Origin of the sequence: uncultured Endozoicomonas sp., from assembly GCF_947495845.1 — a bacterium.
Lineage (GTDB): Bacteria > Pseudomonadota > Gammaproteobacteria > Pseudomonadales > Endozoicomonadaceae > Endozoicomonas.
In genome coordinates, this window is record NZ_CANMAO010000013.1 from 1 (window position 1) to 57,671 (window position 57,671).

At 47.9% G+C, this 57,671-nt stretch carries 49 protein-coding genes (1 of these 49 running past the window's edge); 36 read left to right on the forward strand and 13 right to left on the reverse strand.

Going from position 1 to position 57,671, the window contains the following annotated elements; translation table 11 throughout:
• The first annotated feature begins 204 nt into the window (after positions 1 to 204).
• Positions 205 to 2,043, forward strand: coding sequence for a TonB-dependent receptor (locus tag Q1B11_RS10285; RefSeq protein ID WP_299731736.1), 1,839 nt, complete (start codon positions 205 to 207; stop codon positions 2,041 to 2,043).
• Between the two features lie 64 nt (positions 2,044 to 2,107).
• Here Q1B11_RS10285 and Q1B11_RS10290 read toward each other — a convergent pair whose 3' ends face one another.
• The gene (locus Q1B11_RS10290) at positions 2,108 to 2,482 is read right to left on the reverse strand and encodes a hypothetical protein (protein WP_299731739.1); all 375 of its coding nucleotides are present in this window, start codon (positions 2,480 to 2,482) and stop codon (positions 2,108 to 2,110) included.
• 84 nt (positions 2,483 to 2,566) lie between these two features.
• Between Q1B11_RS10290 and Q1B11_RS10295 the strand changes: the two genes are divergently transcribed.
• Entirely contained in the window at positions 2,567 to 3,130 is a 564-nt protein-coding gene (locus tag Q1B11_RS10295) for a cobalamin adenosyltransferase (protein ID WP_299731742.1), read from the forward strand.
• 77 nt (positions 3,131 to 3,207) lie between these two features.
• Here the strand turns inward: Q1B11_RS10295 and Q1B11_RS10300 are convergent, their stop codons facing one another.
• The 3 genes from Q1B11_RS10300 to Q1B11_RS10310 are packed head-to-tail and all read right to left on the reverse strand — an operon-like array spanning position 3,208 to position 8,176.
• The gene (locus tag Q1B11_RS10300) at positions 3,208 to 6,300 is read right to left on the reverse strand and encodes an efflux RND transporter permease subunit (RefSeq protein WP_299731745.1); all 3,093 of its coding nucleotides are present in this window, start codon (positions 6,298 to 6,300) and stop codon (positions 3,208 to 3,210) included.
• A gap of 3 nt (positions 6,301 to 6,303) precedes the next feature.
• Positions 6,304 to 7,413 (reverse strand): efflux RND transporter periplasmic adaptor subunit, encoded by a 1,110-nt coding sequence (locus Q1B11_RS10305; RefSeq protein WP_299731748.1) that lies wholly within the window; start codon positions 7,411 to 7,413, stop codon positions 6,304 to 6,306.
• A 49-nt stretch (positions 7,414 to 7,462) separates the two neighbouring features.
• Entirely contained in the window at positions 7,463 to 8,176 is a 714-nt protein-coding gene (locus tag Q1B11_RS10310; protein WP_299731751.1) for a TetR/AcrR family transcriptional regulator, read from the reverse strand.
• A 207-nt stretch (positions 8,177 to 8,383) separates the two neighbouring features.
• Here Q1B11_RS10310 and Q1B11_RS10315 point away from each other — a divergent pair, with 207 nt between their 5' ends.
• The 4 genes from Q1B11_RS10315 (at position 8,384) to Q1B11_RS10330 (ending at position 12,228) form a co-directional block, all read left to right on the forward strand.
• The gene (locus Q1B11_RS10315; protein ID WP_299731754.1) at positions 8,384 to 9,331 is read left to right on the forward strand and encodes a CNNM domain-containing protein; all 948 of its coding nucleotides are present in this window, start codon (positions 8,384 to 8,386) and stop codon (positions 9,329 to 9,331) included.
• Between the two features lie 148 nt (positions 9,332 to 9,479).
• Complete coding sequence (locus Q1B11_RS10320) at positions 9,480 to 10,706, forward strand: FAD-dependent oxidoreductase (RefSeq protein ID WP_299731757.1); 1,227 nt, start codon at positions 9,480 to 9,482, stop codon at positions 10,704 to 10,706.
• Positions 10,707 to 10,708: 2 nt separating this feature from the next.
• The gene (locus tag Q1B11_RS10325) at positions 10,709 to 11,509 is read left to right on the forward strand and encodes an aldo/keto reductase (protein ID WP_299731760.1); all 801 of its coding nucleotides are present in this window, start codon (positions 10,709 to 10,711) and stop codon (positions 11,507 to 11,509) included.
• 143 nt (positions 11,510 to 11,652) lie between these two features.
• Entirely contained in the window at positions 11,653 to 12,228 is a 576-nt protein-coding gene (locus tag Q1B11_RS10330) for an isochorismatase family cysteine hydrolase (protein ID WP_299731763.1), read from the forward strand.
• A 52-nt stretch (positions 12,229 to 12,280) separates the two neighbouring features.
• Here Q1B11_RS10330 and hldE read toward each other — a convergent pair whose 3' ends face one another.
• The 4 genes from hldE to Q1B11_RS10350 form a co-directional block, all read right to left on the reverse strand.
• Complete coding sequence (gene hldE / locus Q1B11_RS10335) at positions 12,281 to 13,723, reverse strand: bifunctional D-glycero-beta-D-manno-heptose-7-phosphate kinase/D-glycero-beta-D-manno-heptose 1-phosphate adenylyltransferase HldE (RefSeq protein ID WP_299731766.1); 1,443 nt, start codon at positions 13,721 to 13,723, stop codon at positions 12,281 to 12,283.
• Positions 13,724 to 13,911: 188 nt separating this feature from the next.
• On the reverse strand, positions 13,912 to 15,717 hold the full coding sequence (gene msbA / locus Q1B11_RS10340) for a lipid A export permease/ATP-binding protein MsbA (protein WP_299731769.1): 1,806 nt from the start codon (positions 15,715 to 15,717) through the stop codon (positions 13,912 to 13,914).
• A gap of 1,008 nt (positions 15,718 to 16,725) precedes the next feature.
• Positions 16,726 to 17,667 carry an aminoimidazole riboside kinase gene (locus Q1B11_RS10345; protein ID WP_299731772.1) on the reverse strand — a complete coding sequence of 314 codons (942 nt, stop codon included), beginning with the start codon at positions 17,665 to 17,667 and terminating at the stop codon, positions 16,726 to 16,728.
• Positions 17,668 to 17,728: 61 nt separating this feature from the next.
• Positions 17,729 to 18,724 (reverse strand): LacI family DNA-binding transcriptional regulator, encoded by a 996-nt coding sequence (locus Q1B11_RS10350; protein WP_299731775.1) that lies wholly within the window; start codon positions 18,722 to 18,724, stop codon positions 17,729 to 17,731.
• A 308-nt stretch (positions 18,725 to 19,032) separates the two neighbouring features.
• On the opposite strand from Q1B11_RS10350, the gene Q1B11_RS10355 reads away from it, so the two are divergent.
• The 4 genes from Q1B11_RS10355 (at position 19,033) to typA (ending at position 26,061) form a co-directional block, all read left to right on the forward strand.
• The gene (locus tag Q1B11_RS10355; RefSeq protein WP_299731778.1) at positions 19,033 to 20,478 is read left to right on the forward strand and encodes a sucrose-specific PTS transporter subunit IIBC; all 1,446 of its coding nucleotides are present in this window, start codon (positions 19,033 to 19,035) and stop codon (positions 20,476 to 20,478) included.
• An 89-nt stretch (positions 20,479 to 20,567) separates the two neighbouring features.
• Positions 20,568 to 22,025, forward strand: a complete 1,458-nt coding sequence (locus Q1B11_RS10360) for a sucrose-6-phosphate hydrolase (RefSeq protein ID WP_299731781.1) — start codon at positions 20,568 to 20,570, stop codon at positions 22,023 to 22,025.
• Positions 22,026 to 22,245: 220 nt separating this feature from the next.
• Entirely contained in the window at positions 22,246 to 23,352 is a 1,107-nt protein-coding gene (locus Q1B11_RS10365) for a carbohydrate porin (protein ID WP_299731784.1), read from the forward strand.
• Positions 23,353 to 24,246: 894 nt separating this feature from the next.
• Positions 24,247 to 26,061, forward strand: coding sequence for a translational GTPase TypA (typA, locus tag Q1B11_RS10370; protein WP_299731787.1), 1,815 nt, complete (start codon positions 24,247 to 24,249; stop codon positions 26,059 to 26,061).
• A 47-nt stretch (positions 26,062 to 26,108) separates the two neighbouring features.
• Here the strand turns inward: typA and Q1B11_RS10375 are convergent, their stop codons facing one another.
• Positions 26,109 to 26,849, reverse strand: a complete 741-nt coding sequence (locus Q1B11_RS10375) for a hypothetical protein (protein WP_299731790.1) — start codon at positions 26,847 to 26,849, stop codon at positions 26,109 to 26,111.
• 499 nt (positions 26,850 to 27,348) lie between these two features.
• Here Q1B11_RS10375 and pip point away from each other — a divergent pair, with 499 nt between their 5' ends.
• Together pip and dtd are read left to right on the forward strand one after the other, a co-directional pair.
• A complete protein-coding gene (gene pip, locus Q1B11_RS10380) occupies positions 27,349 to 28,302 on the forward strand; it encodes a prolyl aminopeptidase (RefSeq protein ID WP_299731793.1) in 954 nt (317 codons plus the stop codon).
• A gap of 34 nt (positions 28,303 to 28,336) precedes the next feature.
• Complete coding sequence (gene dtd, locus Q1B11_RS10385) at positions 28,337 to 28,777, forward strand: D-aminoacyl-tRNA deacylase (RefSeq protein ID WP_299731796.1); 441 nt, start codon at positions 28,337 to 28,339, stop codon at positions 28,775 to 28,777.
• 207 nt (positions 28,778 to 28,984) lie between these two features.
• On the opposite strand, the gene argS is transcribed toward dtd, so the two are convergent.
• Positions 28,985 to 30,727: an arginine--tRNA ligase gene (gene argS / locus Q1B11_RS10390; protein ID WP_299731799.1), complete on the reverse strand. Its 1,743-nt coding sequence runs from the start codon at positions 30,725 to 30,727 to the stop codon at positions 28,985 to 28,987.
• 297 nt (positions 30,728 to 31,024) lie between these two features.
• Between argS and Q1B11_RS10395 the strand changes: the two genes are divergently transcribed.
• From Q1B11_RS10395 to tatC, 12 genes are all read left to right on the forward strand, one after another.
• Positions 31,025 to 31,624, forward strand: coding sequence for an SPOR domain-containing protein (locus Q1B11_RS10395; protein ID WP_299731802.1), 600 nt, complete (start codon positions 31,025 to 31,027; stop codon positions 31,622 to 31,624).
• A gap of 129 nt (positions 31,625 to 31,753) precedes the next feature.
• Entirely contained in the window at positions 31,754 to 32,296 is a 543-nt protein-coding gene (hslV, locus tag Q1B11_RS10400) for an ATP-dependent protease subunit HslV (RefSeq protein ID WP_067518849.1), read from the forward strand.
• Positions 32,297 to 32,338: 42 nt separating this feature from the next.
• Positions 32,339 to 33,685, forward strand: a complete 1,347-nt coding sequence (hslU, locus tag Q1B11_RS10405; protein WP_299731811.1) for an HslU--HslV peptidase ATPase subunit — start codon at positions 32,339 to 32,341, stop codon at positions 33,683 to 33,685.
• Between the two features lie 92 nt (positions 33,686 to 33,777).
• A complete protein-coding gene (locus Q1B11_RS10410) occupies positions 33,778 to 34,155 on the forward strand; it encodes a DUF971 domain-containing protein (RefSeq protein ID WP_299731814.1) in 378 nt (125 codons plus the stop codon).
• A gap of 328 nt (positions 34,156 to 34,483) precedes the next feature.
• Positions 34,484 to 35,299, forward strand: a complete 816-nt coding sequence (gene ubiE / locus Q1B11_RS10415; protein WP_299731817.1) for a bifunctional demethylmenaquinone methyltransferase/2-methoxy-6-polyprenyl-1,4-benzoquinol methylase UbiE — start codon at positions 34,484 to 34,486, stop codon at positions 35,297 to 35,299.
• On the forward strand, positions 35,299 to 35,940 hold the full coding sequence (locus Q1B11_RS10420; RefSeq protein ID WP_299731819.1) for a hypothetical protein: 642 nt from the start codon (positions 35,299 to 35,301) through the stop codon (positions 35,938 to 35,940). Before ubiE ends, Q1B11_RS10420 begins: the two co-directional genes overlap by 1 nt.
• A gap of 9 nt (positions 35,941 to 35,949) precedes the next feature.
• Positions 35,950 to 37,551 (forward strand): ubiquinone biosynthesis regulatory protein kinase UbiB, encoded by a 1,602-nt coding sequence (gene ubiB / locus Q1B11_RS10425; RefSeq protein ID WP_299732022.1) that lies wholly within the window; start codon positions 35,950 to 35,952, stop codon positions 37,549 to 37,551.
• A 187-nt stretch (positions 37,552 to 37,738) separates the two neighbouring features.
• Complete coding sequence (gene hisI, locus Q1B11_RS10430; protein ID WP_299731822.1) at positions 37,739 to 38,149, forward strand: phosphoribosyl-AMP cyclohydrolase; 411 nt, start codon at positions 37,739 to 37,741, stop codon at positions 38,147 to 38,149.
• A 42-nt stretch (positions 38,150 to 38,191) separates the two neighbouring features.
• Complete coding sequence (locus Q1B11_RS10435; RefSeq protein ID WP_299731825.1) at positions 38,192 to 38,542, forward strand: phosphoribosyl-ATP diphosphatase; 351 nt, start codon at positions 38,192 to 38,194, stop codon at positions 38,540 to 38,542.
• 110 nt (positions 38,543 to 38,652) lie between these two features.
• Positions 38,653 to 38,907, forward strand: a complete 255-nt coding sequence (gene tatA, locus Q1B11_RS10440; RefSeq protein WP_299732025.1) for a Sec-independent protein translocase subunit TatA — start codon at positions 38,653 to 38,655, stop codon at positions 38,905 to 38,907.
• Between the two features lie 15 nt (positions 38,908 to 38,922).
• A complete protein-coding gene (gene tatB, locus Q1B11_RS10445) occupies positions 38,923 to 39,291 on the forward strand; it encodes a Sec-independent protein translocase protein TatB (protein ID WP_067518835.1) in 369 nt (122 codons plus the stop codon).
• Positions 39,292 to 39,294: 3 nt separating this feature from the next.
• Positions 39,295 to 40,113: a twin-arginine translocase subunit TatC gene (tatC, locus tag Q1B11_RS10450; RefSeq protein ID WP_299731830.1), complete on the forward strand. Its 819-nt coding sequence runs from the start codon at positions 39,295 to 39,297 to the stop codon at positions 40,111 to 40,113.
• A 146-nt stretch (positions 40,114 to 40,259) separates the two neighbouring features.
• Here the strand turns inward: tatC and Q1B11_RS10455 are convergent, their stop codons facing one another.
• Positions 40,260 to 41,354, reverse strand: a complete 1,095-nt coding sequence (locus Q1B11_RS10455; protein ID WP_299731833.1) for a hypothetical protein — start codon at positions 41,352 to 41,354, stop codon at positions 40,260 to 40,262.
• Positions 41,355 to 41,493: 139 nt separating this feature from the next.
• Between Q1B11_RS10455 and Q1B11_RS10460 the strand changes: the two genes are divergently transcribed.
• From Q1B11_RS10460 to Q1B11_RS10470, 3 genes are all read left to right on the forward strand, one after another.
• Positions 41,494 to 42,204: a 16S rRNA (uracil(1498)-N(3))-methyltransferase gene (locus Q1B11_RS10460; RefSeq protein WP_299731836.1), complete on the forward strand. Its 711-nt coding sequence runs from the start codon at positions 41,494 to 41,496 to the stop codon at positions 42,202 to 42,204.
• Between the two features lie 115 nt (positions 42,205 to 42,319).
• A complete protein-coding gene (locus Q1B11_RS10465) occupies positions 42,320 to 43,102 on the forward strand; it encodes a DUF2059 domain-containing protein (RefSeq protein ID WP_299731839.1) in 783 nt (260 codons plus the stop codon).
• Between the two features lie 30 nt (positions 43,103 to 43,132).
• Entirely contained in the window at positions 43,133 to 44,020 is an 888-nt protein-coding gene (locus tag Q1B11_RS10470) for a hypothetical protein (protein WP_299731843.1), read from the forward strand.
• 230 nt (positions 44,021 to 44,250) lie between these two features.
• On the opposite strand, the gene Q1B11_RS10475 is transcribed toward Q1B11_RS10470, so the two are convergent.
• Positions 44,251 to 46,512, reverse strand: coding sequence for a primosomal protein N' (locus Q1B11_RS10475; RefSeq protein WP_299731846.1), 2,262 nt, complete (start codon positions 46,510 to 46,512; stop codon positions 44,251 to 44,253).
• A 255-nt stretch (positions 46,513 to 46,767) separates the two neighbouring features.
• On the opposite strand from Q1B11_RS10475, the gene rpmE reads away from it, so the two are divergent.
• Positions 46,768 to 46,983, forward strand: a complete 216-nt coding sequence (gene rpmE, locus Q1B11_RS10480; RefSeq protein ID WP_067519701.1) for a 50S ribosomal protein L31 — start codon at positions 46,768 to 46,770, stop codon at positions 46,981 to 46,983.
• Positions 46,984 to 47,338: 355 nt separating this feature from the next.
• Positions 47,339 to 48,595 (forward strand): malic enzyme-like NAD(P)-binding protein, encoded by a 1,257-nt coding sequence (locus Q1B11_RS10485; RefSeq protein ID WP_299731850.1) that lies wholly within the window; start codon positions 47,339 to 47,341, stop codon positions 48,593 to 48,595.
• An 83-nt stretch (positions 48,596 to 48,678) separates the two neighbouring features.
• Here the strand turns inward: Q1B11_RS10485 and Q1B11_RS10490 are convergent, their stop codons facing one another.
• Positions 48,679 to 51,171: a penicillin-binding protein 1A gene (locus Q1B11_RS10490; protein ID WP_299731853.1), complete on the reverse strand. Its 2,493-nt coding sequence runs from the start codon at positions 51,169 to 51,171 to the stop codon at positions 48,679 to 48,681.
• Between the two features lie 320 nt (positions 51,172 to 51,491).
• Here Q1B11_RS10490 and Q1B11_RS10495 point away from each other — a divergent pair, with 320 nt between their 5' ends.
• The 7 genes from Q1B11_RS10495 to aroB all read left to right on the forward strand — a co-directional run.
• Entirely contained in the window at positions 51,492 to 52,556 is a 1,065-nt protein-coding gene (locus Q1B11_RS10495; protein ID WP_299731856.1) for a pilus assembly protein PilM, read from the forward strand.
• Positions 52,556 to 53,119 (forward strand): PilN domain-containing protein, encoded by a 564-nt coding sequence (locus Q1B11_RS10500; RefSeq protein WP_299731859.1) that lies wholly within the window; start codon positions 52,556 to 52,558, stop codon positions 53,117 to 53,119. Before Q1B11_RS10495 ends, Q1B11_RS10500 begins: the two co-directional genes overlap by 1 nt.
• Positions 53,116 to 53,727 (forward strand): type 4a pilus biogenesis protein PilO, encoded by a 612-nt coding sequence (gene pilO / locus Q1B11_RS10505; RefSeq protein WP_299731862.1) that lies wholly within the window; start codon positions 53,116 to 53,118, stop codon positions 53,725 to 53,727. Before Q1B11_RS10500 ends, pilO begins: the two co-directional genes overlap by 4 nt.
• Complete coding sequence (locus Q1B11_RS10510; RefSeq protein ID WP_299731865.1) at positions 53,727 to 54,257, forward strand: pilus assembly protein PilP; 531 nt, start codon at positions 53,727 to 53,729, stop codon at positions 54,255 to 54,257. The genes pilO and Q1B11_RS10510 overlap by 1 nt, the downstream gene beginning before the upstream one ends.
• Before the next feature lie 77 nt (positions 54,258 to 54,334).
• Positions 54,335 to 56,392 (forward strand): type IV pilus secretin PilQ family protein, encoded by a 2,058-nt coding sequence (locus Q1B11_RS10515; RefSeq protein WP_299731868.1) that lies wholly within the window; start codon positions 54,335 to 54,337, stop codon positions 56,390 to 56,392.
• A 116-nt stretch (positions 56,393 to 56,508) separates the two neighbouring features.
• A complete protein-coding gene (aroK, locus tag Q1B11_RS10520) occupies positions 56,509 to 57,030 on the forward strand; it encodes a shikimate kinase AroK (protein WP_299731871.1) in 522 nt (173 codons plus the stop codon).
• A 26-nt stretch (positions 57,031 to 57,056) separates the two neighbouring features.
• Positions 57,057 to 57,671: the 5' portion of a 3-dehydroquinate synthase gene (aroB, locus tag Q1B11_RS10525; protein ID WP_299731874.1), read on the forward strand. The gene runs 465 nt beyond the window's last position; the window shows 615 of its 1,080 coding nt (coding positions 1-615); it begins with the start codon at positions 57,057 to 57,059; the stop codon falls past the right edge of the window.

Genomic DNA, 57,671 nt, shown 5'->3' on the forward strand with positions numbered 1-57,671 from the left:
CTGAGTCTTGATTCAATTCAAAGGTGTGTAGCGATCAGTTGATTACAGAGGTTATGCACTTATGATACGAATTCAGGCAATAACAAAACGAACTAGCCTCTATTCAGATAGGCCAGTTTTCATGATCTCAACAACACGTTAACAACGGATAAACAAATAATGTCTTCTAATCAATCCTCCAACTTTATTCGCACAGGACTGTCTGTGGCGGTTGCTGTGGCTGTGGCTGTAATGTCTTCTTCTGTCACGGCGCAGGAAGTACACAAACTGGAAAAGGTGATTGTGACTGCCACCAGAACAGCGCAGACCGTTGATGAAACTTTGGCTCCGGTGACGGTGATTGATCGGGAAGAGATTGAGCGGATGCAAGCGGTAACTGTTGTCGAGTTATTGAATCAAGCTGCTCCGGGAGTACAAGTTACATCTAATGGTGGGCCCGGGAGTAACTCGGGAGTTTACATTCGGGGTACAAAAACGGCTCAGACCCTCGTTCTTTTAAATGGTCAGAAAATTAATACCGCCAGTTCAGGCTCTGCTCCATTGGAGTTTATTGATCCGGGTCAGGTAGAGCGTATTGAGATAGTTCGAGGACCCAGGTCATCGCTTTATGGCGCTGATGCTGTTGGCGGTGTTATCAATATCATTACAAGAAAAGGAAGTGGAGCTCCCAAAGTGTCAGTCAAGGCAGGTGGTGGTAGTCGAAAAACGGGTGAGTATGCCATTAATATTGGTGGTGAACGTAATGACGTTAGATTTAATCTTGGCGGACGTTTGCTTGAAACTCAGGGCTATGACCGTACCACAGAGGGCCAGGGAACTAATCAGGATGATGATGCCTACCGGAACAAGTCTCTCTCTGGAACTCTGTCAAAAGACTTTGATAACGGTATAGAAGGTGGAGTGAACTTTACTTATTTTACAGGTAAGTCCGAATATGATGGATATGGTTCTTCAGACTACTTGGAGTCGCAGTTCTCTGAGAGAATGGTCAGTACTTACCTTTCAAAAAACATGACTGATGTATGGAGCGCCCGTATACAGGGAGGGTTTGTTAAAGATGAGCGTAAAGAGCTTGATCACGGTGCGAAAAAGAATTTTGCTGAAAATAAAAACTATTCCCTAAGTTGGTTGAATGATGTGGCTTGGGCAGATAATCAGTTGTTAACCGCTGGTATTGATTACAGTAAAGACAGGGTTGCGAGTGATGCTACCTATGTGGTTGATGATCGTGATAACAAGGCTGTATTCGCACAAAATCAAACATTTTTTGCTGGTAGTGATCTACAGTTGAGTGGTCGCTACGATGACAATGAAGCTTTTGGTGGGCAATGGACTGGCGGCGCTGCCTGGGGAGTCGATCTGCCAGAGCAAATGAGGCTTATTGCGTCTTATGCTACAGCTTTTCGTGCACCAACCTTTGGAGACATGTACAGAGAGTCACTTGATTATTACTCAAGTATTCCAAACTTAAATCTTAAGGCAGAACACTCAAAAAATGCAGAGCTCGCATTAACTGGCCAAGTTGGCAATGCTGGTACTTGGTCGTTTAATGTTTACCAGAATAGTATGGACGATATGCTCTCTTCTGTAGAAGTTCGCCCCCGTACTTATCAGACGATTAATATCGATAAAGCTCGAATTCGTGGTGTCGAATTTGAATTTAGTACTCAAATAAAAAATATAAACGTTAGTGCAAACTTTACCTATCTGGATCCTGAAAATCGCTCCGGTAAGAATAAGGGTAAAAAGCTCCACTATAGAGCTCAAAAACTCGCTGCGCTTAATTTGGATAGAGACTTTGGGCGCTGGGTGATTGGTGGTACGTTAAAAGCTCAGGGTAAAATTTGGACTAACCCTGAAAATACCAAACAAATTCCTGGATACGGGACGTTTGACCTTAGGGCAATGGTGAAACTGTCAACCGACACCAAGATGCAATTCAAAGTTAATAATCTGTTTGATAAGAAGTATGAGCCTGTTACAGGTTATCAAGGAGAACCCCGCGGCGTATTCGCAACCATAATCTGGTCCCCAGAAATATAATTCATCTGTACCAGCTAACTCGCCTCAGTCTCCTTCATAGGTTTGAGTGCAGTTAGCTTGTCTATTAATTATATTCCTTAGCGTCGGCTATAAACATTTCCGCTAATGGGGTGATCAGCGAAGTCTTTATTGTCGGAGCTTTAATACACGTAATATCAGCATATTCTTCAGTATCTTCTGACTCTTCAGAAATGGTATCCAGAGAGCGGCTAACCTGCGCTTTAACGTTTTCTGCTACGGTGATTTTTTTCTCGGTCAGGCTTATATGGTGCAGGCGATCTTTAATAGGAAAACCGCCAAGTGTAAGGATTTTCATCTTTTGGCACTGTTCCAATGTGTTAAAGCGTTGTGACGGCTGATCACGACCTCCCTTCGTTTCAAGTGATTGAGGGTGGTTCTGAGCCCTTGTAGGGCAGTGTTGAAGCGTTGCTCTATCCATTCAACTCAAACGTATATTTTTATCGGGAAAAGAAAACTAGACAGGCCGATAGAGAAAAAGTTTCTGGAAAAGAGGTTTTAATGTATGGCATTGAAATATTCCGGCGATATTAGGGAGCTTTGCTACCCCTTTATCTACGAAGAATCTCCCCTGTGCGACTACGAAATCATCACCGATGAGCTCTGTGCCACGCTAGGTGGTGTGATTTCTGAGCTGGAGAATGATGAGCGTTTTGCAGATATTTACGATTTTCTGGATAAACTGCAACCCAGAATCTTCCATATGAACGGCTCCATCCGGGGTAAACAGGCCATTTTTGAAGAGCAAATACAATGGTTAGCGGAGCATTTTGATCATTATCAGAAAGAGATTGCCGGTCAGTTAAATGGCTTTGTTCTGCCTAGAGGTGGGCGCCCTGTGCAGCTATTGCACAGCTGTCGTTCATTATCCAAAAAGGCGGTACGTGCGTTGGTCAATGTCGACAAACACGGTATTAAAGTTCCTGATGAGCTTCATCGGTTTGGCAACATGCTGTGCAATTTGTTCTTCCGCTTGACCGTGGTGATCAATCGGCGACTGGGTGTTGTTGAGCCTGAATATGAGAGCCTAAGCTATATTCTCAAGCCACCTTCGAAGAAAACGACGTAGGTCGGTAACCCGAAAGGGTTGCCGACATTGGTATGGGGAAGTCGGTAAGTCTTTTAGGATTACCGACCTTCGAAATATCAGTGATTACCAATCTTCCGGTAGTTAAAGCCTTTGAAACTGATTTTGTAGAGTAGTGAATAAATCACAGGCAAGACAATCAGCGTCAGTACGGTAGCAAAACCAAGACCAAAGATAATGGTCACCGCCATAGACTTGAAGAACGCATCAAACAACAGTGGAATCATACCCAGCATTGTTGTCAACGCAGCCATGCATACCGGACGTAAACGACTGACAGACGCATGAAAAATCGCTTCGTGCTCTTCCCAGCCTTCTTCCAGCTCCAGTTTGATCTGTTCTACCAAAACAATGCCGTTTTTAATCAACATTCCGGATAGGCTAAGAAGCCCCAGTAATCCCATAAAGCTGAACGGTGTGTTCAACACCAGTAAGCCGGCAACGACACCAATGAGCGCAAGAGGTACCGTGCACCAGATAGCCAACGGCTGTCGTACGGTGTTGAACAGGAATATAGTGATCAGGAACATCGCCAGATAACCCATGGGTATGGATTTGAACACCGCACTCTGGGCATCGCTGGACAGTTCGTAAGCACCACCCCATTCAAGGGTGTAACCTTCTGGTAATGGAATTGCTTCGATTTTTGAGCGTACCTTCTTAAACACACTGTCGGTGGTTTCATCGCTCAGCATGATCGGGTCCGCCATCACAGATAGCATACGTTTACGATCACGACGGATAATCAGCGGGTTTTCCCACTCGGTATCAAAGCTGGAAATGGCTTGAGTGATTGGCACAAAGCTTTGATGATCCGCACTCCAGACTTGCAAGTCAGTAATACTGTCGGCATTCAGTCGTTCAGTTTCCGGAGCCTGAACCACTAGTGGCATCAGCTGACTGCCCTCCCGATAAACGCCGACCTGACGACCACTGAAATTGACCAACAGCGCATCATCAAGCGCCTGTTTGGAAATACCACTGCGACGTGCACTGGCTTCATCAATATGTGGACGAACAAGGCTCACCTGATTACGCCACCCATGTCGTACATGTACGGCGGTGGGTTCATTGTTCAGTATTGTTGCCGCCTGCATAGCCAGAGATCTTAGTACTTTAGGATCTTCACCATAAAAGCGTGCTTCAATTTCTGCGGGCGCCGCCGGGCCGTTTTGCATCAGCTTAATGCGGTATTCCACATCGCCGTACTGTTCTTTGAGAATGCTTTCCATGGGAGGGATCAGTGCATCAATCGTCTCCAAATCTTTCGCTTCGATGATCAGCTGACCATAACTGGTGTATTGCTTTTCTGGCTGATAAGGAAGAATAAAGCGTTGAGCGCCCATGCCCATGACGGACGTGACATTTTTCACTCCGGGCATGGTGAGTACTTGTTTCTCAAAGGTTGCCAACTCCGCTGCAGTTGCCCGGATATCACTGCCTTCCGGCATCCAGAAATCCACAAAGAAGATCGGCGTGTTGGATGGCGGGAAAAACACGTTTTTCACAGAACCAAAACCGACAATCGCAATCACCAGCGCCAGCAACGTCAGGCCGATGGTGGCTGGGCGATGTTTCAAAGCAAAGTTCAGCAGCTGTTTGTACAGGGTAAACAAGGCGCCTTGATAAGGATCAACAACCGGTGCATGTTCGTCCTCTGTCGCATTTTCATAACCCTTAAATAAAATGTTACAGAAGAAAGGTGTCAGGGTAATGGCCGTAACCCAGCTCAGCATCAGAGAAATTAAGAGCACCTGAAACAGAGAGAGACAGAACTCACCGGTGGAGTCATCAGACAACCCGATGGGAGCAAAGGCCATAATGGCAATGACGGTGGCGCCCAACAGCGGCCACTGGTTCAGTTGCACTACGCGCTTGGCCGCTTGCATCCGGGTCATACCCCGTTGCAGGCCAACCTGAATGCCCTCGGTAATCACAATGGCGTTATCAACCAGCATACCAAGAGCGATAATCAGTGCGCCCAGCGAGATTAACTGTAAATCAATACCCAGTGCCTTCATCACAATAAAGGTGCCGGAGATGGTCAGTAGCAACACGGCGCCCATCAATAGACCAGCGCGAACACCCATGGCCAGTAGCAGCACCACGATGACAATGACGATGGCTTCTACCAGGTTGATCAGAAACCCGTTAACGGATTCGGATACGGTAGCCGGTTGGTCGTACACTGTCGTTAGTTCAATGCCCAGAGGTTGTTCAGAGGTCAGTTCGTTGAGGCGTTGTCTAACGCTTTCACCAACATCCACAACATTGACCCCGGAGCCAAAGGAAATCCCCAGAGACAGCGCTGGTTTGCCGTTGGAGGTGTACATGCTGTCCGGCGTGTCGTCATAGTCACGGCGTACAGTGGAAATATCACCCAGACGAACCAATTGCGAGCTGCCGGGCGGACTAATAATCAGCTGTTCAAGCTCTTTTACATGGTTAAATTCACCGGTAGGGTGAATGCGAATAGAGCGACCTTCAACCAGCATATTGCCGGCATTAGACACCACATTCTGATTTTGAATCAGGGAGAAAATCCAGGCAGGGTCGATGCCCAGGCTGGCCAGTTTCGCCTGAGACATTTCAACGACAACTTCTTCTTGTCGTATACCTGCGATGGTGACTTTTTTAACACCGTCTATCAGCACCAGTTCACGCCTGAGATAGTCAGCGTAGTTTTCCAGGTCTCTCGGGGTATAGCCATCACCGGTAATGTTGAACAGCATGCCGTAAACATCGCTGAAATCATCAACGACAACGGACGGATAAACACCCGGTGGCATACCGCCCTGGGCATCATTGATTTTTCGACGTACTTCGTCCCAGATCTGAGGTAGTTCATCAGAAGGGTACTGTTCTTTCATTTCCACCATGATCTGGGAGCGACCATTGCTGCTGATGGAGTCAATGTTTTTCACATACTCCAACTGTTGAATGGCTTCTTCCAGTGGCAGAGTGACTTCTTCTTCTACCTGTTCCGGTGATGCGCCCGGATAGTGAGTGATAACCATCGCCTGTTTGATGGTGAACTCAGGAAATTCCAGCTGACCAAGCCCAAAAAAGGAGATACCGCCTCCGACCAGTAGGATGGCTACAAACATCCAGCTGATCACACGATGGGATATGGAATACTCAGCAATATTCATGGATTACAGTCCCCGCTCTTTTTTCAGGGGCTTAACTTTCATACCACTGTGCAGCTGGCTGAGCCCGGCAGTGACAATAAGGTCTTCTGGGCTGAGGCCTGCGGTGATTTGTACACCGGCCTGAGTGATGCGGCCAACAGTGACATCAACCGGTGTGATGGTTTGTGTTGACGGATCAAACTTCCAGACCACGGTCTTATTGTCGGCGTCGTTTTTACCCACCGCGGAAACGGGGACAACCACATAACCTGGTGCGCTGTCTGTGTCCATGATTTGAGCAAGATCAATGATGATCGTGGCGGTCATGCCGGGCAGGATGTTCAGGTTAGCCGGGGCTGCACGGGTGAAGATGACTTCGTAACTCTGGGAGCCAGGAGAAACCCGCGTCGCATATTCTTTATAACTGACTGGAAACTCCTGCCCGGGAGCGCCAGGGAATGTGGCTACCGGCTGGTAGTTTGAATCGACGGAATCTTTATTAACATGGGAAACAATGCTTTCCGGGATTTGAATGCTGATGTCGAGACTGTCGTTGCTTTGCATAACCAATACCGGTTGCTGAGCCTGCACTTGCTGGTGAGCTTCAGCTACGGTTTGTGCCACACGACCACTGAATGGCGCACGCAGTGTCGTATAATCCAGTTTGTCACGGCTTAGCTTGAGAGCCGCTTCGGCGGATTTCAGTTTGGCGCTGGCGGTATCGTAACTGGACTGGGATATGACTTTTTTCGTCAGCAGTGATTTTGCGCGATCAAACTCCGCTTTCGCCAGCTCAAAGTTGGCCTGACGATCCTGAAGTTCATTGCGAATGTCGCGATCATCCAGATAAGCAAGTATCTGACCTTTAGACACGTCGTCACCTTGCTTGACCACCATTTTGGAAATTTGGCCTGGAATTCGGAAGGAGATTTCGGCTTCTTCCGTCGCCGTCACTTTGCCGGGGAAATATCGAAGCTGTTGCTGGATCGGATCGGTGACTTCAAACAGTTTAACCGGGCGTACGACGGCTTCTTGTGCAACGAGTTCATCGTCATTGCAGCCCTGGAGTAGCGCAGTGGCCAATACCAGAAAAAGCGTAATGGATGCTTTACCAGCAGATGAGGGGAGGTTCATCTAATGTCAATTCCTTAAGTATCTATTAATAAGTGTCTATTAATCATTGCTAATGAATAAGTTCGGAAATCATCGTTTCCGCCTGAGCTTTACAGCTGGCGACTAACGCGGGGGAGAATTCCAGGGTCCAGCCCCAGCCTCGAAGGTACTTTTCAAGATTGATGGCGAGCAGATTCAAGCCACGATCCTTGTGAAAAGAAGGCTGTTTCAGGCCAAAGCCTGAAAGACTGATTCGGTACAATCCTTCACTCATGCTCCAGAGACCCATGAGGATGTCTGTAATCGTGCCATCGTGCTTTGATGTCATCAGACTTGGATTGTCGGGTAATAGTTCCACAATGAGTGCTTCTACTTTTTGGGCCACGCAATGGCAGATGTCGTTTAATACCTGGGCTCGTTTCTCTGAAGCTCTTGTCCAGATATCCGGGTTCATGGCTAATTGGCGAAGGAAGAAGTAGTGAGGGTCTCTGGCATCACTGAGCCAATTGGCAATAATCACCGTTAACAAGCGCTCTGTCGGTGCCATGGTGGACGTCAGTATTTTCTGAAACGTGGCCTCTACTTGCCCAGCCACCGAGGTGGCGCAGCCCAGTAGCAAATCTTCCTTGCTGGAAAAGTGAGAGTACACCGTGCCCATGGAATACTGTGCATGTTTTGCTACTTCCGACATTTTCAGCTCCATAAACCCTTTTTGCTTCAGCAGCTCGAGAGTGGATTGAATGATGTCGGATTCACGCTGAGCCCGTTTGTCGGATGCAGCCATGATGAGGTACCGGTAATTGTCAGTGGGCAAGAATAAAACGTTTTCGAACGATAGTCGAACAGTAGTCGAATAATATTCGAATTTAGTTTTCCATTCTGGATTGGAGTATGGGATTTCGTATAAATAAAGCAGAAAAACAGCCGAAAACAATAACTTGCCCCTTTTTTCTGGTCAGCCTGGTTGATTGTTGTTTTTCTGGAGGAATAGATGTTGCTTGTCGTGGTTTATGCCTGCTGTATCGTTTTGATTACCTCTTTTTTATCCTTGTTGGAATCTTCAATTGTCGCGATCAATGAGCTTAGATTGGTCACCATCCTGCATCGGCGGCCAGAACGAAAAGAGACGCTTCAGAAAGTCTTCCGGAAGAAGCGGGAGCACTTATCGTCCATTGTTTTGTTAAGTACCATGGTTAGCATTTCTGGCAGTACCTTTCTTGGGGCGCTGGCAGCAAAGGAGTTTGACGATTTATGGCTGGCTGCGTTCACGGCGATTCTGGCTTATGTGATGATGGTGTTTGCCAAGGTGCTGCCCAAACTGATTGCTGTGCAGGTGGCTGACCGGGTGCTTGTGCGGTGGTGTGGGCTGATTCACTGGATTTATCTTCTGACGAGGCCTGTTCTACAGCTGGCGCTGGTTTGGTTGCATGTGTTGCCAACACCCACCGCTGTGGTTCGAAGTGGCGATGAGTTGCAGAGTATCATCCGTCATTACAACAAAAAGGGGTTGATTGGTAAGCGGCAGCGAAAGCTGGCGGAGGCGGTATTGTCTTCCCATCAACGAAAGTTGGAAGAGCTGATAGAAAAGCCCTTTACTCCGAATGTGTGTTTACCATTTGATGCCTCGGTGGCGGCCATTCGAGAGGTGTTACAATCTTCACCCTGTAAGCGTTATATCGTGCTTAAAGAAGATCAGCCGGCGGGTATTGTTCTGTACCGTCATCTGGCTCGATGTCTGGTGAATAATGAGGGGGAGGTAGTCGTTGGCTCTCTGGTGAGAGATGCTATCAGCTTAAGCCCGGAAACCTCGCTCCATGAGGCTATGAAGGTTTTGCAAAAAAGCCGTGTCTCCATGATCTTACTCTCCGGGGACTCGGTGGAAAAAACACGCATTATTACGGCCAAGATGCTGTATCAGGCTTTATTGCGTTACGGTTAAAGGAGCTTGCTGATTTTCGTGCTGCCATTTGCAGGAGCAATAGACCTTTCATAAACCATTTTCTCTGCTCTCCACATTCAACGGGACACCGTGCCCCTTCCTGCGTATACTTTCGTGCGTTTAGTATTTCACGTATCGAACCCTTCCTATGACAAAGATCCTCGAAACTGATGTAGTGGTGATTGGCGGCGGTATTGCTGGCCTTTGGTTATTTCGTACCCTTAATACTCTTGGCTACAAAGCGATATTGCTGGAGCAGGGTTCTCTGGGAGGCGGACAGACGATCAAGTCCCAGGGCATTGTTCACGGTGGCACCAAATACACATTAACGGGCCAGTTGACCAATGCTTCTCAGGCCATTGCCAGTATGCCTGATCGTTGGCGCAATGCGTTGGCTGGTCATGGTGAAGGTGCGGATCCAGATTTAAGTTCCGCCAGTATTTTATCGAACTTCCACTACCTGTGGTCTCCCGGTGACTTGGGTTCCAGAATGACCTCCTTCTTTGCCAGCAAGGCATTAAGAGGGCGTGTGGATGTGCTGAAAAAAGATCAGTTTCCCGATATTTTTAAACACGACGGCTTTCGTGGAAAAGTGTATCAGCTCAATGAGATCGTTCTTGATATTGCCACAGTGACCAACGCTCTGATCAATGGTCTTGAAGATCGTGTCATTAAGGTGGATTGGAGTGAGCAGGGAAATGCTGTGCTGAAAACCAATGGTTCTGGTGATATTGAGTCCGTGGAACTCATTGATAACGACAATGAAAACGTATCTCTGAAAGCGAAGCGATTTGTTCTCTCTGCAGGTGAAGGTACCCAGTCACTACTGAATACCTGGGGAGTTAATGACCCTAAAATGCAGGTGCGCCCACTGCATATGGTGATGGTGCGACTTGATCATCCAGAACCTATTTATGCCCACTGCCTGGGTACGACACCGCTGCCAAGGATTACCATTACCAGTCATCCCGATAAAGATGGCAAATGGGTTTGGTATCTGGGTGGCGGCATTGCCGAAGACGGTGTTAAGCAATCTGAAGAAGAATTGATTGCGACTGCCAGAAAAGAGCTGAAAGCGCTACTGCCATGGGTGAATCTTGATCAGGCAGAGTGGGCGACACTCCGCGTAAATCGTGCGGAGCCTAAACAGAATCGTATGCTACGCCCTGATGCAGCGTTCTGCCAGCCGGTTAGTAACGGTATTGTGACCTGGCCGACCAAATTGGCTTTAGCGCCGAACCTGTCTGATGAAGTGATCAAAATGTTAGAAACTGCCGGAGTCCGTCCTTCGACCAATGAAGGTTTTGAGGTAGTCGGGAATTTCTCTCGCCCTGAGATCTGCCCAAATTTCTGGCAGGGAAGTTTTAAGGAATAACCATGATGCAAAGACTGTCCAGACATAAAATTGCCGGTACAGATATTGAAGTGTCGCCTTTAGGATTTGGCACGGTGAAGTTTGGTCGTGATCAGGGGGTTAAATACCCAGAGCATTTTACTATTCCAGATGACCGGGAAGTGCTTGAGTTATTGAGCCTTGCCCATGATCTCGGTCTGAATTTACTGGACACCGCACCGGCATACGGCACCAGCGAAGAAAGGCTTGGTCAGTTGTTTGCCAAAGATAAAACACTGCGAAAAAACTGGGTGATCTGTAGTAAGGTCGGTGAAGAGTTTGACAATGGTGAGTCCCGTTTTGACTTTTCTGAACAACATATTCGTTACAGTGTTGAGCGAAGTTTGAAACGCTTGAATACGGATGTCATTGAGTTGATGCTGGTTCACTCCAATGGTGAGGATGTTAATATCATTGAGCAAACCGGTTGTCTGGAAGTGCTGTCTGACCTGAAAAAAGAAGGGAAAATTCGGGCAACCGGAATGTCCACGAAAACGGTCGAAGGCGGTGTTCTTGCGTTGAAGTATTCTGATATTGCCATGGTGACCTACAACCTGAATGAGCAGGGCGAAAAGCCAGTGCTCGATTACGCCCTTGAAAACGACAAAGGTATCTTGGTTAAAAAAGCGTTTGCCAGTGGCCACGTTTGCCTTTCCGGACAGGATCCTGTGCTTGAAAGTTTGAAGCTGGTTTTTTCACATAAGGCGGTATCTTCAGCTATTGTTGGAACCATTAACCCTGCTCATCTACGACAAAATGTGGAGGCTTGTTTAGCTGCCTCCTAAATATATACCCAAAGGATTTCAAGTTGCTACGCGGCGGCAAGTGAGTGAATCCTCAGGAGCCTACAAATAGTAGGTGACTGGGGTGAGTGAACGTAGCCAACAAAGTAGCAACTTGAAAGGCGACGGGTATAAGTGAGGTGTTTATGAGTTCAGCGCTGGTGGTTGTTGATTTGATTAATGATCTTATTCATCCAGATGGAAAAAGGCCAGCTTATGCCAAACAGGTCGCTGATCATCAGGTGTTGAATCACGCAAACAATGCCATTGCTGTCGCAAGAAAGCTTGAATGGACAGTTATTTTTGTCAGGGTTGGTTTTGCGACTGGCTATCAAGACTTGCCTTCAAACTCCTCTTTTTTTGGTTCTCTCCCTGAGACTGGCGCACTGCGAATGGGGCGCTGGGGAACTGAGTTTCACGAAGCATTAAATGTTCAGGCGGGTGACTTAATCGTTCAGAAGCCCAGAATAAACCCATTTTATGGAACCAATCTGGATCCAATCTTAAGAGCTGGCAAAGTGTCTGATGTTTTTTTATGCGGTGTCAGCACAACCTGGGCGGTTCAATCTGCAGCACGATCAGCCCATGATATGGATTACAGAGTGTTTGTTGTTTCTGACGCCTGCACTGACGCAACTGAGGAAGATCACGTACAGTCAATTGGTATGCTCTCACACCTTACCACACTGTGTTCTTCAGAAGGCCTTGAGTCAGTTGTTTAAGTCGTACACAGGGCTCTTCTTCAGAGCCCAATTGAGATATTGAGGTTGGGCATCAAGCAGGTTGCTGCTCTTTATCGGTTCGAATTTTTTCAACAATGGCTGTGGTTGAACAATTCTCCAGGAAGGCCAGCACTTTTACTTCACCGCCATATTCGTGAACGATGGGCGCTCCAACCACTTCACCCAGAGAATAATCGCCACCTTTCACCAGAATATCGGGCTGAATCGCACGAATCAGATTCTCTGGAGTGTCTTCATCGAAACTCACCACCCAGTCCACCGATTCCAGTGCGGCCATAACCGTCATGCGTCGTTCAATAGGGTTAATAGGGCGACCTTCACCTTTCAGGCGAGTGATTGAACTATCGCCATTCAACGCCAGAATCAATCTATCACCCTGCTGGCGAGCTTGTTCAAGATAGCCCACGTGACCGGCATGTAGAATGTCAAAGCAGCCATTGGTAAAGACAATTTTCTCACCGTGGGCGCGGGCATCTTCAACAGCAGTCTGCAATTGCTCAAGGGTTACAGCACCGCGCTCTGCACCCACTTCACGATTCACTTCACGACGGAGTTCCGGCATGGAGATGCTGGCGGTACCCAATTTACCAACAACGATACCGGCAGCCATATTCGCCAGACCTGCAGCTTGTGGCATTTCACAGCCAGAAGCGATCGCTGCGGCCAGTACGGAGATAACCGTATCACCAGCGCCGGTAACATCAAACACTTCTCGGGCTCTGGCGGGTAAATGTACTTCAGGCTGGTTCTCACGAATCAGTGTCATGCCGTGTTCGCTGCGAGTAATCAGCAGGGCTTCCAGCTCCAGATCACGAAGCAATTGTTGGCCTTTGGAGATAAGCTCCTGCTCTGTACGACAATGACCGACAACGGTTTCGAACTCTTTCAGATTAGGCGTGATCAATGTAGCGCCGCGATATTGTTCAAAACTGGTGCCTTTAGGATCGACCAGCACTGGGATATTTCGTGCGCGCGCCAATTTGATCAGTTGCTGGCAACCCTGCAGCGTTCCCTTGCTGTAATCGGAAAGAACCACGGCACCAATATCATCCAGCAGTGCGGCGGCTTTGGCTTCAATCACATCCGGATTAAGATCTACGAATTCTTCTTCGTGATCCAGCCGGATCAGTTGCTGGTGCTGGGAAATAACGCGTAATTTAGTAATCGTTGGTACGCCAGTAACTCGAACAAAATCACAGAAGATGCCTGCAGCTTCAAGCCTGGACTGAAGTGCATCTGCAGCTTCGTCTTCACCGGTGGCTCCAATAACCCAAGCTGGTGCGCCGAGGGAAGCAATATTCAGCGCCACGTTGCCAGCGCCACCAGGACGATCTTCCACTTGCCCCACTTTCACCACAGGGACAGGCGCTTCTGGTGAAATTCGCGATGTTGCACCATGCCAGTATCGATCCAGCATGATGTCGCCAATAACAAGTACTCTGGCCTGATCAAAGCGGGGGATTGTGAGTTTCATTAAAGCGATCCAATAAATTCAATGTGGGGTTTTTAACATGGATGTAGCAAGTGATAAACCCACAGGGATAAATTCTGGTGGATATATGGGGGCGAACTGTGCAGTTGAAAGTCGTTAATAGGATTTATTAGCAGATTGAGCAGGAGCTGGAAGCCCCTCAACTCCGTGAGAAGTGAGGGGCTCATTGATCAGGCGGGCAGAGGATCCAAAATGGGGGCTTCTTCATGAAACTGCATTTTATGCAGCTTCGCATAATGTTCGCCATTGGCCAGCAATTCGCTATGGGTGCCACGCTCAATAATCCGGCCTTGTTCCATCACCAGAATACAGTCTGCATTCTCGATGGTGGAAAGACGGTGAGCGATCACCAGCGTGGTTCTGCCTTTCATGATTTCGTTCAGAGCTGCCTGAATATGGCGTTCTGATTCGGTATCCAGGGCAGACGTCGCTTCGTCCAGAATCAGAATGGGCGCATCTTTCAATACAGCGCGCGCGATAGCAAGACGTTGGCGCTGACCACCAGACAAAAGTACGCCATCTTCACCCACCATGGTGTGAATACCATTGGACATATCTTTGATAAATTCCATGGCATGAGCCGCTTCGGCAGCCAGACGGATATCTTCTTCCTCGGCGGTTTCGCTGAGTGCGCCGTAAGCAATATTTCGGGCAACAGTGTCGTTAAAGAGCGTAATGTTCTGGGAAACCAGTGCTATATGGCTGCGCAGGTTTTTCAGTTCAAACGCGTTCAGCGGAGTGCCATCAATAAGAATGTCGCCGCCGGTGTGGTTATAAAAACGTGGCACCAGACTGGCCAGCGTGCTTTTGCCAGAACCGGAGCGGCCAACAAGGGCATAGGTTTTACCGGGTTCAACGGTGAAGTTGATGTCTTGTAATGCGGGTGATGAAGCGCCAGGGTAGGTGAAGCAGACATCTTTGAACTCAAGATTGCCTTTTACTCTGTCGCAGGTGTATTCACCCGTATTGGCTTCGGGCACTTCATCCACCATGGCAAAGATGCTTTCAGCGGCCGCAATGCCTTTCTGAATACTGGCATTCACTTCGCTAAGCTGGCGAATGGGTTTCGGCAGCAAGGCGGCAGCGGTGACGTAACCAACCAGCGCAGCGGTGCTGGCATCGCCTTTCACCCAAAGCACCATAAATAGCAGCAAAGCCAGAGCAATGGACACAATAAATTGCAGTACCGGCGTGTGAACCGCATCGGCTTTTGATAGCTTCAGGTTCTGACGGGTATTGGTAGCGCTGGCAGCCATGAAACGGTCACTTTCGTATTTTTCACCACCAAAGCCCCGTACCTCCCGATAGCCATTGATGCTCTCGGAAGTAACATGGGTCAGATCACCCATGGAGTTTTGAATGTTGCGGCTGATGCGACGAAAGCGATCGCTGGCAAACGAAACCACCAGAGCGATCACAGGCAGCGCTGCAATAAAGATCAGGGTCATTTTCCAGTTGGTGTAAAACAGAAAACCCAACAGAAAGACAACGGTTAAGCCTTCGCGCACTGCAATTTTAATAGCGCTGGTAGCGGCTGCGGTGACCTGGCTGACGTTATAGGTAACCCGGGCAATCAGATGGCCGGAGTTGTTGTTGTCAAAGAATTCGTTAGGCAAGGCGATCATGCTGTTGAACATGGACGTTCTTAAATCATGGATCACACTGTTCGCCACCTTGGACAGGTAGTAGCTACCGAGATAAGAGCCAATGCCTCGTATCAGAGCAATACCCACCATCATTCCGGGAATCAACCAAAGGGCGGGGATGTCGTAGCCCAGACTGCTCAACAGATTAATTGGCTCGCCTTCCAGCGCCTGGACAAAGTATTCCAGCAGTTTGGCAAAAGCCGGCTGGCTGAGGGCAAAGATGGCAAGACCAACCAGACTCAGTGCAAAGTAAGCAGTATAGGGTTTTACATAGGTAAGCAGTCGAAGATAAATCTGCAGACTGCCAGTATTCGGGGTTTGTTCTGACATGATATTAGGTGTTTTCCGGCTTGGTGCCGACTCTATTAGTGCCGCTTCCTCGCTTCAGCTCCCGATAAAAGGAGAAGTCAGGAGTGACAAGGAAGAACTGACTGGCGGCATTTTCATAGTCAATAAAAATGAACAGGCGAGGATAACAGTGAAAGCGGTCATTTAAAAAGCCTTTTTACGTAGTTTGCAAAGTGCAGTACGTGAAAAAGATGAAGAGCTCTTGCCCTGTTTCGGAAAAAAGTTGTCCGTCAGTGCATTATGAAGTGGGGGTTTCTGTCTGGATAGGGAACGATGGCCGGTTTTTTGCCGAGCGATGCAGGGTGTTAAATCACCTCTCCCGGAGGGAATAGGGCCTTTGCAATAGGGGGGGCATAAGAGCAACCTTCTCAAGAATTGTTTGGCAGCGGGAAGGCTGTTTTGAAACACAAACCGTCAGCTTTCAAATCTTGATGAGAACTGGCGGCTTGTTATCGCAGACGGCTGCGTCAATAAGTAGTTGGGCTAATGGAATCGAATATTTCTGGGTGAGTAGACAGTTACTATGCAAGGCACAATGCAGTGAGCATAGCCGTAGCCATATGGCCGGGTACTTATAAGTCCAATTGGTTTCTTGGGCGATCTCCATAAGTTATGTCTTTGCTTACAGTGAAGGCCTGTAATGCGTTTGATGACAAAAGGCCTGTAAATCCGAGAGCCATAGCGACTTTTTTCATAATGACAGATCTTTAGTAAATCAATAATGGTTAAGGATTTTCCCTGAAATAATTTCCCCATTTCCGTTCACCCTGAGCCTGTCGAAGGGTGGTGCAACGGACTTCGACAGGCTCAGGGTGAACGGAGTGTTGAGAGCCTCAAATGTGGAGGTTATTTCGTGACCATTCCTAAGGGTTTGTTTAGAGGAGGCATCTTAGAAGCTGCTCACAATCTTTCTGCGGGCTGTAATACCAATGTCGTTTTTAAATTATGGGCTGCACAACCATTTTGAACGACTGGATCTGCGTTAAAGTTCTATAATAACGCTGCAAGCTGTTTTGCATCAGGTAGTGCGGTCATTGCCCCTTTGGCGGTCACCGCCAGAGCGCCACAACCATTAGCCTGCCTGATGGCCTGCTCGATACATGCCTGCGACAGCCACTGATCCTTACCAATAAGACCTGCGAGCATGCCTCCGACGAAAGCATCACCTGCGCCAGTGGTGTCTACCACGGCTACTGACATGCCGGGGACGTTGAAGCGATGAGGCTGCGCTGTTGCAGGATCAACTAACTGAACCAGAGCGCCTGCTTTACCCTGAGTGACGACCGTAACGGGTAATTGGTAATGGGTATGCAGCCAGTCCATAGCGACCTCAATGGAGGTCATACCAGAGAGATAACAGAGCTCCTCTGCAGAAAACTTCACCACATCTGCCAGTGCCAGTGCCTCGCGTACAACGGGCAAAATATCGTGTTCACAAGCCCAAACTTCCGGGCGCAGGTTCGGGTCAAAAGATAAGTAGCCACCGACGTCTTTCATGGCTTTCATAGCCTGCAGGGTGGTGGATCTGGTGGGTTCGTTTGCCAGTGCAATGGAGCAGGTATGCAGCCATTGCCCAGCTTGGAATGCGGGCACACCCTCTGGCATGGTGAACTGATCGGCGCTGGGTTTCACCATAAAGGTAAATGTGCGCTCCCCCTGATCATCCAGATCCACTAATACGGTTGATGTACGACGCTCTGCATCAAGCGTCAAATGTTGTGTATCTACCTGCTCGTCAATTAACACCTGTTTGATAAAGTGACCAAGGGGATCATTACCCACACGACCAAAAAAACCAGTGCTGACGCCGAGTCTGGAGACGGCAACAGCCACATTGGCCGGTGCGCCACCAGGACACTTCTGGTAGTGGTACTGACCATCGGGAATCAGATCCACAACGGCATCGCCGGTCATCCAGATCTGTGGTTGCATGGTAAACCTCAATAGATTTTGGGAACGATCCCAGCATCCTAGTTGATTCGGTGGTAAAAAATCAATCCGGACAACTGCTTCGCGGAACCCAGTCAATGCCCAGGGTGATTTTGTTTGCCCGTTGCCAATCCTTGCTATCGATGAGTTCCAGCAGCATGAGGGCAGCTCGTTCTCCCGCTTCGGTGAACGACAGATCAAAGGTGGACAGTGAAGGGGTGATAACGGCAGACATTTCGTCGTTACCAACACCGACAACATAGACGTCATCACCGGGAGAGCGATTGGCAGCCCTTAAAGCCTGAATAGCACCGACGGCTATTTTATCGGTGGCACAGAAAATACCATCAAACTCAATCCCCTGGGCAATAACCTGTGACATTTCATGTTGCCCTGAGAGGATGGTGAACTCTCCCTGCTGGTGAAAACATGGCTGGAGCATTCCCTGCTGCAGGGCCTCGGCAAACCCCTGGTAACGTTGTTGTCCGACGGCGATATCGGCAGTATCTACACCGAGGAATCCGATGCGAGAGCAGTCTTTTGCCATCAGCTTCTGAGCCGCAAGGTAGCCGACCCGATAATCATCGTGAATCACACTGGGAAAACCGTGTCGTGTACCATCCTGCCCCACAAGTATGACGGGAATCTGCGTCTTGTGGATCGCGCTGCTTAGCTCATCATCGATGTGCGTGGCAAACATGATGATGCCTTCTACCCGTTTCTGTTTAAACAGGGCGATGTACTCCAGCTCTTTTGTTGTTTGCAGCCCGCTATTGGCCAGCAAGAGTTGCTTTCCTGCTTTTTCCAGCCCTCGGGTAAGCCCTTCGACACCACGGTAAACGGCATGGGATGAAATACGCGGCACAATTACACCCACAAGGTGGCTTTTGCTGGATTTCAGGTCTTTGGCGATCTGGTTTACCACGTAGCCGCATTCCTCAATAGCGAGCGCTACGCGAACCCGGGCTTTATCACTGACGCCCGATTCATTATTGATAACCCTTGATACTGTTGATTTGGATACGCCAGCCAAGCGGGCAACGTCGTATAAACTGGCCATAGTGTTAACGATATCCTGATAGCAACCGCGGTTTGTGTAACGGTTGCTTCTATTTGCGGCTTATACCACCAACTCTTTCTGATAGAGCGGTGGATCCTATGAATTAAACGATTTTTAACAATATTGCCCTGCAGTGCAAACTGCAATAATCCGAACAGAGGGCGTGGACAATGTTGAACGATATGCAACAAATATTGACGCAGAGCAAAGAAGAATAACGTAAAGGTTGTGTCTTTGTTAGCAGTGGGGTTATATTGGGAACGTTCCCAAAGTAAATGGATATTATTGTTACCGCTCGGAGGGTTTATATGAATTATCAGAACACTGCCCAACAGTTATTAGAAAAACTGGGCGGGAGAGACAACATCACTGCCGCAGCCCACTGCTCGACAAGGTTGCGTCTGGTTTTGGCGGATGAAAGCAAAGCGGATTTGAAAGCCGTAGAAGACATCGACGGTGTTAAAGGGCTGTTTAACGTTGGCGGTCAAACCCAGATAATTTTTGGTGCGGGCATTGTGAATACGGTGTATGCCGAACTCTCCGCACTCATTGGGCAGTCTGAAATGTCCACTGCGGATGTTTCTACCGTCGCTGCCAGCAAGCAGAATATTGTACAGCAGGCGGTCAAAGGGCTGTCTGACATTTTTGTACCGATCATTCCCGCCATTGTTGCCGGCGGTTTGATGATGGGTCTCTACAACGTGCTCACTGCCAAAGGTCTGTTTATCGAAGGGATGTCTTTAATTGAGGCATATCCGGGCATGGGGGATTTGGCGGGCATGATCAACGCGTTTGCCAACGCTCCCTTTGTTTTTCTTCCTATTCTTCTGGCTTTTTCAGCCTCTCGAAAATTTGGTGGTAATGCTTACCTTGGTGCTGCGCTGGGTATGTTAATGGTGCACCCGGAGCTGCTGAATGGCTGGGGTTTTGGTGGTGCAAGTTTGGATGGCACAATTCCGGTATGGAACCTGTTTGGTTTTGAAGTGCAAAAGGTAGGCTATCAGGGGTCGGTGATTCCTGTGCTGATTTGTTCTTTTGTGCTGGCAAAGCTTGAGATAGGGATTCGTCGTTTCATGCCTTCGGCGCTTGATAACCTGCTAACACCACTTCTGGCCCTGCTGATTACCGGGTTTCTAACCTTTGCTTTGATTGGTCCTGCTACCCGTGATCTTGGTTTTCTGCTTGGAGACGGTCTGAACTGGCTATACGAAAGCGCTGGATTCATTGGTGGTGCTGTATTTGGTTTGCTTTATGCGCCTTTCGTTATTACCGGTATGCATCACAGCTTTATCGCCATCGAAACCCAGTTACTGGCAAATATTGCTTTCACCGGGGGGTCTTTCATTTTTGTTATCGCAACGATGTCAAACGTAGCCCAGGGAGCGGCGTGCCTGGCGTACGGTGTTATGACCAGAGATGAGAAAGCCAAAGGCATTGCGATTCCCGGTGGTATCAGTGCGTTGTTGGGCATTACGGAACCCGCCATGTTTGGTATCAATCTGAAATACCGTTTTCCATTTATTGCTGCAGTGGTTGCTGCTGCTATTTCTTCTGCGTTGGTTACTCTCTTTCAGGTTAAGGCACAGGCGTTGGGTGCAGCCGGTCTACCTGGCGTGATTTCCATCAGACCTGAGGATATCACTATGTATGTGGTGGGCATGGGCATCTCTTTTGTGCTGGCTTTTGCACTGACCTTTATGTGGGGTAAGCGGCAGAACCGCTCAATAGCGGGTTATCAGGAAGCTGTCGTTTAATTTTTGTTTCGGGCTGTCATGACAGGATGACAAGATTCTTGCTGATAGCCCTCAATTGATTGTGTTTTTCTTAGATATCCGGTGCGACATTGAAAGTAATTAACTGGAGCCGCGATAGCCGCTATCAGACATTAGAGAGCATGTGTGATGAGCGGAAAGCTGCGCTCAAGGCTCTGGCTGAGGCTGATCCATACTACCCACAATTTCATATTTCGCCCCCGTATGGGCTATTGAATGACCCTAACGGCCTGTGTCAGAAAGACGGTGAGCATCACATTTTTTACCAGTGGACCCCGGTGGGTGCCGTGCATGGGCTGAAATATTGGTATCACCTGTCAACCCGTGATTTTATCACGCTGGTGGATCATGGTGTGGGTATTCGCCCTGGTGATGATTACGACTCCCATGGTTGTTACTCCGGTAGTGCTTTGGTGGAAGACGATAAGGCTTTTCTTTTCTATACCGGCAACAAGCGGGATGAGCAGTGGCAGCGCGATGCGACCCAATGCCTCGCTGTTATGGACGGGAAAGGCAATATCGAAAAGCACGGCGTGGTGATCAGTAATGAGCACTATACCGAGCATTTTCGCGATCCAAAGGTGTGGAAGGAAGGGGATCATTATTACATGGTCGTTGGTGCTCAGACTTCTGAGTTAAAGGGGGGGATTGCGCTTTATCATTCTCTGGATATGAAACAGTGGCAGCATAAGGGAATGATTGCGACGAATTATCCGGATTTCGGTTATATGTGGGAGTGTCCGGATCTGTTTACCCTTGATGGTTACACCGTCTTATTGTTTTCACCTCAGGGTGTGCAAGACGACGATAAATATCGGTTTAATAATATTTACCAATCTGGCTATTTGCTGGGTGATCGTTTGACAAAAGACACGCCTGAGCTGGTCAATCATCAGGCATTTGCAGAGCTTGACTCCGGTTTTGATTTTTATGCGCCGCAGACGTACGAAGATGAACAGGGCAGACGAATTCTTATCGGTTGGATTGGTCTGCCAGAGATAGATTATCCCACTGATAAAAACCAGTGGGCACATATGCTGAGTATTCCACGACAACTGTCTGTTGAAAATGGCGTTGTTATTCAGCAACCGTTATCAGAACTGATGGCAATGAGAATGGATGCAGCCATTGTGTCGGGTATGGTGACTCTGGAATCACCTGCCTTTGAATTGGAATTTACAACCAGTGCATTACATTTTGAATTAATGATCGGTAATGAAGCGGGCGACCAGATTTGCCTTTCCATGAATGAATCGGAGTTTACACTGGATCGTTCAAAAATGACGGAATGTTTTGCCAGCGAATTTGGTGAGCAGCGATTCATTGTTCGAACCGAACAATGCCAGAATATCAAGTTGTTCTTTGATTGTTCTGTTTTAGAAGTTTTTTTAAATAATGGCAGGAACACCATGACCGCCAGGGTGTTTATTCGAGAGCTTTCCTTTCTGACATTAAGTCAGGGGGTTGTTGGACAGCTCTTTAATTTAAAAAAGAGCAGGTATGTTAAGCCTGAAGGAGGCGATAAATAAACGATTTAATGAAATTTAAAACACTCTCGGAATATTGAGTTAAATTAACGCTTTTTAAAAAATAAAATTCAATTGCGTATTAGATTGTTATCAGGAAATGACAGTTGAATGTGACTGGCTCTTGTGTGAAGTCGTGTTTGATCGTAATTCACTGGTTGGTTTTAATTCTATTACGAATCAGAGTTTTAATATCTAATACCTGTTATAATGGGGATTTACTGTGAAAAAAACACTGCTTGCTACTGCTGTTCTTATTTCGTCTTCCGCTGTTAATGCTGCCTGGACATCTCCGGATGGCTCTTTAACTATTGGTGGTGATGCTGAAATAAACTTCGATGTGGTGGATCGTTCATTTGATAACAAAAACGATGTGGATAATAGTCCGGAAGTCGAGCTGAACGACGATTCTCGTATAAAGTTGATGATGCAGTGGATGAATGCCCGGGAAGATGGCGCATTTATTACGGCCAAGATTGAACCGCTGATGAAAACCAACGGCGATGTTGCACTGGACGATGCTTATTTAATGTTTGGTCGTGAAAGCAGCTGGGCATTCCAGATTGGTCGCTATGAAGCAATGGATTTATTCCCACTGGGTAAAGACGTAGCCGTATTCTATGCCGATGGTTCAGATGGTATTGGCAGTGGTGTCTACTACTATATGGCGAAAGAGGGTCGAGGACGACGGGGGGATGCTGGTCAGGCGCGTATCATTAGTGAAATGGGTCGTTGGACTGCGGAAGTTTCAACAGCTTATGGCGATACGTTAGATCTTCTGCAGTCTTCTGAAGAATATTTTGAAGATACGGTCAAAGATGTAGAATCCGATCATAACAGCTTTCTGGTTCGACCAGCGGTTAACTATCTGAGCGATGATGGCGCGTTCAGCGTCAGTTTTGGTGGTGAGTATGAGTTGAGCAGTGATTCGGTAACGGCAGAAACGGATACCGGAGAGCGTTTTCAAGTTTCCGATCGCTACGGCCTTGCAGCAACCACTACCCTCATCTTTGGTGACTTGAAGTGGAATACCAGCATTGCGATGCAGGATGCAAAAGATGCCTGGGAAGCTCAAACCTTCAACACCAACATCGTCTACAACGACGCATTAGGTCTCGGTACTTCTTATGCCATTAATAAGTTTGAACAAAAGGAAGAAGATACGAAGTCCTACGTGCTTTACACCGCTTATACCATGCCAGTGATGGATTTCAGTAACGCTGCGGTGACGTTTGCTCTGTCTTACTCTGAGACTGAAAACGCCTATGGCAATAAGGGGCAGGACGCTGAGGCTACCGCTTTCCGTACCCGGTTCAATTATTACTTCTAAGAGTCTAAGTACCCGGCCATATGGAATCGAATATTTCTGGCTTGTTGATCAGGTTCTCTGCAAGGCGCACCGGCGGGAGCATAGCGAGCTATGTGACCAGAGTAGCAACGCAGTCAGAGGGTCTGATCAATGAGTCAGAAAATATGATTTCATATGGTTGGGTACTTATAGCGCTTAAATAGAAAGGCTCTCTGCTCTGGCACAGAGCCTTTTTTATGATTGTTTTCTTTCACTGGAGACTCGCTGCAGACTATTGGCCAATGTAAACCCTTTGGGTATATAGGTGCTCGGGTTCTGCAAGATTACAACGAGTAAGTGATCTGGGTGAGCGTATGCAGCAAACAAAGTAGCAGTTTGAAAGGCGATGGGTATAGATCACATTCTTGCCGGGATAGGTTGTGGGTATGAGCGCAGAGCTTATATTTGACGCCAGAAGCCGACTCGCCCGACTGAGGGCAAAGATGCAAGGCCAACCGGCTCAGTGAAAAGTCAGGAGTGACAAGGAATAACTGACTGGCGGCATTTTCACAGTCAATAAAAATGAACAAGCGAAGATAACAGTGAAGGCGGTCATTTAAAAAGCCTTTTTACGTAGTTTGCAAAGCGCAGTACGTGAAAAAGATTAAGAGCTCTTGCCCTGTTTCGGAAAAAAGTTGTCCGTCAGTGCATTATGAAGTGGGGGTTTCTGTCTGGATAGGGTAAGATGGCCGGCTTTTTACAGAGCGATGCAGGTTTTTAAGTCACTTCTCCCATAGGACGGCGATTGTTAAGCCATTCCCTAAAGTGCCTTTGGTAAACCTGAACGCAAGTAACTGGATTTATCCCCCTGAGTAATAAAGTGACTGAAAACGCTGCTGTTTTCACCACAGGTGGATGCACTGAGAGAACGAGATAGTGATCGAAAAACTGCGTAATATTGCCATCATTGCCCACGTAGACCATGGCAAAACCACCCTGGTGGACAAGCTGCTTCAGCAGTCCGGAACGCTTGGCCGTAAGGACCAGGGTGCTGAACGCATCATGGATTCCAACGACCAGGAAAAAGAACGTGGCATCACCATTCTGGCTAAGAACACCGCAATTGAGTGGCGTGATTTCCACATCAATATCGTAGACACCCCGGGACACGCCGACTTCGGTGGTGAGGTTGAGCGTGTTCTGTCCATGGTGGATTCGGTTCTGCTGCTGGTGGACGCGGTTGACGGCCCAATGCCGCAGACTCGCTTTGTTACTCAGAAAGCCTTCGAGCAGGGTTTGAACCCAATCGTGGTTATCAACAAGGTTGACCGTCCGGGCGCTCGCCCTGATTGGGTAATGGATCAGGTTTTTGATCTGTTCGATCGTCTGGGTGCTACTGATGAGCAGCTGGACTTCCCGGTGATTTACGCGTCTGCACTGAACGGTGTTGCCGGTCACGATCCTGAGAACCTTGCTGAAGACATGACGCCGCTGTTCGAAATGATCACTGAGCGTGTGCCTGCGCCAGCGGTTGACGTGGACGGCCCTTTCCAGATGCAGGTCAGTGCTCTGGACTACAACAGCTATGTGGGCGTTATCGGTATCGGCCGTATCTCTCGCGGTGTCCTGAAGCCGGGCCAGCAGATTGTGCTGGTGGATATGGACAACAAGCAGCGCAAAACCAAAATCCAGAAGGTCATGGGTCATCTGGGTCTTGAGCGCGTTGAAGTGGAAGAAGCCCGTGCCGGCGATATCGTGTGTATTACCGGTATTGATCAGCTGAACATCTCTGACACGCTGTGTGATCCAGAGCGTCCTGAAATGCTGCCACCGCTCACCGTTGATGAGCCAACCGTAAGCATGACGTTCCAGGTAAACGATTCTCCGTTTGCAGGTCAGGACGGCAAGTTTGTAACCTCTCGAAATATACGTGAGCGTCTGGATCGTGAATTGATCCATAACGTGGCGCTGCGTGTTGAGCCAGGCGACGATGCGGACAAGTTCAAAGTATCCGGTCGTGGTGAACTTCACCTGTCCGTACTGATCGAAACCATGCGTCGTGAAGGGTTTGAGCTGGCGGTTTCCCGTCCACAGGTAGTGGTTAAGGAAATCGATGGCGTTATGCAAGAGCCATACGAACACGTTGTTGTTGATATTGAAGAGCAACATCAGGGTTCGGTGATGGAAGAGCTGGGCCTCCGTCGTGCAGAAATGAAAGACATGGTGCCAGACGGTAAAGGCCGTGTGCGTCTGGACTTCATCATGCCTGCCCGTGGTTTGATCGGTTTCCGTTCACAGTTCCTGACACTGACGTCTGGTAGCGGTATTCTGACGTCTATCTTCGATCACTACGGTGAAGTGAAGGGCGGTGAAGTGGGTCAGCGTAACAACGGCGTTATGGTTTCCATGGCGAACGGCAAGGTGCTGGCGTACTCTCTGTTTACCCTGCAGGAGCGTGGTCGTCTGTTCATCAACCCGAACGTGGATGTATACGAAGGTCAGATCATCGGTCTGCACAGTCGCGATAACGACCTGACGGTTAACCCGACCAAGGCCAAGCAGCTGACTAACGTACGTGCTGCCGGTACAGACGAAAACATCATTCTGACGCCGCCAGTTCGCCACTCTCTGGAGCAGGCACTGGAATTCATCGATGATGATGAGCTGGTAGAGGTAACGCCAAACTTCATCCGCATTCGCAAGAAGTTCCTGAAGGAACACGAGCGTAAGCGCGCTAGCCGCAGTAAGTAATTAATAAGAAGCCCCGCATAAAGCGGGGTTTTTTTTAAAGCGGTTTTTTACAGTAAACAGGGGTTACCGGGATAAGGTGCGTACATCACCAGTAATACCAGTCCTACTGAGAGCCCTGCCATTATTGCTGCTGAAGTGATGGGGGAGCCGATGAACCACGTTAACACTTTGTTTGGCGTGTAAGGCTTTCTATCGTGATGTTTATTTGTTTTTTGAAATTGCTCCATAAGTGTTAGATATGTGTGTTTTTTATCTGTGACTGTTTTAGGTTGTGTTTTTTGTTTTCTTTCGTAAATACCAAACGTTGATCTGTTGTTTTTGGTGAGGCTGCCGTTTTCCTTTGGCGTTGTTATGAGCAAAACAGGTTTTATTGCAGGGTGATTAATTAAATTGTCAAGAGAGTCAAGATGAGTGGTTAGGTTTTCCAGCATAACAGGCGCTGGTGAACTGAGTTGAGAGTTTGGTGCTTCGGGTGTTATTAGTTCGCTTTGAGCGACTCTGGCTTTATTGATATCCAAGTCTATGAAGCTGATTCCAGTGGCGGATGAAATGCATTTTAAAAAAAGCCGCCGGCGTGTTTTTAAATAATGGGCGTCATTAACCAGTGCGTGCTCCGGACAGTACTGTGTTTTATCAACTAGTTCTGTCGTCAGTAACTCAAGAAGTTGCAAATAAAAGGGATCATCTTTTTGGAAAAGGCTGTCCAGATTTATGTAGTCTTGCAGCCAGTGTGTTAGCTGACCTGTGTCTGACTCTGTAACCATTTGCTGAAAGACTTTCACTTGCACTGGGTTGAAGTTGGCTTTTGATTTAATCAGTGTTGATATACTGCTTTCAGGCTCGCGAATAATACTCCTGGCTAATAGTTGAAAGAATTGCCTTGGTCTGGATTGGTGTATTGCCTGTAATGCATGGAATGTTTGCCTGAAGTACTCTGACGGCGGTTCTTTGTATTGTCTGGCTTTTTTGTACTCCAGCTTGTGTACGTTTAAAGGTTGTTGGATGAACTGGTCATCAGTTATGTTGAAATACTCAATGGCATTTATCTGAGTGATTATAAAGAAGCATAAGATAGCAAGCAGTAAGCGGTAAATAACAGGCTTCTGGTTTTGTAGCGATAGAAAGTGTGTTTTGTTCATCGTATCGTGCCAACAGGTTTTAGAGTGAGACGCGCTAGAGGCCAATAGGTTCAACATCTCTGGAAAAGACTCGATAACTCTTTGCCGGCACTGCTATTTGCGGTTATGGTAATCCTTATGTCTTGGCGTCTTCCCGAAAGGATTTTCCATGCGCACCCTGTACCCTGCCATCAAACCATATGCCACTCACCATCTTCAGGTGGATGATATTCACGAATTGTATATCGAAGAATGCGGCTCCCAAGATGGGATTCCCGTACTTTTTGTTCATGGTGGTCCTGGAGCTGGTTGCACTGACAAAAGCCGGTGTTTTTTTGATCCTGAAAAATACCGAATTATTTTGTTTGACCAGCGTGGTTGCGGGCAGTCCAAGCCCCATGCAGAGCTCAAGCAGAATGAAACATCGCTCTTAATTGAAGACATTGAGAAAATTCGTGAGATGTTGAGCATTGAGCAATGGTTGTTGTTTGGTGGCTCCTGGGGATCAACGCTGTCGCTGCTGTACGCTCAGGCTCACCCGAAAAGGGTGTCAGGTTTGATTCTTCGAGGTGTTTTCCTTTCCCGTCAGCAGGACTTTGACTGGCTGTATAAAGAAGGCGCCAGTCGGGTGTTTCCTGATCACTGGGCGCATTTTCTGGAGTTAATACCGAAGGCAGAGCAGGGCGATCTGCTGGAGGCGTATTACCAGCGTCTGTTTGGCGATGATGAGCTGGCGAGAATGAATGCAGCCAAGCACTGGTCATTGTGGGAGGGGAATATCGCAACCCTGCGGCCAAATCATGAGTTGGTTGATCATTTTTCAGAGCCTCATCTTGCGCTGTCATTGTCCCGTATTGAGTGTCATTACTTCCGCAATCATTCTTTTATCGATGCCGATCAGATTCTGGAAAATATGGGGCTGATTGCCAGTATTCCCGGCGTGATCATTCACGGGCGCTATGACATGATCTGCCCACTGGATAACGCTCAAGCATTAGCCGATCACTGGCCTAAGGCGGATCTGCAGATTATTCGGGACGCCGGTCATGCTTCTTGCGAACCTGGTATCAGCGATGCATTGGTGCGAGCTACTGACGATTTTGCCCGGCGTTTATCTTCATAAATGACATGGTTTTTAAGGACATTGAGTAGTATTGATGAAAGGTTTAATTCAGCGGGTTAAGCACGCCAGTGTTGTGGTAGATGGTGAAACGGTCGGTCAGATTAATGAAGGGATTTTATTATTGTTGGGCGTAGAAAAGCAGGATACAGAAGCTACCGCGGATAAATTGCTGGAGAAAGTCCTTAAGTATCGAATTTTTAGTGATGAACAGGGGAAGATGAATTTGGGTTTGAAAGACGCTGGAGGTGAGTTGATGGTTGTTTCACAGTTTACCCTGGTGGCTGATACCCGTAAGGGATTAAGACCTGGCTTCAGCTCTGGTGCAACGCCGGAGCAGGGTGAGAAGCTTTATGATTATTTTGTTCAGCGTGCAAGGTCTCTGCACAATGGAGTGGCTACCGGCCAGTTTGGTGCAGATATGAAAATCACATTGCTGAATGATGGCCCAGTGACTTTTATGCTGGATGTTGGATAAACCCAGTCGGGGTTGTTTGTGTCACATCACGATTTTATGTTCGGGGAAATAATGCTTTTTACTGCAGCCTCGATTTGTAGGTGAGCGTGTTTAAAAAACGTGCCAAGGTTAACGCGTAGACTGACTTAGCAATTAAGTGGCTCAGGACTCAAATAATGCTATACCTGCCATGACATCGCGACAGGTAAAGCCTTATCAAAAATACCTTTACATCTGTTCTACCGTCTCAATCCCCAACAGATCCAAGCCTTGCTTCAGAATTCTGCCAGTCAATGCGCAGATCTGCAGTCGGCTGTTTTTCAGTTCAGGAGAAACGCCTTCCTTATTGACCGGGCAGGCTTCATAAAACTTCATAAACGCACCGGAAATCTCGTAGAGATAAGCACAGAGCTGATGTGGTAAACCTTCTCTTGCGACAGATTCAAGGTTTTCGCTGAAGCGGTTCAGTTGCAGTGCTAACTCTCTTTCTGCATCATTTTCAATGAGAATGTCGCCGGTTACGTCGGATTCATTGACCCCCGCCTTGCGGAAGATACTGCGAATACGGGTGTAAGCGTAGAGCAGGTATGGTGCGGTGTTGCCCTCAAAGGCGAGCATGTTGTCCCAGTCAAATACGTAATCGCTGGTGCGGTGTTTGGACAGATCAGCATACTTAACCGAGCCAATGGCTACTGCACGAATCACATTGACTTTCTGTTCTTCAGACAGATCGCCGGATTTTCTGGCGATCAGTGCCGCGGCTCTTTCTTCCGCTTCGTCCAGCAGGTCAACCAGTTTGATAGTGGTGCCAGCACGGGTTTTAAATGGCTTGCCATCTTTGCCCAGCATCATACCGAATGCGTGATGTTCCAGAGATAAGTGATCCGTAGCAAAACCCGCTTTACGGGCGATGCAGTAAACCTGGTCAAAGTGTTGGCCTTGACGAGCATCCACATAATACAGAACACGATCTGCGTTCAGGGTGTGGCAACGGTGTCGAATGGCCGCCAAATCCGTAGTCGTGTACAGGAAGCCACCGCCGGACTTCTCGACAATCACACCCATGGGCTCGCCATCTTTGTTCTTGAACTCGTTCAGAAAAACAACTTTGGCACCATTGTCTTCAGTGAGCAGGCCTTTTTCATCCAGAATTTTGATCACGGCGTGGAGGCTGTCGTTATAGGCGCTTTCACCCATAACATCATCCATGGTCAGAGACACGTTCAGTCGATCGTAGACTTCCTGATTGTGCTCCAGCGTAACATCAACCAGTTTTTTCCAGAGCTTGAGGCAGAATTCATCGCCAGCCTGCAGTTTCACCACATAACTTCTCGCGCGGGTGGCAAAATCCTGATCGTCATCAAAGCGTTTTTTAGCTTCCCGGTAAAAGGTTTCCAGGTTGCCCAGCTCCATGCTGGTGGCTTCCTGGCTCTCTTTTTCCAGGTCTTCCAGGTGGGCGATGAGCATGCCGAACTGAGTGCCCCAGTCGCCCAGATGGTTCTGGCGAATCACCTTGTGACCCAGAAATTCCAAGGTGCGAACAGCCGCATCACCAATAATGGTGGAGCGAAGGTGCCCAACATGCATCTCTTTAGCAACGTTGGGTGCGGAGTAATCGACGACAACCGTCTGGCTATGATCGGTTTTGGCAACACCAGCGCGAGGGTCTTTCACCGCGCTCAGCAGAGTGTTGGCCAGCCATGGCGCATCCAGGTAGATGTTGATAAAGCCCGGGCCGGCAATCTCTACTTTGTTGGCAATGCCTTCGAGATCAAGGTGATCAATCACGTTCTGCGCGAGTTCTCGCGGATTCATGCCCATTTTTTTGGCGGCAGCCATCACGGCGTTGCACTGGTAATCACCAAAATTGGCCTTGGCACTTGGGCGAACCATGGCTGGAGTATCTTCTGGAGCACCCGCAGCGATAAGCGCTTTGATGACCCTGTCTTCAAGCAGCTTGAGAATGTTCATGCATGAATCCCTGATTAAAACTGGGGGGAATGCTATCGAAAAAGGGGGTGTCTCTCAATAGACATGGCTCAAAGGTTGCGCTGGTATCGAGAAGCGGTGAATGATGCGGCAAATAATGGTATCTTCGAACTTTAAATGGATGCCGCTGGCAATGTGTATACCCAAAGGATTTCAAGTTGCTACGCGGCGGCAACCGAGTGAATCCCCATGAGCCTACGAGTAGTAGGTGATTGGGGTGAACGAGAGCAGCCAACAAAGTAGCAACATGAAAGGCGACGGGTATAAAAGTAAAGCGTTATGACAACCAAATCAAACAGTAACAAACGAGGAGCAAGCCGGGCAAGAAGCGGCGGTAAAACATCAAAAACACCTTTGCCGGGTTGGTTGTGGTTACTGGCTGGCTTATTGATCGGTGTCTTTGTTGCTTTTCTGGCCGGCCTGACGCCATCCGCAAAGGATGTGCGCAGTGTAGCGGATCAGGTTGCATCGGCTCCGGAGGCAGGTGAAAAGAAAGAAAATCAGCCCGTGTTTGATTTTTATACATTGCTGCCTGAGTCTGAGGTTGCCGTTCCCGCAGTGACACCGGAGCCGGTACGAAAAAGCGTTGAACAAAAAGCCAGTAAACCCAAAGCCACCGCTGAAGCGCCTAAGCCGACTCAGTCCGCAAAATATCTGCTGCAGGCAGGTTCCTTTAGGAATATCAGCGATGCGGAGCGTCTGAGAGCCCGATTGCTGTTGGAAGGGTTGTCGCCCAAAATTGAAAAGGTCAATGTAGGCGGCGGAGAAACCTGGCATCGTGTGCAAATTGGCCCGTTCTCCGATAGCGCTTCTCTGAAGAATGCTCAAACAGTACTGTCGAGCCATAATATTGATAGCCTGCTGCTGCAGCTCAAGTAAATCTCAATTCTGACCACGGGGAGAGAATCTCTCCTCGCTCCCTTGATAATCTCTATTATCCTCCCCATATACAATTCAGTTATTTACTGGTTTTCCGTTGGTTATCTGTTTTTAGAAAAGGAGCGAACCTTGCAACAGTATCGTGGTACAACCATTCTGTCGGTCCGCCGTGGCGGCAGTGTCGTGATCGGTGGTGATGGCCAGGTTTCGCTGGGTGATGCCGTCATTAAAGGCAATGCTCACAAAGTACGCCGTCTTTATAAAGGTAAGGTCATTGCCGGTTTTGCCGGAGGCACCGCCGATGCGTTTACCCTGTTCGAACGTTTTGAAGCCCAGCTGGAAAAGCATCAGGGGCGTTTGGTGAAATCGGCCGTAGAGTTAGCAAAAGAGTGGCGAACCGAACGAGCGTTGCAGCGTCTTGAAGCCATGTTGATTGTGGCGGATGCGACGGCATCTCTGATCATTACCGGTAATGGCGATGTGATGGAAACGGAAGATGGCATTCTGGCCATTGGTTCCGGTGGTTTCTATGCCCAGGCTGCGGCCAAAGCATTGTATGAAAATACAGACATTGGCGCCCGGGAGATTGTTGAAAAAAGCCTCGGCATCGCCGCAGACATCTGCGTATACACCAATTCCAACCGTGTGATTGAAGAGCTGCCAACAGCCTGATTGCCGTATCGAGTAAGAATTGAGTAATTTGAGAACAACATTATGTCGGATATGACTCCCCGCGAAATTGTCCATGAGCTGGACAAACACATTATCGGCCAGGACGAAGCAAAACGAGCTGTTGCCATTGCATTGCGTAATCGCTGGCGCCGGATGCAGCTCAATGAAGATCTGCGCAATGAAATCAGCCCGAAAAATATTTTGATGATTGGCCCAACCGGTGTCGGTAAAACCGAGATCGCCCGTCGTCTGGCAAAACTGGCGAATGCGCCGTTTATTAAAATCGAAGCTACCAAATTCACAGAAGTGGGTTATGTGGGTCGTGATGTAGAATCCATTGTGCGTGATTTGATGGATGCCGCCATCAAAATGCTCCGCGAAATGGAAATGGAGCGCGTTCGCCATCGTGCGCTGGACGCTGCAGAAGATCGCATTCTGGATGCACTGTTGCCACCACCACGTTCTTTTGGTGAAGAGTCTCAGGGTGCCTCAAAAGAGGACAGCTCTACACGACAGGTGTTCCGCAAGAAACTCCGTGAAGGTGAGTTGGACGATAAAGAGATCGAGATCGATGTGCGCGAAGCCGCCATGGGTGTAGAAATCATGGCGCCACCAGGCATGGAAGAAATGACCAGCCAGTTGCAGAACATGTTTTCCAACCTGAACACCGGCAAATCCAAAGCCCGCAAGCTGAAAGTAAAAGACGCTTTGCGTATTGCTCAGGACGAAGAAGCCGCCAAACTGGTCAATGAAGATGAGTTGAAAGCCAAAGCGGTGGACGCGGTTGAGCAGAATGGCATCGTTTTCCTCGACGAAATTGATAAGGTTGCCAAACGTTCCAGCGGTGCCAGTGCAGATGTATCCCGTGAAGGGGTTCAGCGTGACCTGTTGCCATTGATTGAAGGTTGTACTGTGTCTACCAAGTACGGCATGGTGAAAACCGATCACATTCTGTTTATTGCGTCCGGTGCCTTCCATCTGGCAAAACCATCGGATCTGATTCCGGAGCTTCAGGGTCGATTACCCATTCGTGTGGAACTGAAAGCGCTGTCTTCTGATGACTTTATGCGCATTCTTACGGAGCCAGATGCATCGTTGACGGAACAGTATCAGGCGCTGATGTCCACTGAAAATCTTAACATCGAATTCCAGGATGACGCCATTCGTCGTCTGGCAGAAGTGTCGTGGCAGGTGAATGAGCGCACTGAAAACATCGGTGCTCGCCGGTTGCATACAGTAATGGAGCGTTTGCTGGAAGAGGTTTCCTTCAGTGCAGCGGATCTGGCGACGAGCCAGGAAGGTGCGCCGCTGAAAATCGATGCGGCCTATGTGGATCAGCATCTTGGTGAATTGGTGCAGGATGAAGATCTGAGCCGTTACATTCTCTGATTAATTTTGCAGGTCGGTAATTCAGCAAGAATTGCCGACGTAACAGCCCGGTTGGTGGCAGCCTGCTTGCCAACCTACAGGATAGCCTGACAGTGACATCGAAAATTCCATCTGCCATCAAACTTCATAAACAATCCAATGTTCTTGAAATTCAGTTTGGCCATGAATCGTTTCATCTGGAGGCTGAGTTTCTTCGTGTGCTCAGCCCATCTGCAGAAGTACGAGGCCACGGCAACCCGGTGTTGCAAACCGGCAAGTTGCATGTAGCACTGACCGGTGTGCAAATGGTTGGGCAATACGCCATTAAACTGATCTTTGATGATGGGCATGATAGCGGTATTTATGACTGGAATTATCTTTATGAACTCTGCCATGAGAAGCAGCGTTTCTGGGATAGTTACCTGCAGACCTTGAGAGAGGCGGGTGCTAATCGGGATCCGGATGTATCGGTGGTCAAGCTGTTTCAATAAGGTGGATGGAGTGGCTGTTTCTCAGAGCGTTAGCGGTATTTCAGGCTGGCACTATTTTGTTTGATTGGTTGGAAGCGTCATGGCTGGTATTTTCTACTGACGCACGCCGGCATTTGCCAGTACAATAGCCCACCATAAGTAGTTGACCAAATGAAATCATATTTTCTGAGCAAGTGGCCAGCCACTCTGCTGTGTTACAACTCTGGTCACATAGCTACGGCTATGCTCCCGTCGTTGTGCCTTGCATAGTAACTGTCCACTCACCCAGAAATATTCGATTCCATTTGCACAACTACTTAAGACTGATCAGACTTTGCCGGGAAGGGTTATGACAGGCACTGATAAACGCTCCAATAACAACAGCGACAGACAACAGCAGGATGTCGCTACCAATAACGCGACCAATAGCACAACGCACTTTGGTTACCGCGATGTGCCCAGTAAAGATAAAGAGAACCTGGTGGCGGGTGTCTTTCATTCGGTGGCCAGCAGTTACGATGTGATGAACGATCTGATGTCCATGGGTGTTCATCGCTTGTGGAAGCGGTTCACGATCGAGCTTTCTGCCGTTCGGCCGGGGCAGAGTGTTCTGGATATTGCCGGTGGTACCGGTGATCTGGCACGAAAGTTTTCCCGTTTGGTGGGCGACAAAGGCCGGGTCGTCTTGTCGGACATTAACGAATCCATGTTGCGGGTTGGCCGGGATCGTCTGATTGATCAGGGCATTGTTGGCAATATGGAGTTTGTGCAGGCCAACGCCGAATGCCTGCCATTTCCGGATAATACCTTTGACTGCATTACCATTTCGTTTGGTCTTCGTAACGTTACCGATAAGGATGCGGCATTACGCTCCATGTGTCGTGTATTGAAACCCGGTGGCCGTTTACTGGTGCTGGAGTTTTCCAAAACCAATAATCCGTTGTTGACCAAAGCTTACGATACCTATTCCTTTACGCTGTTACCGGCCATGGGGAAACTGGTGGCGGGAGACTCAGAAAGTTATCAGTATCTGGCTGAAAGTATTCGCATGCATCCGGATCAAGACACGCTGGAAGGCATGATGAAAGACGCGGGTTTTGTAAATACCACCTATCACAATATGACTGGCGGCATTGTTGCGCTCCATAAGGGAGTGAAGCCCTGATGGTGGATCCGGTCATCACAACCGGTTTGCTGGCAGCGTTGGAGCGGCAGGTGAATGCCGTTCTTGCTCTGGATCCGGTGACGTTAAAGAAGCTGCAACATGAGTTTGGTAAAGTTGTCAACTTTCGTTGCACTTCCCCCAGCTTTACCTCATCGGGATGGAATGTTTTTGTGCACTTTGAGCAGGACGGCATTCGTCTTGCCAGTGTGTGTGAGGCATCGGTTGATGCGGTGTTTGAAGGTTCTGCCGTCGCGTTTTCGGTGTTGGCCGTTAATCGGTCTCTGCCGTTTGATCAAGTGCAGGGTTTAACGGTGACTGGCGATGAAAAACTCATCGATCAGCTGCAGCATTTGCATCAGCAGCTGGAAATTGATTGGGAGCGCCCGCTGTGTGAGACCTTTGGCGATATTCCCGGCCATATGATGGCGCAAAGTATTCGCTTTATGGGTAAGCACCTGCAGCGTGGCCATCAGATGATGACCGATAATCTTGGGGAATACCTTCAGGAAGAGATCGGGCTGATTCCTTCCCGCATTGAAGTGGAAGGGTTTGCCACAGAAGTGGAACAACTGGCAGCGTCTTTGAGCCAGCTTGAAGAACAGATACTGCCGTTAATTCATAATAAACGCCGGTCGGAATAAATCGGGAGCCTGTCGTTGATTCGTCTGTTTAAAATTGTGGCTGCCGTTGCCCGTAATCGGCTGGATAATCTGATTGATCCTCAGCGATCACCTTTTCTATTGCGTTGCTTTCTGGCCTTGTTGCCCTGGCGTTATGTGATTCGTAATACTGCCCCGAGAGGTGAGCGGATTCGTCACGCACTCGAAGCGTTAGGGCCGATTTTTATCAAGTTTGGCCAGATTCTTTCTACCCGCCGTGACCTTCTCCCCGATGACATCAGTGATGAATTGGCGCAGCTGCAGGATAATGTGCCGCCGTTCCCCGGTGAAGAGGCGGTGGCGATTATTGAAAGCAGCCTGGGTAATGACGTCGATACGTTGTTTGCCCGCTTTGATCGGGAACCATTGGCTTCGGCTTCGGTGGCTCAGGTGCACACCGCGCAGTTGCACAGTGGTGAAGAAGTGGTGGTGAAAGTGATTCGCCCGGGCATTGATCGGGTGATTCACAAAGATATTCAGTTAATGTACCTGTTTGCCCGGTTGTTGCTGGTGCTTTCAAAAGATGCGCGTCGTTTGCGCCCGGTGGAAGTGGTGGCAGATTACGAGCGGACTATTTTTGATGAGCTGGATCTGTTGCGGGAGGCTGCGAACGGCTCGCAGCTGCGCAGAAATTTTCTGGCTTCCCCGATGTTGTTTGTGCCACAGATATACTGGGACTACTGTCGTACAAGTGTCATGGTGGTTGAGCGAATCTACGGTGTGCCAGTGGCGGATATTGCCACGCTCCATGCCAAAGGTGTGGATATGAAGAAACTGGCGGAACGTGGCGTGGAGATTTTCTTTACCCAGGTGTTCCGGGATCGTTTTTTTCATGCGGATATGCACCCGGGTAATATTTTTGTGGATGCCACCAATCCAGCGGAACCGCGCTACATTGGTATTGATTTTGGCATTGTGGGCACCTTGGAGCCGGAAGATCAGCACTATCTGGCCAGTAATCTGTTGGCATTCTTTCGTCGGGACTATCGCAAAGTAGCTCAGCTTCATGTGGATTCTGGCTGGGTGCCAAGAGATACGGCGGTGGGCGAGTTGGAAGCCGCCATTCGCACGGTGTGTGAACCCATTTTTGAGAAGCCGCTGAAGGATATTTCTTTTGGTCAGTTGCTGGTAAGACTGTTTCAGGTGGCACGACGATTTAATATGCAGGTTCAGCCACAGCTGGTGTTGCTGGAGAAAACGTTGCTTTATGTGGAAGGGTTGGGTCGACAGTTGTATCCCGATCTGGATTTGTGGGCCACGGCTCAGCCATTTCTTGAAAAGTGGATGAAGCAGCAGGTCAGCCCGTCTGCCATTGCCTGCAATATTAAAGAGCAGGGGCCGGACTGGATTCTCTCCGCTCCGGTGATGGCGCAGAAGGTGATGTCGACGGTGCGCAATCTGGTGGATCAACAGCACGCATTTCATGATCGGCAGATTGAAGTTGAACGTCGTCAGAAAAAGCAGCGACGCTTTGGTATTGTGCTTTTAATGATTGGTGTCGCTGCGATGGTGTCATCGGGTTCTCTGGTGCTGGATCAGTCAATGCTGGGTTTGATGGCTGCAGGTCTGGGCGGCTGGCTGCTGGTGAAATAGTGATAATACCAATGTCGTTTTTAAATTGTGGAGTGAGCAAGTTATTTTGGGCGACTGGGCAAGGCGAAGCGACGAGTCATAGCCGTAGCTATGGCGAGGAGCTTCAACGCAGATCCGGTCGCCAAAAATGGCTGCGCAGCCCATAATTTAAAAACAGAATTGGTATCAGCGAATAATGGATAAGAAGATGGCGTCAACACACTGGTTGGATGAAGTGAAGTGGAATGATGATGGCTTGGTAACAGCCATTGCTCAGGATCATCAATCTGGCGATGTGTTAATGCTGGCCTGGATGAATCGTGAATCTCTGAAGCTCACTCTGGAAGAGGGTATCGGTGTTTACTGGTCCCGTTCCCGTGGCAAGCTGTGGCGCAAAGGAGAAAGTTCCGGCCACACTCAACGGTTAGTAGAGTGTCGGCTTGATTGTGATGGCGATGCGATTCTGCTGAAGGTGGAGCAGATGGGTGGTATTGCCTGTCATACCGGGCGGCAATCTTGCTTTTATAAGCGGTTGGAAGGGGATGATGTCGAAATGGCATCGTGGAAAGCCGCAGACCCTGTGCTGCAGGACCCAAAATCCATTTACAACAATCAGTAGAAGCTTATTTTCATTGCTGTAAATCATCCTACGGACTAAAAGATGAGCGATATAATCCAACGATTGACTGAAATACTGAACAGCCGCAGAGAGGCGGCCCCTGATTCTTCTTATGTAGCCCAGCTTCATAAGAAAGGGCTGGATCATATTCTGAAGAAAGTCGGTGAAGAGTCCGCAGAAGTGCTGATTGCCGCGAAGGCTTCCGAACGGGATGATGCTCTTCATCAAGTTCAAGGTAAGGGCCTGGATGCGGTGGTGTATGAGACGGCGGATCTCTGGTTTCATACCATGGTCATGTTATCTCATCTGGGACTTGAGCCTGCAGATGTGCTGAACGAGCTGGATCGCCGTTTTGGTTTATCCGGCATTGATGAAAAGGCTTCCCGCGGGTAACTCTGCTCTCATTCCTTATTGACGGTTACGTCATTAAAAGGGAATGAGGTAGTATGCGTGTTATCTGTTTATATATTGATCACTCTCGTGGAGAGCTGAAGGAGCAGGAAATGGGTTTTGGTGGCATTAGTATCTGGCAATTGCTGATCATTCTGCTGATTGTGGTGATGTTGTTTGGTACAAAGAAACTGCGTGGAATGGGCAGTGATCTTGGTGGCGCAGTCAAAGGTTTTAAGAAAGCGTTGAACTCTGAAGACGATGAGGCATCCAAGAAGGATGGCAAAGAGGGCAAAGATGGCAGCGACGAAGCGTTTTCTACCAGCCAGAGAAATCTGGAATCCGACAAGCAAGAGCAGAAGCACTAAGCAGGATAATTCACTGTGCTGGATATAGGCTTTACAGAGTTAGTGCTGGTGGCTGTCATCGCTCTTGTGGTGCTTGGCCCAGAGCGGCTCCCCGGCGCGATTCGGACAACCGCATACTGGGTCGGTAAGATTCGCCGCAGTTTTCAATCCGTTAAGGAAGAGCTGGAGAAAGAAATTGATGCCGATGGCATCAAACAGCAAATTCATAACGAAGCGGTGCTGAAAGAGCTGAAGAAAACCCGGGATCAGTTTCAAAGTCAGATCACTGAAATCAAACAGTCAGTGAATTTTGATGGTGCTGAGAATTCAGGCGTTGCTGGAAAAGAGAAAGCTGAGGTGAAAGAGCAAGTTGTCGCTCCGACTCAGGAAAAGGGCGGTCAGTAAATTATGTCGGATAATTCAGAAGCAGATGCTTCAGAAACTGGCGCTGCAAAAGGTAGCTCTGAACAAGAGAATACTCATCAGCAAGGTGCTGATCAGGAACAACCATTAGTGCAGCATCTTCTGGAGCTGCGCAGTCGTCTCCTGAAGAGCATCATAGCCATCCTGGTGGTATTTGCCGGTCTGTTTTATTTCTCCAACGATATCTACGTGTATATCTCGGAGCCGCTGCGCGCCAGTTTGCCAGAAGGCAGTACCATGATCGCCACTGAAGTGGCCTCGCCCTTTCTGGCACCTTTCAAGCTGACGATGGTGCTCTCCCTGTTTCTCGCTATACCTGTGATTCTGCATCAGGTGTGGGGATTTATTGCACCGGGTTTGTATAAGCACGAAAAGGTAATTGCTGTACCTTTACTGGTCGCCAGTATTGTCCTGTTTTATCTTGGCATTGCCTTTGCTTATTACATTGTCTTCCCGCTGATCTTTTCTTTCTTTACATCAGTGGGGCCAGAGTCAGTAACGGTGATGACGGATATTAACAGTTACCTTAACTTTATCCTTAAGCTGTTCTTTGCCTTTGGTGTGGCTTTTGAAATACCGGTTGCTACTGTGTTGCTGGTGTGGTCTGGTATTTCAACCGTAGATAGCCTGAAAGAGAAGCGCCCCTATGTAGTGGTTGGCTGTTTTGTGGTTGGCATGCTGATGACGCCTCCGGATGTCATCTCTCAGGCGTTGCTGGCGATTCCTATGTGGTTGCTGTTTGAAAGCGGTATTGTCTTTGCCCGCTTTGTGAAAAGTCGCAAAACTATTGAGAATCCTTCCTGATTTTAGAGCGATTAGCCACAAAGGATTGCACCTGCAGCTTGATTCTGTGCCTTTCAAAACATCAAGTCAGATATGCTTTGTGGGAATAGCGGGTGATGGTATAGAGGCCTTTTTTTTGGGATTAGGCGTTGTGCAGGGTGAAGCGCCTAAACCGGGATGAGGTTTTGAAAAATACGGGCATCAAACCGTTCATTGTTCCTGTCATCGAACTGGCCTGATGAGTTGGTAATGGCGGAATTGTAATATTTGTTCAAGTGTTCGAATTGGATATTAATACTAATCACTTTTATTTTTTCGGATGATATCTTTTCTGACAGTTCATAGTGCTTTGTTTCATGAGGACCCATTGTGTAACAGCTCGATAAAGTCGGCTTTATTATGAAGTGATCTAAAAAACTGCTGTCAAAAATTGATCTGGCATTCGGGTAGTGATTAATCCTTTCAGGAAAATGGAGGGCGAAATTTGAGAGGCAGATTTTGAGGTCTGATTTAGCCTGGTTAGTTAGTCCATAAGCTCCTATGTTAAATATTGTGTCATCCAAGATTTCTGTTAATTCATCAATAGTTATTTTTAAGTGACTGGGTATGTTGATTTCTTCTAGGTCAGTGTAAGCTTCGCAATCCTTCTGAGGGTGTTTACAACGGTTCTGGGAGTTTTCAGCAATCCAGCGGTTGATTTCGCGTTGTATTCTTTCTCTTAACAATAGTAATAAGGACGAAAGTCTAGATTGTTGACTATTATATCGGTCTAGTGCTTCTTTCATGGCTTCTACGGCATTGATTTTTGACTGTTCTTTCTCCGTTTTCAGAGGTTGATGAAGTTCGCCATCGGGATCATCATAGATTTTTAACCTCATTTCCAACTCATTAATGAGTTTTTTCTGTTCTTGCAGTTCTTTGTTATAGTTCACCTGATCATTTTTGGCATGATTAAAGATGGCTCTGAGTTCTTGTGTGTTTGCAGGGCGAATGCTGCGGTAGCGAAGCTTGATTAATGCGGGCGTTAGACAGGCTGCAGCCAGTCCTGCCCCGACAATAAGTAACGTCGGAAAGGCCAATGCTACCATCAAACCGGCAAAGAACGCACCGCTAGAAATGCTGGCTATGGCAGTGTTCTGAAGGTTTAGTTCAGTGCCACTCTTGTATTTCCAGCGGGCAAATAAACGCTCATTGTTTTCTTCAACATCTTTTATGGTCATGGTGGGAAGAGGGGGGTTAGGAGATGGTGGTGAAAGAGCCATTATTTATTTTTAACCTCGATGTTCTATTCGAGCGATAGTGAAAATCAATAAATGTTAAGTTGGATTGTGAGATATTCATTTGGTTCCACAAATAGAACGTATATCAAATAAGCATTGCTTTTACTGATGGTCGACAATTATGAATTTGCTTCTCATTGAAGAAAAAAATGTTTTCAATGGCTGCCATGCTGTCATCACTGGCAGGCAGCTTAAGCACGTGCATGAGGTGCATCGGGCAAATACAGGTGATGCAATTCGCATTGGTGTTATGAATGGTTTAATGGGAAGCGGGCGTATTACCAGTTTATCCGGCCAGGAAATGTCTGTGGACATTGTTCTGGATATGCAACCCCCGCCAGCACTACCATTGACAGTGCTGCTCGCCTTACCGCGTCCGAAAATGTTGAAGCGCTCACTACAGCATCTTGCTGCGCTGGGTGTGAAGAAGATCATTCTGATGAACAGTTATCGGGTTGAAAAGAGCTTTTGGCAGTCTCCCTGGTTATCTCCGGAAAAGATTCGAGAGCAGTTAGTGCTTGGTCTTGAGCAGGCTCGAGACACTTTGTTGCCGGAAGTTGTTCTGGAGAAACGTTTCAAACCATTTGTAGAAGATCGTTTACCGATATTGATGGAGGGTAAGCGAGGTTTGGTGGCGCATCCTGTTGGTGGGCAAGCTTGTCCACATCAGGTCACGGAATCTGCGGTTCTGGCTATTGGGCCTGAAGGCGGTTTTATTGAATACGAAGTGGATAAGCTGGAGCAAGCTGGCTTTGAGCGCATTCATCTCGGTCCTCGGATTCTCCGGGTAGAAACCGCTGTTACCGCTATCGTCAGCAAACTTTACGACTGATTTTCAACAGCGTATGGTAAAGAAATGGATGTAAGTTTTTTTATGTCTATTTCAAGAGGCCCATTGCTTGCCAATGGGTCTATCCAGCATAAACTATCTTCAAGTGGCTCTGACTATGGATGGAAAGAGATTGATAGTTGTATTCCTGTTCGCTCCTCTGTTTTTTATGCAGCTATTTTTTGCGCCAATGGCTTTCTCATCGACAGAGAAAGAATTGCTGCTTGATAAGCTTTATGACCAGGCAGGTATTGAAAGACAGCTCAGCTGGATACACGACAGCATGACGCTTCAGCAGCAACAGTTACCATTGCCTGATGATGTTGTTGATACCGTGAACCAAGTGGTGGAGATTCGTTACAGTCCGGCTTTTTTTCGTTCATCTATGAAAACAACACTGGATGAGGCCTTGTCAATGGGTGAGTTATCTCGGCTGATTCGATGGTTTGAATCTCCCTTGGGGCAGAAAATCCTACGTCTTGAGGCGGCCGCGAATGATCCGGCTAATCAAGCGACGATGGAAAGTTATATAGACGCGAAATTATCTCAGGGTGTGCCGAGAAATTTCCGTGTCCGATTGGTTGAAGAATTAATGGCAGCTTTGAATGCTGTGGAGCTAAGCACTGAGCTTGCGGCAAGTGCGAGTGTTGGCGCGCAGCGCATGCTGCAGGAAGTAATGCCGGCTGGCGATGCTCAGCCCATGCGCCCGGCACAAATTATCAAAGCTCAGGAAAAACCTCATATTCGCAAGCAGATGCCGGAAAGAATGCGGAATATCTTTTTGTACACCTATCGCTCATTGCCAGATCATGAGATTCAGCAATATATTCAGTTTGCCCGTGAAAATGCCATGCAGAATTTTCAGCGTGGGCAGATTCTGGCGATAGCACGGATGCTTTGAAAAGAGTGTCACGATTAAAAGGAGTTAGGTGTGAAAGTTAATCAGTCTGGTTCGTTTCATTCGTTATCTGATATCAATGAAAAACAGTCGGCCGCTCCTGCTGGAAAAGGTAATGTAAAACCAGTTGCCGGGGAAAAATATATCCCAGAGGGCTTGCCTGTTGGTAGCATTAAAACGGATGTGCCACTGAGTGCAAGGAAAGTAAAGGTCAACCCGATTAAAAGATTGTTTTTAAAAATAGTGGCTTTTTTCACCGGTCACTCACACTCGGGTAAGGCTGATTCGGCTCCGATACAGCCTTTACATAATCGCATGATATTTATAAAGGGAACTGATAGACAGGCGTTGACAAAAGGCTTACTGCTTAAATGGACAGGTAAGGATATTAGTAAGTTTGATTCAAGGCAAAAAAAGTCTCTTGATACCCTGAATAGCTCTGCAATGACCGCGCTGTCAAAATTGTTAAAGGATAAGAAGCAGCTTTCTACGACGCAACTACAAAACTGTTTAATTTGCTCCGATGGTGATGATGGTTTTCCGGAAAAAGTTCAAGCGCTATTATCAAATGTACTAAAAAAACACCCGGATCTGAATGAGCATTTTAAAGATAGTGACGGACTTTTTAAAACGCCTGTTCTTATTGCTTTGAAACCACAGGGGTCTTTAATGGTTCCAGAAGATATAACAGTAGTTGGTAAGCAGAGCGGAAGCAGTCATGTGAGTTATTATCCCAAGATTGATACATCAAATGCCGCGAATAGTAATGTGACAACGTTATACCTTTCGGAAAATTTTAAAGCGAATTCTAAAGCTATGGTTGATAACCTGACGCAAGCGCTTAGGGATGCCAGAGCAAGGGCAGAGGATCAGATACTTGAAGTTTCAAAGAAAATTGTCGGTGAACTCTTCAGAAAATAGGGCGATTTGTCTTGCGAAATTAATAAAATTGAGGTGAAAACTGGCTTTCACAGCATGTCAAAGATTCTGCTCTGATTTGGTATTAAGTAGGTGATAGTTTGCTTTCGACTATTTTTCGGAGCATAAATATTGCGATTCCACTGACTTAAGGCTTGGCTACCAAAGGTTTGAATTATTTCCTGGTCAAATGAACAAAATATCCGTTTACAAAGTATTACCTACTTATCGTGTTAGCTCACTTCCTGTGGATCAATATCTACAGTCCATTTCAGTTGTCTTGGAAGACGATGACTTTCCAGAAAACTAACCATACCTTCTACGACACGGTGCAAGTTTTTTCGGTCTTTTCCATGAATTAACAAATGCCAGCGGTAACGCCCCTGGCGTTTTTCCATAGGCGCAGGAATAGGGCCCAGTAATCGCGTGTTTGTGAGTTGGCCTTTATTGTGTTCTGCGTATTGGCGTAATGCGGATAGCAACGTTTCACTTTCACCCTGATTTATGGATTCGGATCTGACCAGTGTCAGGTAACCTTCCGGTGGCAGATTGAGGTGTCTTCTTTCCACAAAAAGGCTGTCTGCAAAACGGCCGTAGTCGTTCATTGACAAAAGTTGCAGGGAAGGGTGTTCAGGGTTATAGGTTTGAATGATCACCTGTCCGGGTTTTTGTCCGCGCCCGGCACGGCCGGCAACTTGCATAATCAGTTGGCCGGTTTTTTCTGAGCCGCGAAAATCCGAGCTGAACAAACCGGCATCCGCATTAATAATGGCAACGAGAGTTACATCTGGAAAATGGTGGCCTTTTGCCAGCATTTGGGTGCCAAGCAGAATGCATGGCTTGCCAGTGTTGATCTTTTCCAGCATCTCCCCAAGCGCCTGTTTTTTCCGGGTGGTGTCCCGGTCGATACGAATAACAGGGTAGCCTGGAAAGTGCTGGCTCAGGGTTTGCTCCGCTTTTTCTGTGCCTTGTCCAACGGGTTGCAGCTTTCTACTCTGGCAGGATGGGCATTGCCATGGAATTGGCTGCTGCAAATCACAGTGGTGACAATGCAGATGGGGCGGAAAACGGTGGATGGTCATGTGTGCATCGCAATGATGGCAATCGATGATGCTGCCGCAATCCTGGCAGATCATGGAGGGCGCATAACCCCGGCGGTTCAGGAATATCATGACCTGATTGTCCCTGGCTAGGTGAACGCCGATACGTTGCAACAGCTCTGTAGAAAGACCGTCTTTAACCAGCTGGTGTCGCATATCCAGCAGCTCCATAGCGGGAGGTTTGGCGTTACCGGCTCGTTGTCTCAGGTGTAATTGGGTGTACTTTCCCTGTCGTGCATTGTGCAGAGTTTCCAGTGACGGGGTAGCGGAGCCAAGGACCACCGGGCAGTTGGCTTGAGAGCCTCGATAGATGGCCAGATCACGGGCGTTATAGCGTAAGCTTTCCTGTTGCTTGTAGGAGCTGTCGTGTTCTTCATCCACAATGATGAGCCCAAGGTTTGGCATCGGGGTAAAAATGCCTGAGCGTGTGGATATTAGAATTCCGGCGCTGCGTCGAGATGCTTCCAGCCAGCCCTGCAGACGTTCTCCGTCGCTGAGGCCTGAGTGCAGACAGGCAACGGGGACATTAAAACGGTCTCTGAAGCGTTTGACGGTTTGTGGTGTCAGGCCGATTTCAGGAATCAATACCAGGGTTTGCAGGCCTTTAGCCAGTGCTGCTGAAATGGTTTGTAAATAGACTTCGGTTTTACCGCTGCCAGTGACGCCTTCCAATAGATAGGTTTTAAAAGAACCCAAACCATCAGTAATCGCATCACAGGCATAGTGTTGCTCATCATTCAGTGTCAGATGAGCGCTCTTGAGCGGATTGCTCTGCTCGGTAAAAGGTAGGCTTGAAGGTTCGATATCCCGGCTTTCTATAAGGTGCTTTTTACTCAGCGACTGCAAAATGGCACGACTGAAGCCTGACTCAAGCAGCTCGGTGCCATTGAGACCATCGGGAGCGTTTGATATCAGTTCAAACGCAGCAAATTGCTTTTTTGATCGCTGCAGCAGGTTGGCGGTTTCAGTATCCAATTCGGAGGATGCAAACCAAAAAGGAATGGACCCCATGGAGGCGGGTTTGCCAATACGCAGGTTTTTGGGCAGCGCCTGAGAGAGTGTTTCACCAACGCTGTGATGATAGTAACGTGCCGCCCATTGGCAAAGCTGAATGATATCTTTTGGCAGTAGTGGCTGATTGTCCAGAACCGAGATAATGGGTTTGAGCTTATTTGAGGGGATGTCGGAGCTGGCTTCAACGGACATGACAATACCCACCAGTTTCCGCGAACCAAAAGGGACGGTGACCCGGCAGCCGGGTTTGATCGCTTCAACAGGGTATGAGTCTGAAGGCAAATAGTCGAACAAACGGCGAAGCGGGGTTGGAATGGCGACTCTGATGAACGCCTCCGGCGCTGTATCATTCTGGGCTGTGGAGTGGGAAGGCGTGCTCATTCAGATTCCGTATCATGATCCTCAGCGGTCATAATACCGTAAGCGCAGACCGGCTAATACTATTTCCCTATTACGCAAACTTTGATAAGATCGCGCCTCTTTACTCTACCGGCATACTCTCTTTTTGAGCATCGCTGGTGGATTTCGTTTGCGGTGCCTTTCTCCAAAGGCCTGAGTATCAGGCTTTTCAATGAGCTGCTCATGGAGCTGTTCATCGAGACAGGTGGCGGCATTCAACTTTTTGAGGAAACTCTAATGAAGCAGGATCTCCATCCTAACTACGAAGAAATCGAAGTTACTTGCAGCTGCGGTAATCAGATCAAAACCCGTTCTACCCTGTGCAAGGATCTGAGCATTGAAGTTTGTTCACAGTGCCACCCATTCTACACCGGCACTCAGAAGGTAATGGATACTGGCGGTCGTATCGAGCGTTTCAACAAGCGTTTCGGACGTCTGAGCGCCAAGAAGTAATTCTGCTTCCAACGTCTTTATACCCATCGTCTTTCAAGATGCTACGTTGTTGTCAGCGTTCGCTCACCCCGATCACCTACTATTTGTAGGCTCACGGGGCTTCGCTCACTTGTCGCCTAGTAGCATCTTGAAATTCAATGGATATAGAAAGGCGACTGCAACCCAGTCGCCTTTTTTATTCCGGTCGTATCTTTGGCTGGTTTAAGCTTTCTTTTATGACTATCAGGTCATCTCTCCGGCAATGGAACTTGTTACCCAAATTGCCATCCTATATTCTGGACTTATAATTTTTACCATTGGTACTTTCCATTGAAAGTAGACATGGTGCCCACCCTTCCGCATCAGTAAAAGGCTCATGGACAAAAAGCAAGCTGCTCTTGATTATCATGCTCTTCCAAAACCCGGAAAGATTGCGATTGAAATAACCACGCCGGCGGAATCGGCTCTGGATCTCTCCCTGGCTTATAGCCCTGGTGTTGCGGAGCCGGTCAGGGCGATCGCAGAAAACCCTGATGATGCGTACCGTTATACCGCGAAAGGTAACTTGGTTGCTGTTATCAGCAATGGTTCAGCCATTCTTGGCCTGGGTAATCTTGGTGCGCTGGCCAGTAAGCCGGTGATGGAAGGTAAGGCTCTGCTGTTCAAGCGTTTCGCCGGTGTGGACTCCATCGATATTGAAGTGGAATCTGAAAGCCCACAGGCATTTATTGATACCGTAAAACGCATTGCCTGCACCTTTGGTGGCATTAACCTGGAAGATATCAAGGCGCCAGAATGCTTCGAGATTGAGAAGCGTTTGATTGAAGATTGTGATATTCCTGTGTTTCATGATGATCAGCACGGTACCGCCATTGTGACTGCGGCAGCCATGTTGAATGCCCTTGAGATTGCAGGCAAGGCGATTGAATCGGCCAAATTGGTTTGTCTGGGGGCGGGTTCTGCGGCGATTGCCTGCGTGAAGCTGCTGATCAGTTGTGGCTTTAAGGCTGAAAATATTCTTATGCTGGACAGCAAGGGTGTTATTCACTCAGAAAGAAACGATCTGAATCAGTACAAAGCGTCTTTCGCCGTGGAAACGCCCTGCCGCACTCTGGATGATGCCATTGATGGTGCGGATGCATTTCTCGGTGTGTCGGGAGCCAATCTTCTCTCGCCGGAGCAGTTGGCGAAAATGGCTGAACACCCCATTGTTTTTGCCTGCGCGAATCCGGATCCGGAAATTCGTCCTGAGCTGGCGAAAGAAGTCCGCCCTGATGTGATTATGGCCACTGGGCGTTCGGATTATCCGAACCAGGTGAACAATGTTCTGGGCTTCCCGTTTATTTTCCGTGGCGCACTGGATGTACGTGCATCCCGGATTAATGAAGAGATGAAGCTTGCCGCAGTCCATGCCATTCGTGAGTTGGCCAAAGAGCCAGTGCCAGAAGAGGTGATGAAGGCATATGGTGGTGCTCACCTGAGCTTTGGTCCTGAGTACATTATTCCGAAGCCCATGGATATTCGTTTGTTGGGTCAGGTGTCTGCAGCGGTTGCCCGTGCAGCGGTGGATTCAGGTGTTGCCAGGCTGGAGTATCCAGCACACTATCCGCTGGAATCATTGTCTGATATTTGATGATGCTGTGAATGGTTAATAAAAAGCCCGGTGATCTGATTTGGATCACCGGGCTTTTTATTGGGTTATGATTTGTCTGACGTTTAGAAAAGGTCTTCTGGTGAAAACTCTTCATTGATGTCGTTCAATGAAGGGATGCTTTCGTCGCTGAATTGTTGCGGTGCCAGTTCTTTTCTGAAGATCTCAAAAATGGCATTAGGGTCACCTGGTGCGGCGAGCTTGCCGGTTTCTCTTGAGATTTTCAGTGTGACTAACCCTTCTGGCTGAGGTCGTTTGGTTTCGGGTTTTCCGTCCAGCGCTACCTTCATATAAGATAGCCAGGTTGGCAGGGCGGCATTGGCGCCGTATTCCCAGCGTCCCAGGGTTGAGTAATCGTCCATGCCGACCCAGACAGCCGTTAGGATTTCCGGGTTGAATCCAACAAACCAGGCGTCTTTGCTGTCGTTCGTTGTTCCGGTTTTGCCACCAATATCATGACGGTTCAGCGCTTGGGCGCGGCGACCGGTGCCTTTCCAGATAACATCACGGAGGATGTCGTTCATGATGAAGTTCACTTGTGGCGACATGACCGACTTGGCGATTTTTGGCTTGATGGTTCGATTTTCTTCCTGGGGAGAAAGCACGTCGTTTAGTGTGTTTTCTGTCAGAGGGAGTTCGACGAACTCAGATTCTGAATTTTCTGTCTGAGTGCCTTCAATAACCCCCATTTCTGTTGCCAGTTTTGTGGCGCAATCTGAATCACAGGCAAGTACTGGCTGGGCTTCATAAAGCACCTCGTCGTCTGTCTCAACACGAGTGATGAAATAAGGCTCTACCTGATAACCGCCATTGGCCAGAACGGCATAACCGGAAGCAAGTTCCATTGGGGTCATGGAAACGTTACCGAGAGAGAGTGAAAGGTCTCTGCTGAGAGAGCTTTCTTTAAAGCCTATCTGCTTTAGAAAGCGAATGGTGTTGTTGATGCCGGTTTGTCTCAGAACCCGGATGGATACGAGGTTGCGAGAACGGTAGAGGCCTTCTCGTAAACGCATAGGGCCATTGAACTTCATATTGTCGTTATTTGGGCGCCAGCTGTCTTCCAGTTGTGCATCATCAAATACAATGGGAGCATCGTTGATGATGGTGGCAGGCGTCATGCCATTGGCCAGGGCGGAGGCGTACACAAATGGTTTAAACGAGGAGCCTGCCTGACGCACCGCCTGAGTGGCCCGGTTATACATGCTGTCATAAAAGTTGTAGCCGCCTACCAGTGCGAGCACTGCACCGTTGTCTGGGTGCATGGAAATCAGCGCCGATTGTGCCTGAGGTTCCTGGGCTAACCGATATTCACCTTTACTGGTAATTCGTACCCAGATTTGATCACCCGGCTTGAGAATGTCTGCTGGCTTTTTTGGCGTTGGCCCCATGCTGTTTACGGACAGAAAAGGGCGGGCCCAGCTCATGTTGTCCCAAGATAGGGTGCCCGTGTTGTCATTCTTCAGGCCAACAAAGGCTTGTTCATCGTCAACGGTGATCACCATGGCGGGTTGAAGAATGCCTTGGTCGGGGGTTTTATTCAGTTTGACCTGCCAGCCTTCCTCTGGAGCGTCCTGCACCAGATTGGTCACAGGGCCTAGATAGCCGTGTCGTTCGTTGTAAGCCATGAGTCCATTGGCGACTGACAGGTTGGCTGCTTCCTGGAGATGGCTGTCCACTGTAGTGAATACTCTGAAGCCTTCTGTGTAGGTTTCAGAGCCATATTGTTCGAACATCTGCTGGCGAACCATTTCTGCAACGTAAGGGGCTTGCAGTTCAATTTTTGCACCGTGATAGCTGGCAGTAACAGGCTCGGTGATCGCGCTTCTAAAATCAGTCTCGGAGATGTAGCCGAGGTCTTTCATACGACCCAGAATCCAATCGCGGCGAATAAGCGAGCGTTGTGGGTCATTGATCGGATTGTAACGAGAAGGGGCTTTTGGAAGACCGGCGATCATGGCAATTTGGGCCAGATTCAATTCGTTAATGGATTTTCCGTAATAAACCTGCGCAGCGGCTTCAACGCCGTAGGAACGATGGCCTAGGTAAATTTTATTGAGATAGAGTTCAAAGATTTCATCCTTTGACAGTTGTCGTTCTATCTGGAGTGCAAGTAGGATCTCGTTAAATTTCCGTGAAAATACCCGTTCGTGGCTCAGGAAAAAGTTTTTGGCCACCTGCATAGTGATGGTGCTGCCGCCAGATTGAATGCTGCCTGTGCTGACCAACTGAACGGCTGCCCGCAGCAATCCAACGATGTCAACGCCGGGGTGTGAATAGAAACGGTCATCTTCTGCGGCCATAAAGGCTTTGGTCAGGCTGGGGGGGGTATCATCAATGTCGATAGGTGAGCGGCGCTTTTCGCCAAACTCGGCAATAAGAAGATTGTCTTGAGAATAGATTCTCAGAGGCGTCTGTAATTTGGCATCTCGTAAAGAGTCTACCGAGGGCAGAGACGGGCTGAGGTATAAATAGGCGCTTGCGCTGACAAGCAGAATTCCACTGGCTACGGTTAATATTGACCAGCACAGGAATTTTAAGAATTTTACTGACCGTTTCATGCTGTAGGGACATCCTGGTAAAGCGAAGGTCGACGGCTGAAGTTTGACGTTATTGGAGTTTGCTCTTCAAACTCAGAAGATGTCGTCCTGACAGCCGATCATATCATAACAGGATATTATACGGTGAAACTGTCCTGATCTGGAAATGCGGTTTTCCGGAGTAATTGGGATCGAAGAGTGACGGTGTTGGCAAAAAAGAATTTTCGATACAAATCCGTCATTTATAGGGTGGGACTGATTCTATGCCATTGCTTAAATGGTACGACTGTTATTTAATGTCAAGAATTAGTCATATATAACTATTATCAAGGATTTCGCCAGTGTTTGGGCTGCTGAAAAACAAATCGAATACTGTTTTAGGGGTGGATATCAGTTCGACGTCTGTCAAAGTCCTTGAGTTGGGGATGAGTGGCAGCAAGTACAAAGTCGAAGCATTTGGTACCGCGAAATTACCCCCGGGGGCAGTAGTAGAAAATAATATTCAAGAACTTGAAGTGGTTGGGGAAGCCGTCGCGAAAGCTCTGTCAAATTCACGAACCGGTGTGAAGTTGGGTGCTGCTGCAGTATCCGGCTCGGCGGTTATCACTAAAAGCATTGAAATGGATGCGTCGCTTAGTGATGAAGAGATGGAAACTCAAATTTCTGTTGAAGCCGACCAATACATTCCTTACGCCATGGATGAAGTCGCCATCGATTTTGAAGTTCAGGGGTTGAATGAAAAAAACCCTGAACGAGTCGAGGTATTGCTGGCGGCCTGTCGTCGGGATAATGTGGAAATGCGGGAAGAAGCACTTCGGCTTGGTGGATTAAAAACCAAGATTGTCGACGTGGAAGCATTTGCCATGGAGCGGGCCTGTGAGTTGATTGAAGGTCAGATGGATTTGCAAGATGAAGATCCAGTTCTGGCGGTTATTGATATCGGAGCCACCAAAACCACGCTTAATGTGATTAATAAAGGCAGAACGGTTTATACCCGTGAGCAGTTATTTGGTGGGCGTCAGCTGACGGACGAAGTGCAGCGCCGTTATGGTTTGTCGCCAGAGGATGCTGAAAAGGCCAAGTGCAGCGGCAATCTTCCTGAAGACTACGAACCAGAAGTGCTGGAACCTTTCCGGGAAACTGTGGTGCAACAGGTTTCACGTCTTCTTCAGTTTTTCTACTCATCCAGCAAATTTAATGACGTTGATGGCATCGCCTTGGTTGGCGGTTCAGCATCTATCCGCGGCCTGTCCGATATGATTCAGGAAAAATTGGGCACACCGTGCCGGGTAGCTAACCCCTTTGCTGCGATGTCCATGGCGGGCAAGGTGGACGCAAAAAAGCTGGCTAAAGAGGCGCCCTCACTGATGATTGCCTGTGGCCTTGCCATGAGGAGTTTTGACTGATGGCAAGAATTAACCTTTTACCCTGGCGTGATGAGCTGCGCAAAGAGCGCAAACAGCAGTTTATTGTTCTCTGGTTTATCACACTGATTGTTGGTGCAGCCCTGATTTTTATGGCTGACTTGTATATCAGTAATATGATTAGCAGTCAGGAAGGCCGTAACCAGTATCTGCAGAACGAGATCAATGTTCTGAATAAAAAGATTACGGAAATCAAGGATCTGAAAGCGAAAAAAGAACAGCTTCTGGAGCGTATGGAAGTTATTCAGAATCTTCAGGGTAACCGCCCAGTTATCGTTCGGATTTTTGACCAAATTGCCAGGGTAGTACCCGAGGGCGTTTACTTCAAACAGGTTTCAGTGAATGGAAATCGATTGTCACTGGTGGGTGTTGCTGAATCCAATAACCGTATCTCTGCTTTGATGAGAAACTTTGATAACTCTGAGTGGTTTGAAAGTCCAAACCTGACAGCGGTTAGAAAAATAGCTGGAGGCAGTCAGCGCATGAATGAATTCGACCTGACCGTGAAGCAGGTTAATCCAGCACAGTCTGGGGAGGATTTATGAGCCTGGCAGATTCATTTAAAAACTTGAACGAACTGGATCTCAGTGAGATTGATTTTGAGAATATCGGTTCATGGCCATTGGCTGTCAGAGTCATTGCTTGTGGTTTAACGCTGGCTGTAGTGTTAGGCGCGGGGTTTTACTTTCATCTGACTGACTTGCAATCTCGCTATGATATGGCAGCCAATAAAGAACAAGAGTTGAGAGAACAGTATCGGCTTAAGGCCTTTCAGGCAGCAAACCTGGATGCTTACCGGGAGCAAATGAAGGAGATGGAGAAATCCTTTGGCGCTTTGGTTAAACAGCTTCCGAGTGATACAGAAGTCCCGGGCTTGTTGGAAGATATTACCTTTACTGGTCGTGGTGCAGGGTTGCAGATCGAGGAAATCAAGCTTCAGGCTGAAAATGTGCAGCAGTTTTACATTGAGTTGCCCATCAGTATTGCGGTTAGGGGGAATTACCACGACCTTGGCAACTTCGTCAGTGGTGTTGCCAGTCTTTCTCGAATTGTAACGCTTCATGATTTTGATATTCGCCCAGGCCAAAGTGGTGAGCTGACAATGAATATTCTGGCCAAGACGTATCGTTACAACGATGAAGGAGGGCTGTGATGAAGCTTCTTCGATATGCGTTGTTGATGTTCTTTGGTTTTGCTTTATCCGGCTGTTTTGAAATACATCAGGGGTATCAGGATATTGATGCTTATATGGCTGATGTGAAAACCAGACCGATGGGTAATATCGAGCCGTTGCCGCAGTTTCGGCCTTATGAGGCATTCACTTATCAGGCGTCGGCGATGCGCAGCCCGTTCAAGCAGCCCGTAAAGGTTGCTCTGAGTTCTGATCAGCTGAACAGTAATATCAAACCAGATGCGAGTCGGGTTAAGCAGTATCTGGAAAAGTTTGAAATGGACTCTTTCCGTTTGGTAGGTTCTATCAGTAACGATGAGGGGTTTTGGGGGCTTGTTCGCGGAAGTGATGGTGTGCACCGTGTTAAGGTGGGGGATTATATAGGCCGAAACCACGGACGCATTACCTACATTGATGAACAAGAGTTGCGAGTAACGGAGATTGTTCCAGCAGGTCCAAAATACTGGATAGAAAGGCCACGTATTTTACCGCTGGACATCGGTAGTCAGTAATCGGGTATCGTGATGATGGATAATTTGCATATGATGCCGATGAAAAAAACAATCAAATTCAGGAATAGGTACACTAGATGAATATGAGTCCCCTGCAGCCGGCAAGCGCTTTCCGAGGGCTTTTTTATGCGCTACTGGTTTCGTTGCCTATTTCAGGATGGAGTGTAACCCTTAAAAATATGGACGTTAATGCTCTTCCTGATGAGATGGTAGAGCTGAAACTGACGTTTGATGGCGTTGCTCCAGAAGCTAATGGTTACAGCATCGAAAAACCGCCAAGAATTTCCCTGGACCTTCCTTTTACCCGCAGTGCACTGCCAAAATACAACGAAGTGGGTTTTAGCAGCGCCAAAAGCGTTACTGTGCTGGAAACTGGCGACAGAACGCGTTTGGTTATCAACCTTGAGGAGCCAACCGGTTACACGACAAAGGTTGAAGGTAATACATTAAGTGTGTATTTGGGTACGGAAAACGCAGCCGGTTCTGTGCAGTCCGATGCTGGTCAAATGACGACAGCGACGACGAATGTTTCTGCGGCTAACGATTCAGAGCCACAAGCTGAAATGCCAGTTCAGGATCAAGGCATTACCAGTATTGATTTTCAGCGTGGTGAAGATGGTGAAGGTAAGGTGGTGATTGCCTTGTCTGATGCCAAAATCCAGATGGATATGAATGAGCAGGCCGGTCGTATTCGTTTAGAGTTTCCCGGTGATGTCATTCCGGAAAGGTTGAGAAACCGGTTAGATGTTGTCGATTTTGCAACCCCGGTTATGTTTATTGATGCCAAGGTGGAAGATGGTAACTCATCCATTGTTATCGAGCCTAAAGGTCAATTTGAATACCTCGCATATCAGACGGATAACCTGCTAACGGTCAGTGTTAAAGCACCGGAGCGTCAAGAGCAGGGTAGAAGAGCTGGTGGGCTTTCCTATAAGGGTGACAAACTGTCACTGAATTTCCAGGACATTGAAGTTCGTGCGGTCCTGCAGCTGATTGCTGATTTTACTGATCTGAACTTAGTGGCGTCGGATACCGTTGGTGGTAATGTGACGTTGAGATTGCAGAACGTTCCCTGGGATCAGGCGCTTGATATTGTATTGAAAGCGAAAGGTCTTGATAAACGCCTCGAAGGTAACGTGCTGACAGTTGCTCCGGCTGCAGAAATTGCGGCAAGAGAACGTGAACAGCTGGAAAATGAAAAGCAGATCAGTGAACTGGCGCCTGTTTATACCGACCTTGTTCAAATTAACTACGCGGATGCTGCCGAAATTTCTGAAGTGATTCAGGGAAGCGGTGATGCAGGGCTTTTGACTGAACGTGGTTCTGTTCAGGTGGTTGATCGTACAAATAGTCTGTTGATAAAAGATACTCAAGCCAAGCTGGACGAGCTGCGCGCTTTGATCGAACAGTTGGATATTCCAATTCGCCAGGTAATGATCGAGGCGAGGATTGTTACTTTGAGTACCACTCTTAGAGAAGAGCTTGGCGTGAAATGGAGTGGGCGCAAAGAAAATGACAACAATGTTAGTGATAATGGAGTTGATGATCTTTTTACTGATCTTGAATTAGGTGGTTCAGTTGCCAATGCGATTACTATTGGTTACACCAGCACGAATGGTAATATTCTCAACCTGGAATTATCAGCGTTGCTTAGTGATGGAGGGGGGGAAATCATTTCTCAGCCAAAAGTCATTACAGCGGACAAGAAAAAAGCGACTATCAAATCGGGTAAAGAAGTTCCTTATGAGGAGAAAACTTCGAGTGGGGCAACATCTGTAGCTTTCAAAGATGCTGTTTTGGGTCTTGAAGTTACTCCTCAAATTACTCCAGATGGCCGCGTTATAATGGATATAAAGATTAATAATGATGATGTTCCAGAAGAAACGACTACTAATGTTCCGATAATTTCCACTAATGAGATTACAACTCAAGTTCTGGTTGAGGATGGAGAAACAATTGTTCTTGGTGGAGTGTTTAAGCAAAATAAGAGAAGTAGTGTTACTAAGGTGCCAGTATTGGGTGATATTCCTTATCTTGGGGCTTTGTTTAGAAGTAAGAGTGAAAGCAATACCAAAGAGGAGCTTCTTGTATTTATTACGCCAAGGATTATCTCTGAGGATGTCACTTTACGCTAATGCTTTGACCTCAATACATGAAAGCCAATGAACGGGAGCAATGCTCCCGTTTTTATTGTCATATAGGTAGAGTATGCGCTACGCTCCAGCACACGGGCGGGAAGTCAGGCTAAGGTATGCTATCAACAAATATATTTCTGATAGGGCCCATGGGGGCCGGAAAAACAACAATAGGTAAAATGCTGGCCAGTGAGCTGGGCTCCCCTTTTCTTGATTCTGACCATGAGATTGAAGAACGAACCGGAGCAGATATACCCTGGATCTTTGATGTTGAGGGAGAAAGGGGCTTTCGTGACCGGGAAAGCCAGGTGATCGAAGAAATCTGTGAACAGCAGGGTATTGTGCTGGCTACTGGCGGTGGTGTGGTTGGGCGACCGGAAAATCGGAGCCATCTTCGTAAGAGTGGCTTTGTCGTGTATTTGAAAACCCCTGTTTCAGTCCAGTTGCACAGAACCCGGAATGATAAAAAAAGACCGCTTTTGCAGAGGCCCGATCGAAAAGAGTTTCTAACGACATTGCTGGAAGAAAGAGATCCTCTTTATCGCTCGATCGCCGACTTGGTTCTGGATACAGACAAGTTGTCTTTGCGTCAGGTTATTCGTGAAATTATTCAGGCAGCAGGCCTTTCTAAACGTTGATGATGTTAATCGTGGAGTGTTGAGTCATGCAGGAGCTGTACGTTGATCTTGGAGAGCGAAGCTACCCTATTTATATCGGTTCAAATCTTTTATCACAGTCTGGCTATTTAACGAGCCATATTCATGGTCATCAGGTAGCGGTGGTAACCAATGAAACCGTTGCCCCTCTATATTTGGAAAAACTTTGCTCTCACCTTCATGAACTCAATCCCATTGTTGTCACTCTTCCTGATGGTGAAAAGTATAAGAATCTGGATATTTTAAATCGTATTTTTGATCAGCTTTTGCAGTCCAGACACAACCGAAAAACGACCTTGATCGCCTTGGGTGGTGGTGTGATTGGTGATATGACCGGTTTTGCCGCAGCTTGTTATCAGCGAGGGGTGGATTTTGTTCAAATCCCCACCACGCTTCTTTCTCAGGTTGACTCCTCTGTTGGAGGGAAAACCGGTGTGAATCACGCGCTTGGGAAAAATATGATAGGCGCCTTCTATCAGCCAAATGCGGTGATCATTGACACGGAAACCCTCAGTACTCTGCCGAATAAAGAGCTTTCCGCCGGCATAGCAGAAGTTATTAAGTACGGGTTGATCTGTGATAAGCCTTTCTATAACTGGCTGCACGATAATATGGATAAGCTC

Excerpts from the sequence above, each read along its gene's own strand:
- Q1B11_RS10475 (WP_299731846.1), bottom strand. The coding sequence starts at position 46,512 with ATGAGCACGCCTTCCCACTCCACAGCCCAGAATGATACAGCGCCGGAG.
- Q1B11_RS10315 (WP_299731754.1), top strand. The coding sequence starts at position 8,384 with ATGTTGCTTGTCGTGGTTTATGCCTGCTGTATCGTTTTGATTACCTCT.
- pip (WP_299731793.1), top strand. The coding sequence starts at position 27,349 with ATGCGCACCCTGTACCCTGCCATCAAACCATATGCCACTCACCATCTT.
- Q1B11_RS10395 (WP_299731802.1), top strand. The coding sequence starts at position 31,025 with ATGACAACCAAATCAAACAGTAACAAACGAGGAGCAAGCCGGGCAAGA.
- dtd (WP_299731796.1), top strand. The coding sequence starts at position 28,337 with ATGAAAGGTTTAATTCAGCGGGTTAAGCACGCCAGTGTTGTGGTAGAT.
- hisI (WP_299731822.1), top strand. The coding sequence starts at position 37,739 with ATGGCGTCAACACACTGGTTGGATGAAGTGAAGTGGAATGATGATGGC.
- Q1B11_RS10355 (WP_299731778.1), top strand. The coding sequence starts at position 19,033 with ATGAATTATCAGAACACTGCCCAACAGTTATTAGAAAAACTGGGCGGG.
- ubiE (WP_299731817.1), top strand. The coding sequence starts at position 34,484 with ATGACAGGCACTGATAAACGCTCCAATAACAACAGCGACAGACAACAG.
- Q1B11_RS10460 (WP_299731836.1), top strand. The coding sequence starts at position 41,494 with ATGAATTTGCTTCTCATTGAAGAAAAAAATGTTTTCAATGGCTGCCAT.
- Q1B11_RS10490 (WP_299731853.1), bottom strand. The coding sequence starts at position 51,171 with ATGAAACGGTCAGTAAAATTCTTAAAATTCCTGTGCTGGTCAATATTA.
- Q1B11_RS10305 (WP_299731748.1), bottom strand. The coding sequence starts at position 7,413 with ATGAACCTCCCCTCATCTGCTGGTAAAGCATCCATTACGCTTTTTCTG.
- tatA (WP_299732025.1), top strand. The coding sequence starts at position 38,653 with ATGGGTTTTGGTGGCATTAGTATCTGGCAATTGCTGATCATTCTGCTG.
- Q1B11_RS10300 (WP_299731745.1), bottom strand. The coding sequence starts at position 6,300 with ATGAATATTGCTGAGTATTCCATATCCCATCGTGTGATCAGCTGGATG.
- Q1B11_RS10500 (WP_299731859.1), top strand. The coding sequence starts at position 52,556 with ATGGCAAGAATTAACCTTTTACCCTGGCGTGATGAGCTGCGCAAAGAG.
- hldE (WP_299731766.1), bottom strand. The coding sequence starts at position 13,723 with ATGAAACTCACAATCCCCCGCTTTGATCAGGCCAGAGTACTTGTTATT.
- Q1B11_RS10310 (WP_299731751.1), bottom strand. The coding sequence starts at position 8,176 with ATGGCTGCATCCGACAAACGGGCTCAGCGTGAATCCGACATCATTCAA.
- Q1B11_RS10345 (WP_299731772.1), bottom strand. The coding sequence starts at position 17,667 with ATGCAACCACAGATCTGGATGACCGGCGATGCCGTTGTGGATCTGATT.
- Q1B11_RS10485 (WP_299731850.1), top strand. The coding sequence starts at position 47,339 with ATGGACAAAAAGCAAGCTGCTCTTGATTATCATGCTCTTCCAAAACCC.
- aroK (WP_299731871.1), top strand. The coding sequence starts at position 56,509 with ATGCTATCAACAAATATATTTCTGATAGGGCCCATGGGGGCCGGAAAA.
- Q1B11_RS10515 (WP_299731868.1), top strand. The coding sequence starts at position 54,335 with ATGAATATGAGTCCCCTGCAGCCGGCAAGCGCTTTCCGAGGGCTTTTT.
- Q1B11_RS10435 (WP_299731825.1), top strand. The coding sequence starts at position 38,192 with ATGAGCGATATAATCCAACGATTGACTGAAATACTGAACAGCCGCAGA.
- Q1B11_RS10325 (WP_299731760.1), top strand. The coding sequence starts at position 10,709 with ATGATGCAAAGACTGTCCAGACATAAAATTGCCGGTACAGATATTGAA.
- Q1B11_RS10350 (WP_299731775.1), bottom strand. The coding sequence starts at position 18,724 with ATGGCCAGTTTATACGACGTTGCCCGCTTGGCTGGCGTATCCAAATCA.
- Q1B11_RS10510 (WP_299731865.1), top strand. The coding sequence starts at position 53,727 with ATGAAGCTTCTTCGATATGCGTTGTTGATGTTCTTTGGTTTTGCTTTA.
- pilO (WP_299731862.1), top strand. The coding sequence starts at position 53,116 with ATGAGCCTGGCAGATTCATTTAAAAACTTGAACGAACTGGATCTCAGT.
- Q1B11_RS10330 (WP_299731763.1), top strand. The coding sequence starts at position 11,653 with ATGAGTTCAGCGCTGGTGGTTGTTGATTTGATTAATGATCTTATTCAT.
- rpmE (WP_067519701.1), top strand. The coding sequence starts at position 46,768 with ATGAAGCAGGATCTCCATCCTAACTACGAAGAAATCGAAGTTACTTGC.
- hslU (WP_299731811.1), top strand. The coding sequence starts at position 32,339 with ATGTCGGATATGACTCCCCGCGAAATTGTCCATGAGCTGGACAAACAC.
- tatC (WP_299731830.1), top strand. The coding sequence starts at position 39,295 with ATGTCGGATAATTCAGAAGCAGATGCTTCAGAAACTGGCGCTGCAAAA.
- Q1B11_RS10455 (WP_299731833.1), bottom strand. The coding sequence starts at position 41,354 with ATGGCTCTTTCACCACCATCTCCTAACCCCCCTCTTCCCACCATGACC.
- Q1B11_RS10295 (WP_299731742.1), top strand. The coding sequence starts at position 2,567 with ATGGCATTGAAATATTCCGGCGATATTAGGGAGCTTTGCTACCCCTTT.
- Q1B11_RS10320 (WP_299731757.1), top strand. The coding sequence starts at position 9,480 with ATGACAAAGATCCTCGAAACTGATGTAGTGGTGATTGGCGGCGGTATT.
- msbA (WP_299731769.1), bottom strand. The coding sequence starts at position 15,717 with ATGTCAGAACAAACCCCGAATACTGGCAGTCTGCAGATTTATCTTCGA.
- Q1B11_RS10420 (WP_299731819.1), top strand. The coding sequence starts at position 35,299 with ATGGTGGATCCGGTCATCACAACCGGTTTGCTGGCAGCGTTGGAGCGG.
- Q1B11_RS10290 (WP_299731739.1), bottom strand. The coding sequence starts at position 2,482 with ATGGATAGAGCAACGCTTCAACACTGCCCTACAAGGGCTCAGAACCAC.
- Q1B11_RS10465 (WP_299731839.1), top strand. The coding sequence starts at position 42,320 with ATGGATGGAAAGAGATTGATAGTTGTATTCCTGTTCGCTCCTCTGTTT.
- argS (WP_299731799.1), bottom strand. The coding sequence starts at position 30,727 with ATGAACATTCTCAAGCTGCTTGAAGACAGGGTCATCAAAGCGCTTATC.